This window comes from Desulfovibrio desulfuricans DSM 642 (genome assembly GCF_000420465.1).
Lineage (GTDB): Bacteria > Desulfobacterota > Desulfovibrionia > Desulfovibrionales > Desulfovibrionaceae > Desulfovibrio > Desulfovibrio desulfuricans.
Genome location: NZ_ATUZ01000011.1, coordinates 680,847 through 738,517, shown reverse-complemented (window position 1 = coordinate 738,517; position 57,671 = coordinate 680,847). Strand labels below are relative to the sequence as shown.

Below are 57,671 nucleotides of genomic sequence, written 5' to 3'. Positions count from 1 at the left end.
GGAGAGAATGCCCGTGAGCCAGAAATACATGGAATTTACCGGCTGCCCATCGTGCGAAACAAGGTGAATCAGGGGAGCAAGCGCACCGTCAGCACCTGCGCGCAAAATGGCAATGGCGGGAACCATGCTGATAAAAATGCCAAAGAACAGCTTGGCAACTTCTTCAATGGGGGCCCAGGAAAAGCCATTGAGTTCACGGCAGCGCCTGCTCGTAAACTTGAGCGAAAGCCCGGCCAGGCACAGCAGCGTCACATCGCGCAGCAGGTTCTGCCCTTCGACCGGCACGCCGAAGACCGAAACCAGTTCGCCCAGAGGGTAGAGGCCAGAAAGCAGTACGGCCACAACAACGCCCAGAAGAAACAGCAGGTTGATCTTGCCGTCAAGGCCGAGCTTTTCTTCTGCCGCGCCAGCCTGCGCCTCAGCCTTGGGGCTGCCTTCTTTCTTGAACAGCACTGTATCGAGAACAAAGAATATGCCCAGCAAAACTGTGGCAATGAGGCTTGTTTTCATCAGCAGGTTGGTTGTGGTCCAGAAGAAATTCACACCCTTCAGAAAACCCAGAAACAGCGGCGGATCGCCCAGAGGAGTGAGCGAGCCGCCAATATTGGCTACAAGAAAAATAAAAAAAACAACTGAATGAACGCGGTATTTACGGTGTGCGTTGGCCCGAAGCAAGGGGCGGATAAGCAGCATGGCCGCGCCGGTTGTTCCCATCCAGCTGGCCAGCACAGTGCCGACTGCCAGCAGCCCAGTATTGACTGCGGGGGTTCCGGCCAGCGAACCGGTAAGCCGCACGCCGCCTGCGATGGTAAAGAGCGTGAACAGCAGTACCAGAAAAGGAACATAATCCAGAAGAATAATGTGCAAAAACTCGTAGAGGGCCACATTGAACCCATAAACCAGAAGACAGGGCGTCAGAAAGGCCAGGCCCCAGAAGGCCGCGATTTTACCAAAGTGTTTTTCCCAAAAATGGGGCAATGCCAACGGCATTATGGCAATCGAAAGCAGCATGCACACAAAGGGGATTGCCCAAATGACTGAAAGCTGCGCACCAGGGATATTGGGATGTCCCTCCCCTGCGAGAACGACACCGGGCACAAGAAGCGCGGCGCACAGGGCGCCGAGCACAGTTAGAAATCTTGCCATATGCACTCCTGAGAAGATAAGCATTACATACCATAGGATATTGGGAGACTCTATACCAAACCTCAAAAAAAAATACAATCAATACATATACACCATGCCAAATACAATTATAAATCACAGCAACGCAACGACAATTGTCGCATTATTGCATCTAAAAAAGCGATATGTGTTGTAATTATGCACCAAGGTTCAAAGCATAAAGGCGGACTGCCGCACAGATGCAACAGACCGCCTTTATATTTATATTTTTGAATGAAGTAGTAATTTTGCCTATCCCTGCCGCATCTCATTGACCAGCAGCCCAAGATCCTGCGACTGACGCGCCAGCTCTGCCACCGCACTGGCCGCCTCGGCCATGGCGGTGGCGGTCTGTTTGGCCATTTCGTTCACGTTCTCGATCGACAGGTTGATTTCGTCACTGGCGGCAGACTGCTCCTCGCTTGCAGTGGCAATGGCATTGACCTGATCTGCCATACCCAGAACAGTTTCCAGTATTTCATTGAGAGCCTGCCCGGACTGGCTGGCGTATCCCGTTGCCTGATTAACCTGCTCAAGCGCATTATCCGTTGAGGCCATACTCTTTGAAGTGCTCTCCTGTATGGCATTTATGGCATTGCCCACATCATGGGTTGAGGCCATGGTTTTTTCTGCCAGTTTGCGCACCTCGTCGGCGACCACGGCAAATCCACGCCCGGCATCGCCAGCACGGGCGGCTTCGATGGCGGCATTGAGCGCCAGAAGATTTGTCTGGTCCGCAATATCTGAAATGACACCCATAATCTGGCTGATGGCCTGGGCGTGCGTATTCAGTTGCAGCATATCCTGCTTGAGTTCCTGCGACACGGTCTGCACCTGGCCGATGCTGACGAGCGATTTTTGCACAATGTCGGCCCCGGCTTCAGCTTTGTCCTTTGTATCAGTGGATGCCATAGAAGCCTGCCCGGCATTGCGGGCCACCTCCTGTACGGTGGCGTTCATCTGGTTCATGGCCGTGGCCGCTTCCGCAAGCCTTTGCGCTGCATGCCCGGCCCCCTTGCCTGCCTGTTCGATCTGGGCAGAAAGCTGTGTGGAAGCCGAGCTGACAATCTGCACGACTTTTTCCAGCTTGCCTGCGGCACGCACCATTGCTTCCGTTTTCTGCTGCGCCTCATCCTTGGCCGCATTGGCGCTTTCCATGGCTTCGTGCGCCTGACGCGATTGCTCCCTGGCGTTTTCTGATTCGGCCCGGGCCTTTTCAATATGGCCTTTCAAGGCCTCCACCATGGCGATGATTGAGCCATACACGCCAATTCTGGCATGACCATCGTCAATATTAAAATCACCATCCACCACACGCTGCGCGACCACCAGCAGTTCCCCAGGGTCTCTGCCAAGTTGTCGGTTTGTTTCGCGCGCAATTAGAATGGCCGATGCAGCAGCAAGCACAATGGAAAAAAGGGTCAAGCCAATGCCCATAGCGTTGCTTGTGGCGTACAGGCTGTCCCCTTTAAGGCCACGGGCGTGGGCGTTATCGTGTGAAACCGTTACCAAACTGCCTATGGATTTGGAGAGGGCTTCGTATTCAGCATGGGATTTAGTCGTAAGCAGGGCCAAGCCTTCATCTACCCTGCCATCTTGCCGCAGACGTAACACGTCTTTGGAAGTATCCAGATATTTTTTCAGATCACGTTCAATATCGATCACGCATTGTTTGGCATTGCCGGAAATACAAAGGTCTCCAATCTGACGGACTTCACGCTCAAACTTTTTGCGAACTTCATCAATCCTATCTTTAAGCGCTGCGGCTTTTTGCATATCATTTTCAATCAGGTAGCGAAATTCAATAATCCTGTATTCTGCAGTATCAGTATTAATCTCGCCCGCAAGCTCTGAAACTGGCACATTGCGATGCGCCAGTACAGAGGTGATGTTGTTGAGTTCTGACATTTGCCAGAGCATGTATCCGGCTAATAAAGCCATCAAAACACCCAGCATTCCCATCCCGAAAGAAATTTTTGTTACGAGCTTCATTGCTTTCTACTCGGCGCTAGAGTTTAAATCCACGCGATGGGATCAAGAGCTTCACACCACCACCGATATAGCCTATCGGCTATATCGCGCCCCGGATTATGCCAGTTTGTATTTTTTTACACTTCATCAAAAAAATAAAAAATAAAAATAAATTCAGTATGATATACAATAAAAATAGTTAGCACTGTAAAAAATTGCAAACTACCCATCTCAACATGCCCGAATCGATTACTATTTTTTTTCGACAACATATTTTACAAGTATGTAAATAAAAATAAATTTATCTGTTACTAATTCAGATTAATATAGCAGTATACGATATAAACTTTTATAACACCCTGTTCACAAATGATATAGTTAGACTATGGACTCACACGTTATCTTAAAATTTCCCCAAACATTGAGTAAACGCTCAAGTTTCAATTTCCATCCCCCTTATATCGTTAGCACACTACCTATTTACAACCCACGCCCTCTCTCGTTGGCTAAAGGCAACACCACATAGGGCATTTTCGCACACACAGCCTTGGCATTGCATGCAAAGGACATAAAAAAAGCCGGAGCATTTCTACTCCGGCCCGTTCATGAGCGTGAAGACGTTTACGATTTTTTCAGTTTATCCACAATACTGCTGAGGTCTCCAGCCATTTCAGCAAGCTGCTGAATAGCTGTTGCAGATTCAGCCTGCCCACGTGTGGTGTCCGTGGTCAGACGGGAAACTTCATCAAGACTGCGGCTGATTTCTTCCGAAGCGGAAGACTGTTCTTCTGCCGCTGTTGCTATGGATTGCGCCTGATCGGCATTTTCTTTGGCAAGCACCAGGATGGCATCCAGGACTTCGCCGGATTTATGCGACAGGGAGGTTGTTTCCTCCACCACAAGGCTGGCCTTGTCCATGGAAGAGATGCTCTGCCTGGCGGCGGTTTGCATACCGGAAATATTCTCGCCCACCTGCTTGGTGGCGCCTATGGTCTTTTCGGCCAGCTTGCGCACTTCATCTGCCACCACGGCAAAACCACGGCCAGCCTCGCCAGCCCGCGCCGCCTCAATGGCTGCATTGAGCGCCAACAGGTTGGTCTGGTCAGCGATATCGTTGATGACGTCCATGATCGCGCCAATGCTGTCGGCCTGTTTGCCAAGGGCCGTCAGATCAACCTTCATGGTCTGCGTCTGCTCATGCACATGGTTTACCGAATCAATGACCTGCCGGACAAGCGTGGCGCCCTGCCCTGCCTCCTGCTGCGTTTTGACAGCATTGGAAGCAGCCTGCCCGGAATTGCGCGCCACCTCAACAATGGAGGCGGACATCTGCTCCATACCGGCAGAGGTGTCCGTCATGCGTTGCCGCTGGATTTCCGCAGCATTGGATATCTGCTCGGACTGTGCCGCCAGTTCTTCCGTGCTGGAGGCAATGCGCGCCACAACGCCTTCAATCTGGCTGGCAGCCTGCAAAATACCACGCTGGGTAGCCAGCTCCGCTTCTTTGCGGGCTTCCTCCGCTTCGGCAACTGCTTTTTGCGCGCGCTCGGCTTCGGAGAGGGCGTGCCGCTCCTTTTCTTCTGTCGTGCGGATCATGTCTTTCAGTCGCGCAACCATGTTGCGCAGGGCATCGGCAAGCGTCCCCACTTCGTCCCTGCTCTTGATATCAAGGGTTTCATCAAGATTCCCCTCGGCAACCGCTGCGGCAAAAATAACGCCCTTGCCCAGCGGCCTGAAAATCAGCATGGATACCAGAAAATGCACCATCAGGGCAGACAGCACCAGGGCGACAACGGCGGTTATGGCACTGGAGTGCAGATTGGAGGTGGAGTCACGCTGAATTTCCTCCAGCGGCTTGTACGTCCACACTTTCCAGCCAAGGCCCGGAATAATATACAGACTCCCCTCAAACACTCTGCCTTTGCTGGTGAACTGGATGCGGCCGTTCTGCTGCAACCCGCTGTATTTTTTCATATCCGGGATAACTTCCCACAGGCTTTTGCCAATGCGCTTGTCATCCCGGTTGGCCATGATGTAGCCATCAGCCCGCGTCAGAAAAATATTGTCAAACTCAAGAACATGGTTGGTAAAATTGGTTATGTCCGTCAGGCCAAGGTTGATGCAGAGCGTGCCCGCCATCTTGCCGTTATCTATCAAAGGTACGCCCACAGCCATAACCGTTGCGCCGATAGACGAGGTATAAGGGGTTGTTACAACCCTCTTCTCACCATTAAACATCCGCACAAACCACTCGCGGCCAAGGCTCTTGGCGTTGAAATTCTTGATCATGCCCTTATCATTATGCGCTTCACCGCTGTCAAAAGCATAATAGGCTTCAACAAGGTTTACCTGCTTGAGCAGTTGTTTCAGAACATTACGTTTATATTCATAAAGTTCATCCGGGGAAGCGCCCACAGGATTCGTCAGCATGCGCGAGCTCAGCTCAAGCACATTGAAATACACGTCCATCTTTTCCGACACAGCCTTGCCCACTGCCTGGGACATGGTGTCCAGCTGCTCCATTTCAGAGTCGTATGACGAGGCACAGAAACTCCGGTACGAGCTGTAGGTCATCGCGATGATGACCAGCGAAAAGAATGCGACTACGCTTAGGAGGATTTTATTTTTTGCACTCATTGCCACGTCACGTTCTCCTTATTAAGCATCAACTTATTTTTAACAAAACACTGCAATAGTATCGAATGCTCGCTAAAATTCTTTAGAGTCAACCAGTAAACACTATATAATTTTTTTGTTCAGTCAATGCTGTTGCAAAAACACAGCAAAAATATCTCCAGATGTTGTAATTTTGCAACACTGTGTTGCAAAAATGCAACGCTGAACAATATGGGGTCATCACATCCAGTCTTCACAAAATAGTTATTTTCTACATGCACAATTAAAATATTTAATACAATTTCCTAAATACGTACTTAGCAACGAGACACCTGACAGATGCAAAACAGAGGCATGAGATCAGGATAGTTATCAACGGCAGAAAAATAATGATGAATGAGAAAAGACATCAGCTATTCATGGCAAGAATTCATGCGACTTGTGCGCTGCGCGGCACTTTTATATGGTGCGGTGCTGGCATGCCGCAGCGCAATCAATAAAGCCTTGCAAGCAGGATGCGGAAATGAGCGTGAGCGTACTTTGGGGATTATTTATTTCTGCATTTGTGGCAGCATCGATCTTTCCCGCGCAGTCAGAGCTTTTTCTGGCAGGAGCGCTGGCAAAGGATTACGCGCCGCTGTGGGCAATGATCGCCGCCGCCAGCCTCGGCAACACACTGGGTTCTGCCACCAACTGGCTGCTTGGGCGGTTCTTTATTCACTACCAGGATCGCTCGTGGTTTCCCATAAAGCGCAGCAGCCTTGCCAGGGCCGAAGCGTGGTATGGCAAATACGGGCGCTGGTCGCTGCTTTTGAGCTGGATGCCTGTTGTGGGCGACCCCATCACGCTCGTAGCGGGGATTCTGCGCGAACCCTTCCCCTCATTCATCGCCATTGTGGCTGTGGCAAAAACTCTCCGCTATATCGTGGTTGCGCTGATCACCTTGCAGTTCACCTGAGGATGAAGAATAGCGGCTTGAAGCAGGCCGAGCTAAACAGAATTGCTGTGCCAACGCGTGTGCCAATCAGTGCCAACCGCCCCGCGATCGTGTAAAACAGGCAGGGGGTGACAGGTGGGTGACCGACGGGCAACCAAAAGGGGATTTTGCCCCAAAAACAAAAAAGGATGTCACATGAAAACCCATGTAACATCCTGATTTATTTATGGCGCGCCCGAGAGGAATCGAACCCCTGACCAAGAACTTAGAAGGTTCTTGCTCTATCATTCTGCCATTTACTGCCAATTACCATATCTTGCTATTTCTAAAGGTTTTTTTGAATTCAATTTCGTTGACCTACCGTCTTTTACCCTCTATTTTGGCCTTGCGTGTTGGGAATGGTGTTGGGAAGAATAACACCTGCAACCCTTAAATAGAGATAGAAAATGGCTGCCGCAAAAAGAGGAAAGACAAAATATCCCGGCGTATTCTTTCGCCTTCAGTCAAGGCTAGATGGCCTTGGCGAAGAACGCCAGTATTATATTATCTACCGTCGCGCAGGCGAGGGCCGTTCCGGCAAGCTCATTGAAGAACCCATAGGTAGGGAATCTGAAGGCATGAGTGCGGCCAAGGCAAACCGCATTCGCGCCCTTCGGGCTTCAGGCTCAGAAAAATCAAACACCGAGCGCAGGGCGGCGGCTGAAGCCGCTCAATTTGCAGAAGGTGGCCCCCGCACCTTTTCCCGACTCTGGCTCCTGTACCATGAGGTCAACGCAAGCAAGCCTTCAGCCAAAGGCGATGCCTTTCGCTACCAGAAGCACATTGCCCCCAGCCTGGCAGCCAAGCTGATTGCCGACATTTCCACCGCTGATATTGATACTCTTCGCGGACGAATGACCAAGGATGGATATTCACCCCAAACCATCAAAAACATTTTGGGGCAGATAAGGCGCATCATTCGCTTTGGGATAAAACGCGGGCTATGCGACATGCCCACGGCCTTGCATTTCGAAATGCCCAAGGTGGACAATGAACGCACCGAGGCATTCACAGACAAACAGCTTGCCGCTTACCTCACGGCACTGGATGAAGAACCTGATCAAAATGCTGTGGGCATTCTTCGCCTTGCGCTGGTAACAGGAATGCGCCGTGGCGCGCTACTGGCTTTGCGCTGGAGTGACTGCGACTTTGAACGCGACATAATCACGCTGCAAGGCGCTTCTGCCAAAAAAGGAAAAACCGAATTTATCCCCATGACCACCGCCGCGCGGAGCATCCTTGCTGCACTTGACCACACCAGTGAATTTGTATTCCCAGGCAAGAACGGGGGGCAACGGCAAGACTTCCGGCGCATAGCCCGCCGTGTTCGTGACAAGGCAGGTCTGCCCAAAGATTTTCGGCCTATGCACGGCCTGCGACACGCATACGCCAGCATGCTTATCAGCAGTGGCCAAGTTGATCTTTACACCCTGCAAAAGCTCCTCACGCACGAAAGTCCAGCCATGACACAACGATACAGCCATTTGCGGGATGAGGCTTTGCGCAAGGCCGCCAGCGTTATTAACGATTGCCTTGATATAGGCACGAAAGACAAATAACGGTCTTGACAGGTTGCCAAAAAATGGCAACCATACACCCAAGGGAGATCAGTAGTGGCTTGGACAGTCAATGTTACCCGCAAGGCGCAAAAACAGCTTGTGCGCCTCCCCAAGGTTGTATTTGAAACGCTACTCGCGCTTATGCTCGACATTGAGCTTGAGGGGCCGGTGCGTGGTGACTGGCCCAATTATGGCAAGCTGGATGCAAAAACCCATCACTGCCATTTGAAGAAAGGCCACCCCACATACGTGGCCGTATGGGAAGAAAGCGCAGATTGCATGAAACTTATCGAGGTGACATATGTTGGAACGCACGAACGCGCCCCGTACTGACACAAAAATTCTTTCCTTTGCCGTGCCTCATGACATGGTAGAGAAAATTTTGAACACCATGCACGGCTATGGCCTGCGGGAAGAAAACGAATCGATCCCCTGGCGGGAAGCCTTGAGCCTCACTGGTGAAGAGTGTATCCCCGCCATGTATCTGCGCGGCGCTCGGTATCGGGAGAACCTCACGCAACGGCAGCTTTCCGAAATGACCGGAATCAGCGTGCCGCACTTGTCTGCCATGGAAAATGGCAAGCGCCCCATCGGCAAAAAAAACGCCCGCCTGCTGGCCGATGCACTGAACATTGACCCACGCCGGTTGCTGAACATTTAGAATAAGCCTTAAAAATTCAAGCCGTGATATTTGCGAGCCTGCTCATATTTTGAGCAGGCTCTTTTATTTTTGCACAAATTATAATCGTTATTCAAAAAATATCCGCGCATAAATACATAAAATAAACAACGCAACACGCCCACAAAAACGACTACATCTATGTTATTATTTTTAATAATTACATAATAATAATTTATTTTCAACAATTATATGTTTGGTAATTGGTGTTTTGTGTTTGGTGTTGTGTAGCAACTTAAAAAAGTATTGCTAACATTTTCTGCCTTATGCTAGCGTCTTCTTAATTCACACCTCACAGCACTTTCAACAATTATAGCATCAGGCCGTTTACTATCTAGAATGCGCACACTCACCCTAACTTCACATATAACAAAAATCAAAATTCGCTAAAACTATTTTTTTGCAAAAGCTGTCAATAGTTTTGCCCTAAAATTTTACTTTCCCTCAGCGTCCCGTGAGCACTTATTTTGCCGTTAAACCCTCAACTTTGCCTTCTTAACCGAAAACCCATGATACGGTTTTGCCAACTTTGGCACATCATCTTTACCCCCTAGCGAGGACGTATGAGCACCCCCACTTCCCAAATGCAGCAAGACCCCAAGCTGGTCACAATGGATGAACACCAGGCTTCGGCAATTATCGGTCTTACCCCCAAGACCTTGCAGCACAGGCGGTACATGAGGCAGCCGCCCGCATTTCTCAAGGTTGGCCGCAAAATTCGTTATCGCCTCTCTGACCTGTACGAGTATCTGGACTCCTGCGCAGTACAACCAGATCGCACGTAGGAGAAGACATGAGCTTAGACGCTACGCTGTGGGCCTGGCGGCAGCCCGTCACGCCCCTGCAAAAACTTGTTCTCCTGTCCATGGCAGACCGGGCCGGGGAGGATCACACACTCTTCCCGCACTTGGATCGTTTGAGCTTCGATACGGGTATTTCTCCCGCTGACGTCCAGGCTGTTCTTGTAGAGCTGGAACGCCTGTCCATTCTGCGCCGGATTCCTCCCCATGAGCACGCTAATATCTTTCAGCTTATGGGTGTTCATGGGCGAGAAGACGCCCAAGGCAATTTGGAGGGGAGTTATGAGCCTTAAAGCAATGCGTTGGGCGTGGGAAACGCAAATACTAACCCGCACACAAAAAATTATTCTGCTTTCAATGGCAGACAGGGCAAATGATGCGGGTGAATGCTGGCCATCCATACGCCGACTGTGCCTTGATACAAATTGTTCAGACAGAACCGTGCAGCGTAGCATTAAGGCTATTGAAAAACTTGGCCTTATCGTGTGTGAGCGGGTAAGCGGAAAGACCACAGTCTACAAATTGCTGGAAGCCCCCCTGTCACCAGAAGACCCCCGACACTGTGTCACCCCTACCCCCGACATAGTGACGCCCCTCCCCCGTCATGATGTCACCCCCACCCCCGACATGGTGACGCCTACCCCCGACACAGTGACGCCAGACCCCCGTCACAGTGACACCCAGAATCTTAAAGAGAACCATAAAAGAAACCAAAGAGAAGAGGGGGAACTCCCCCCTCCCCCGGCATCTCCTCCATCTGAGGGCAAACGCCCCTACGGTGAATTGGGGAATGTCCTGCTCACAGATGCGGAACACAGCCGCCTTGTGCAAGCATATGGCGAAGGCATGACGGCTGAAGCCATAGAACTTTTTGGCCTATGGCTTGGCGCGCGCAAGGGCGAAGACCCATACAAAAATCACTATCTGGCATTACGCAAATGGGCTTTTTCTGCTGTGAAAGAGCGTTACAGAAGCACGGAACGCAAGCAGAGGGTTTTGAACGGCCCCAGTTTTGACGAACTGGTCAAACGGCATGCCGCAAATGTTGAAGAAGCGGTCGGAGAAAATCATGCTTCCTGCCGCAGCACACCCCAGCGAAAAAGCGGCAATGCCTGCCCTGAACATATTTCAGACCTACTGCAAGACGCTATGCCCCAACGGTTGCGCCCCTCACAGAGGGAGTCAGCATGACTGCCTCATTTACCGAAGGCTGGCGAACTTTGACTGAGGTGGCGGAAATTCTTCGCGTCTCCCCCACTACGGTGCGCCGCCTCATAACAACCGGCAGGCTACGGGCCAGCAACACGTCATGCGCAACAAGACCGCTCTGGCGCATCCATGAGCAATGGATAGCCGACTACGCTCAAAACACCCCAGAACAAAAGGAAGAAAACAATGCCCCCATGCAGACCTCTGAAGATTGAAGAATGTGCCGCAATGTACAGCGCCTATTCTGGCCGCCACAAATTGCGCAATCAGTGCTTGCACCTGCTCTGCCTTACTACGGGCCTTCGCATCCATGAGGCTCTTTCCATCAGGGTTTCAGACGTGCTGCAAAACCGGCAGGTGGTTCAGGCGCTTCAGGTACAGCGCGGCAAGATGAAGCAGGCGGCGCAGGGCCGCACTATCCTGCTGCCAGCACAAACCCGCGAAGCAATCCGGCTTCAGCTGGATTGGCTGCTCAAGTACGGCCACCTTGGCCCAGATCAGTTCTTATTTCGCAGTCAACTGGGCGACCGGCCCATGCAGGTGGCAGAAGCATGGAAGATTTTCAATGACGCTGCGAACAAGGCAGGGCTTCGCCGGGACTTGGGGACGTTGGCCACACACAGTTGGCGCAAGACTTTTGCCACAGAAATTTTCTGCGCTGCCGTTGACCGGGTTCAGGCTGGTGAGCGCATTGATCCCATGCGCGAGGTCGCCCGCGCCCTGGGCCATGCGGACATGAAGAACACTGAAAAGTATCTGCCTGTTGACCCTGAAGTCGCCTTCAAAAACATGCAGATGTTGGAAGCCAGGCACAGCTACGCCCTGTCCTGAACAGCCCCACTTTTCCACAGGGCAAAACATTTCTTTTTGAAAAAGAAATGTACCGAGCAATTCAAAAAATTTCCCACATAACTCCAAGTAATAATTCAGAAACATATATGCAAAAAAAGAAATCGAGGTGAGCAGATACGCGCTGTTCGCATAGGAAGCACCCCTGTGAGCATATAGCGCCATATAGCGATACAGAAAAAATGAAGCACCAAGTACATGCAGTCTTTTTCCTTTTTAAAACACCACTTTTCAACAGGCTGTTGAAAAACATCAAAACAACGCTGAAGGAGAACCCCATGAATCCCACAGGGGAAAGGATTTCTTATGGCATCTAGAAGTTTGATTTCCTACACACCACGAGCTGTCCAAGGTGATACACAGTTCAGCAGCGTAGGCAGATCGTCGGGCATCCCTCTTGCCGCTCAAACGCATGATACCGTAACACCCGCCATCATTGCCCGCGCCGGGGCGCAACTTGGCAAAGGTCTTATTGACTACGGCGAGGGGCATGAACGCCAGCAGGCTGTTACCCTTGCGCTCGACACCATGCAGCAGGCGGAAAAAGACTATTCCACCTTTGAAAATGACTACATGCAAAAAAAGCGGCGCAAGGAGGCAGAAACCGCGCCGCAAGACTTTGAGCAGTGGATGCAGACCACCGGCGCAAAATATGGTGAACAGTTGCAGGGCAACTCCCTTGCCGCCAACCTGTTCAACCTGCAGTGGGGCCGCCGCAGCATAGAGGCCGTGCGCCAGGGTGGGCACTATGCCCGCCAGCAAAATGAGCTTTGGCGCGGGGAAGTTGCCGACGGCGAGGCAGCAACCCTCATGCAGCAGGCCGCAAAGGTGGATGATCCGGCGCAAATAGCCAGTATGCGCGCCACCTACAAAACTAAGCTGCAAGAAATGTTTCCCGGCAGCGACCTCACTGCCACATTGGCAAAGGTTGACCAGCGTCTTGCGTCAAACCTCATTGGCCGCGCCGTTGCTCAAGATAATTTCGGCAAGGCGCAGACATTAGCAACCCAGTTTCGTGGAGAATTGGCGGACTCTTACGATGAAGTATTGCTACGAATAAAGAACGCCCAGCACGGTGCAGAGGCGCGTTTAAAAGCTGAAAAAGAAATGCGCTTCGTCGGCGCGTTTGCCAATGATCCGCTGAAGGGCATTGCCGAAATATCCACGCCGGAAGGCATGGCAAAATACGGCATGGATGCAAAAACCGCCATCAGCGTGCGCAGCATGCTGCAAACGCAGTGGAGCTTCAACAAAACCGTTGAGAAGCAAAAAAACGACATCTATGTCACCAGCACCGTAAACGGCATTTACTCCACGCTCATGGGCGACCCTGACAAGGGAATCGCCCCAGACCCTGCCAAGGCATACCAGGATTTGCAGAACTCCAACCTTGACGCCATTACCAAAATTGAAATGGGCAAGAAGCTGGAAGAAGGAACCATAGGCAAAACACGCGACCCCGCCGCCGTGAACGATATGGCCCGGCAGATCGTAAACGGCTCCATTGATTCCGATGCCCCCATTGACGTGATGCTTGCCCAGGGCAAGGCCAGCGTGGGCGATGTGACAATGCTCAAGGGCATGCGCAAGGATATGGACGGCCCGCTGAAAGATTACCTCAAGCGCGCCGACAGTCTCATTAAAAATGCATATGCCCGTTCACAGTTTGCCGCAGGCACGCCAGAAGCTGCCATCAAGGAAGACCGTGCACGCAGCCAACTGAGCACCGTCATTACCGAGGCATACAAAAAAGGTGGGCCTGAAGCCGTGGAAAAGCTGTTCAACAGTGATACGCCCATGTCCATCATGAATAGCAACGCCATAACCGTTGACGATGCCTTGAGCAACGTGAACAGGGTTATCAGTGCTGGTGGGGCTGGCAAAGAGAAAAAGCCCAAAGAGGGTATTGCAGACAACTTAAAGCGCAATCCTATCGGAGGGGCAGAATGAGCCAGCAACTTGAGCAGTCAAAGGGAAATCAAGATTTCTATCTTGAATTGCGCACTCGTGGATATTCTGACCAAGAAATTCAGGGCTACATGCGCCCCCATTTAACAGATCGCGGTTTCTCTGACCAAGAAATCAACGCATACTTCAATGGCTATGATCCTGTTTCCATGCTGGATGCCATTCAATACGGCTTCCAGGGGTCAGTTACGGGCCTAGCCTCACGCGAAAAGCTGCCGGACAGCCTTACCTCACAGCAGGTTTCCCAGATGTCCACCATGCAGCGCGTGGGCATGCAGGTGGGTACACTGGCAGGTGACGTGCCTACCCTGGCCGCTGGTGCTGCTGCGGGCTTGCTTGGCGGCCCGGCTGCGCCTGTAAGCGTTCCGGCTTCGGCGATGGCACTTACAGAGGGAACACGCGCCTACTACATGGAGCAGATAAAAAACGGCGATGTGCGGTCTTCAGAGGAATTTTTGCGCCGGTCTGGTGCTGTCCTCGAATCTGCGGCCAAAGGCGCGGTTATAGGCGGCCTGACGGGCGGCGCTGGCGTAGTTGCTGGCCGTGGGGCCGCAATGCTTGGTGCTACGGCTGGCATGCAGACTGCGGCAAGCCTGGCAGCAGAAACAGCCACCATGCCCACCGCCGCCGCAGGAATAGAAGGCCGGTTGCCAGAACCGCACGAATTTGTTGACGCAGCAATTCTTGTGGGTGGCCTTCACGCTGCGGGAGGCCTCCGCCACGTCCCTAAAATGGTTCCCAAGCTGCGAGATATCTACGCAAAAACGGGCAAAGACCCCATTGCCGTTGCCCAGGCGGCTGAGGCTGATCCGACAGTCCGGCAGGATATGCTTTCCATCAACCGGGATGTTCCGCAGGCCATAGCTGAAGAGATCACCGCCCAACGCCCGCAAGACATCAAGCCCGAATCTGAGGCAGAAACCGGCGCTCCAACCGTTGCAAGCGATGAAGGCGCGCTTCAGAGCGCAGGCAGTGGAACACACATCCCCATTGCTGAAGACAAACCAGTTATGCCCGAAGGCGAATTGAGCAGGGCCGATGCAATTCCGCTTTCTGACGTGGTGCAATCGTTGACTGACGCGCTTGATGTGCCAATCCGAACGGGCAAAATGGGGCCATCTGGCAGAAACGCCGAGGGAATTTATAAAATCACGCCCGAAGTGATCAGGACGCGCACCGCCAACGACGTGGCCACCGTTGTGCATGAGGCTGGCCACCACATCCAAAAGCAGCTTTTCGGCGATATTTCAGCCGCCCCGCTGCGGGCATTTCGTGATGAACTTGCCCCCATTGCCACCCAACCCCGCGCGGGGCAATCTGCATTACCCGAAGGCTTCGCGGAGTTCGTGGCAAAATATGTGGTCAGCCCCGATGAAGCCAAGGCCGTTGCGCCTCGCTTCTACGAGCACATTGAAAAGACGCTTTCAGAGCGCGCCCCAGAATTCGGCACGGCACTTTTAAACGCGCGCGAAGTGGTCAAGCGCTGGGCAGACCAACCAGCCGCCCAGGAAGTTCTTTCACATATCAGCATTGAAGGCCGTGAGAGTGAGGGGCTTATTTCGCGCCTTCTTTCCAAGGACACTTGGGATAGCCTCTACACCAATTTCGTTGACCGTCTGTACCCTCTGAAAAAAGCCACAGATATTCTTGCTGAAGGCAAGGAACTGCCTGCGGATATGAACCCCTACACGCTTGCCCGCACGTTTGCCGGGGCCAAGGGCAAGGCCACGCACTTTATTGAGCGTTCCCCGTTCACCTATGGTGAGTGGAAAAATGTTGGTAAGCCCCTGGCAGAAACCCTGCGGGCCGTGGACAATCTGGACGAATTCAGGGCTTTCCTTGTTTCCATGCGTGGCCTTGAGCTTGAGGGCCGGGGCATCAAGTCTGGCATTCGCCCTGAAGCCATGCGCGCAACGGCTGAGAGGCTTGGCGAAAAGTACGAGCCTCTGGCCCGCGAGCTGGATGAATACCAGAACCACGTTGTGAATTACCTGGTAGATTCTGGAATGCTCAGCGCGGAAACGGCGGCAGCCATGCGGGAAATGAATCAAAACTATGTCCCGTTCTTCCGCGTCATGGAAAATGCCGGCGGCTTCCTTGGAAGCGGCAAGTCGCTCACTGGTCGCAACCCCATACGGCGCATCAAGGGCAGCGGGCGCGATATTATTGACCCGCTGGAATCCATCATCAAGAACACCTACGCCATGATTGAAGCGGCGGAAAAGAACGGCATTGGCCGCGCCCTCACAGACCTTGCCAGTAAAACCGATGGCGCAGGCTGGCTGGTGGAAAAATTGCCTACGCCGAAAGCTGCGGTGCAGGTCAGGGCTGAGGACGTGAGCAAGGCGTTCATTGATTCCCTTGGCCCAATCAGCCCCAGCGTTAAAGCTTCAATCAAGGCGATAGCTGAATCTGCTGACATGGGCGAAATGCTCACGTTCTGGCAGAACGCCGCTACGCTGGACAAAAAAAGCCAGATCGCCGTTTTCCGCGATGGAAAGCGCGAAGTGTATCAGGTGGCCCCGGAGATTGCCGAAGTCATGAACGGCCTGAGTTCTGAAACCATTCCCTTGCTGGTAGAACTCATTTCCATTCCGGCAAAGATGCTGCGGGCTGGGGCCACGCTTACGCCCGACTTTATGGTTCGAAACCTCATCCGCGACGCTGTTTCTACGGGCGTTCTTTCTCGCACTGGCTTCATTCCCGGCCTGGACACGGCCAAGGGATTGAAGCGCGCAGTTACCAAGGACGATACTTATTGGAGCTGGGTGAAGGCTGGCGGAGATCAGGCCAGCCTTGTGAGCATGGACAGAACAACACTTCAAACAACGCTCAAAGACATTGAGGCCACCGGCTACACTGAGCGCGTTTGGAACGTGGTCAAGAATCCCTTGGAGCTGCTGCGCCTTGGCTCGGAACTTTCGGAAAAAATGACCCGCTTGGGCGAGTTCGGCAAGGCCACAGAGAAGCACGGTAATGACAAGGCCGGATTGATGCAGGCCGCCTATGAATCACGGGACATTATGGACTTTTCGCGCCGGGGCAAGCTGACGGCCTCGTTCAACCTTATAACGGCATTCTTCAATGCCAGCATGCAGGGGCTGGACAGAACAGCGCGCGGAGCCGTGGAAAACCCCAGGCGCTTTCTTGTGCGCACCGCTCTGTTCATTGGCATTCCGTCCATACTCAACGCCATTAACAACTATGGAGACAAGGACGTTGCCGAGGTTCCGCGCGCCCAAAGGGATATGTTCTGGATTACGCCTATCGGGCAAGGCGAAAACAAGGTTCTCTTGCGCATTCCCAAGCCGTTTGAACAAGGCGTCATGTTCGGTTCAACGCTTGAGCGGGCTACAGAATTCATCCTCGATGCAGCGCGCGACAAGTATGGCAGCGTGGAGAAAGCCAGACAGGAGGCCTTCAGGGGGCTTGGCAAGTCCATGCTCGATGTTTCTGCACCCAACCTTGTGCCGACTGCCTTCGCCCCGGTGATCGAAGCCTTTGCAAACAGGTCGCTGCCCTTTGACCGGCCTATCATTCCCAAAAACAGAGAGGGCTTGCTTCCGGAATATCAGTACACCCCCAGCACTACGGAACTCACAAAAGCTCTTTCAAACTTTGTCGGCACGTTGCCGCCAGTGGGAGAAATGAACACATTCTCCCCTGCCCGCGCTGAAAATTATATTCGCGGCTGGACGGGCGGCATGGGCAGGTATGCCCTTCAGTTGGTCGATGCCATGGCCCGCAAAGCTGGGGTTGTTGATGATCCCGTAAAGCCCGCCGCCACGCTGGCAGATATTCCCTTTGTACGGGCTTTCGTGATTCGCCATCCAAGTATGGGGGCGGAGAGTATTCAGCGGTTCTTTGACCACTATGAAGAATCCACCAGCTACCTGAAGACCATTAACGCCCTGGGCAAGGACTTCAAATACAATGACGTGGCCAACCTGCTGCCCTATTCCGTCTATCAGGCAATGGACGCGCCGCATAAGGCTTTGTCTGAGATTACAAAGGCCATTGACCTCATAAACAAAATTCCGAGCATGACGCCGGACGAAAAGCGCCAGCAAATAGACAGCCTGCACTTTCATGCCATCGAGGTGGCCAAGTTTGGCAATATGGTGTTTGAAACGTTGCAGCCGGATATTGAGCGGCTCAAGCAGCGGGCGGAAGGGAAATAATCAGTTGAGCAGGTTATCAACAATCTTGCCGTGATCGTCCAGGCGCTTCAGTTCCTCGCCGTGGTAGTTCGGATCAAACAGGCTGAAGTACTTGATTATGTCCTGACCTGAAAAACTTGCCTTCTCTAAAATGGGACGCATGAATTCACGGATTTCAGAATCTGAAAAGCCTCGATCCCGCAGCTCACTGTAAACCCCGCTCTTGTAGTCCATTTCCTTGGCGGCAAGTTTTGTTGCAGCATCGCTGACAACTAAGGCGGCAATCCGCGCGTCTGAAGCGTCCCCAAACACATGGAAATCAGGGATTACAAAGATCAGCAGCGCGGCAAGGAGCAGGCAGCAAGAGAGCTTTCGCATTTAGTCAGCATACTGAGCCAGCCATGCGGAAGCAAGCAGATGCAAAGAGGGCTGGGAGTTACCCCAGCCCTCTTTGTGTCTTGATCAATATCATCACAGCTATATACTTTCCCTGCCTACATCATAAGGGGAAAGTTCCATGTGCAAAGAAAAAAATTTATCTACCTCAGATTCTAAAAGCTGCGTTATATCTTTGAGGGTTAATGCTATTGCGTTTATCTGAATTTCTTCCCCTATCAATTTTTCTGTCTCATACTCCGAGAAAGACTGAACAAGCTGAAGACGAAGTAGGATATCTGAGATTGAATGCCAGAATTCATCCATATTTTTGTACACAGCAACTATTTCTTCAATTTGGAATGTCTTGTACTTTTCGACCTTTTTCTGCACACTTGTTTCAACCATAATAGCACCTCTCATGTGCTCTGCGGTTAGGCCCGGCAGGAGTTCGCAGCTCCTTCGCTGGGCCATCTCTTATTCCTCACCACTGTCCAAGGCCTGTGTGGCATTGCCAGTTGCAAGCCATGCCTTGACCGCATCGGGATCAATTCTCCAACTTCGCCCAACTTTTCTTGCAGGCAATCCGTCCTGAAGAGCCAAAAATATGGTTTTACGATCAATGCGCAAAGCCTCCGCGCACTCTTCGACGGTCATACCTATGTGCGGCCAGTTTATTTTTTCAACCATAGCTCCACCCAAAAAACGTAAAAGGAATTTAATTGGAACTTATTCGGAATTAAGACTTCCGTCAAGCCCAATTCATTAAAGTAATATGTCAAATTTGAGTATAGTCTAAATTAACAACTAGCTTTTGCCTAAAAAGTGTCAAAATAGGATTATAAAAATAATTTATTGACATAATCAATTTTGATTCTTAAATTCTAATTAGACACTTTACAGGAGAATCACCCATGAGCAAGCAAATTGGATACATCCGTGTCAGCAGCGTTGACCAGAACACAGGCCGCCAGCTTGAAGGCACTACCTTGGACAAGGTATTCACCGACAAGGCCAGCGGCAAAAGCAGGCAGCGCCCTCAGCTAGAGGCTTGCTTAGAATACCTGCGTGACGGTGACACTCTCCACGTCCACAGCATTGACCGCTTCGCCCGCAATCTTCAGGATTTGCTTACGCTCATTTCGGATTTGACCAGCCGCGCCGTGACGGTGCAGTTCCACAAAGAAGGCTTGATTTTTACAGGGGAAGACAGCCCGTTCCAGCGCCTTCAGTTGCAGATCATCGGCAGCGTGGCTGAATTTGAACGGGCCATGATCCGAGAACGCCAGCGCGAAGGCATCGCCTTGGCAAAGAAGGAAGGGAAATACAAAGGTCGGAAAGCGGCATTAGACGCAGCCCAGATAGCAGAAGCCCGCGAAAAGATTAATGCTGGGGCCAAGATCGCCCAAGTTGCGCGTGATTTAGGTGTTTCGCGGCAAACACTCTACACGGCCCTTGATCGAACTTCACAGCAAAAAAGCCCTTCTTGCTAGAAGGGCTTTTTATTCTAAGCAGCCTTTAATTGCTTCCACATAACATCCATACGGCATGTCGCAATCCGTGCGTCCTCTAAGGGGACATGCGGCTTAAGCTCGTGCAGTAATTGTGCACGATTTTCTGCATGCTCTGTTGGGTCTTTAACAAAAATCATAAGCGCAGTTGCCAGCTTTTCAAGGGATTGAACACTTTCATGCCGCAAAGCCGTTGTCACGGCTTCTAGGCCTTTAGGATCAACACTTCCATGCTGTTGCATAAAACTGCGCCCCTGATCAGTTACCTTCAACCTTGGCCCATAAGGAGGCCTCTGCTCTGCTTCAACCAACTGGTAAGCCATAAGATCATTCAACGTGTCATGCAGATTAAATGAATATGGACCATGCTTATATAGTACATAGTTAAATTCAGTTTTTACAGAAAAAACAGTTTCATAAACATACATGCTTTTCTGAATATGCGTTTCGCCGCACCAACTATCCTTATTATACAATGAATCCATTAAATGTAATATAAGGCTGTAGTTTTCAAAAGCACTCATTGTCACACCCTCATATTTTAAGACAAGATTTCCTGGCGTTCTTTTTCTAAAAAAGATCTAGCCTTTGAAACGATATCGGGCCTGACAAAAATATAACGCGACTCAACATCTGGAACGCTATTAATTGTGGGCATTTCTTGGCTTGCCAATAAAAACTTTTGAGCATCTTCGGATACAACAGGAAAGTCCACGCGCTTATGCTTTTTGCTGCCCGCGTCATACTTCACATTTTCTTTGCCAAACTCTTGGCTCAATCGTTCATAAAGGATCTGCCCAGGTTCAAAAATTCCTTTTTGCAACCCAATTTGGACATCTGCCTTAGACTGTTGATAAATACGACGAAAATGCTTGCGTTGGGTTAGCCTCGCTGCGTCTTCATGCCCTGCTTTGCTGCCATCCATAGCGGCCGCATACAGTTTTTGCAAGACCGCGCTGTCACTTATTTCTAGAAATTTTTTTACTTTTACGGGATAGCCCTTGGGAAAGCAAGCTCTCATAAAATCTTGCAGGTGGATATCATAAATCCTTCGCACGTGATGAAAGTAAACTTGAGAAAAAATTGAATATCGAGCCCAAAGTAACGCGGCTGCGGCATGTAGGGCACCATGCTCAACCCCAATAACAGGCTCCAAACTTTGATCGCCTTCTTCAGGTCCATCCGGGGCCTTTGCTGCTATCCTGAGCCCTTGCAGTATCCTCTGGAGATCAAACCGCCCATAGCTCACCCCGAGATGATGAGAATCACGTAACAAATAATCCATCCTGTCTACACCAAAAGCATCACCGACAATAATCTCTGACAGCAAAGATTCCCACGTACTAAAGGTGACATCCTCATCAAAATGCAATTCTGCAACTTCTTTGGGGCCAAGAGCAAGCTTGGCAATTTCTTTGGGCTCAAGACGAAGCTCATCCCATAGTGGAGTCATTTCACAGCTATGGATTATACTCCAAGTCATACGCTCATGCGAGCTCCCTGGTAAAAGATCCTCACTAGCATGCGAAAAAGGCATATGCCCGAGATCATGACACAATGCTGCCATACGAAGAGTTCTTTTCCAGCGTGGAAGCCCTTCTTTGTCTTCTATTTGTGGAATCGCATCACGCACGCCGGAAGGGATATTTCTCGCATTACTCTCTAATGTAATTGTGTCGAATACCCGTGATGCAAGTTCCATCACTCCAAGTGAATGCTCAAATCTACGGTGTGTTGCCCCTGGGTAAACTAAGTATGTCATAGCTAATTGATGAATGTCACGCAATCGTTGAAATGGCCACGAATCAACAACAGCCCTTTCAACAGTTTGCATCGTAATGAACCCGTGGATTGGATCACGAAATTCATGCTGTGACTTCACAATTCACCTCTCTCAATGATTTCTCTCAGATCCCCATTGCGGCATTGCAAATGATATCGTTCAGCATAAAAACCACGAAGCTATATTTTCATTGAAATCATGGCATTGCTTCATATATGTTTGAGCATAAAAATTCAATCCGTGTTGGGAACTGTGTTGGGAATTAAAAAAGCCCTTACGGCTTATCAACCATAAGAGCTTGATTTTATTGGCGCGCCCGAGAGGAATCGAACCCCTGACCAAGAACTTAGAAGGTTCCTGCTCTATCCAACTGAGCTACGGGCGCACATGACAAGGGCGCAGTGCCCTGCCGTGTGGCGGCCAATATAGTGATAGCGCCCCACTGCGTCAAGCGTTCCCACGCATTCAGGCGCGCATGCCTCTGCGGCGGGGTTTGCACGATGTTGCACGTTTTTTACGCAAGCATCGGGCAAGACTTGCGCGGGTTTTGCCTGTACCCGCCCGCTGACAGACAGCGCGCTTTGCGCTACCATATATAAATGAGCAACACGTTCAGCACTCCCGCAGATATCCAGCGCCATCTGGACAGCCTAGGGCTTTTTCATATGGATATGGGCCTGGGCCGCATGCGCCGGGCTCTGGCTGCCCTTGATCTGACTCGCCCGCCCTTTATGGTCGCTCAGGTGCTCGGCACCAATGGCAAGGGATCAACATCGTCCTTTCTGGCCTCCCTTGCCCTTGCTCACGGCTGCCGGGTTGGCCTCTACACCTCGCCGCACTTTGTCAGTCCCACAGAGCGCTTGCGCATTGGCGGGCCAAATGATGCCGCCTGCGCCCCCTGGCCTGCGGATGACTGGGTTGAGCCAGCCAATCAGGTCATGGCCGCCGCGCCCGATCTGACCTACTTTGAATTTCTTACGGTGCTGGCACTGCTGGGTTTTGCCCGCAAGGGCGTGGAGCTGGCCGTGCTTGAGGCTGGCCTTGGCGGCAAACACGACGCCACAACCGCCGTTGCCGCCGACCTCATGTGCTATGCGCCCATTGCCCTTGACCACAAGGACATCCTTGGCCCCACCCTTGCCGACATTGCGGCAGACAAGGCCGCAGCTATACGTAGCGCCGCGCCCGTGTGCGGTGTTGTGCAGTTTCCCGAAGCCGCAAAAATTCTTGAGCGCGCGGCCCGCAGCCACAACGCACCCTTCATCAGGGCTTGTCCGCTTGCCGCCGATACCCGCCTTGGGCTCAGCGGCCCTCACCAGCGCGCCAACGCAGGTCTGGCCCTCACGGCATGGCGCGAGCTTGCCCCCATGCTGGGCAAGAGCGCGGAGGACACGAAGGCGCAGGCTCAAGGGCTGGCGCAAGCCTTTATGCCGGGTCGCTTGCAGCGAGTGCCGGGTACAGATCAGTATCCACCGCTGCTGCTCGACGGCGCCCACAATCCGCACGGCATGGCCGCGCTGATCAAGGCCCTGCGCGCCGAAGGCCTGCAACCCGCCGGAGCGGTATTTTCCTGTCTTGCAGACAAAGACTGGCTGCCTGCCGCCCAGATGCTCAAGCACTATCTGGGCGGAGCCCCCATGTTTGTGGTTACGCTGGGCAACCACCGGGCCGCAGCAGCGCAAGACATAGCCACCGCCTGTAATGCCCTGCCCCCGGCCACGGCACAGGCCTTACCCGAAGGCCCTCAGGGATTGGCAAAGGCGCTTGAACTGGCGCGCGCCCTGCCCGCCGCCACCGAAGCCCGCCCAGTGCTCATGACGGGTTCGCTGTACCTGCTTTCAGAGTTTTTTACGCAGCACCCCCAATGGCTGCTGCAACCGCAGCTCCAGTAGGCGCAGGCAAGCCCGCCGCTGGCCCGGCTGACGACGCTACATGGCAGACAAAGCCCAAGCCGCCGTGTCGCGTATTTTTTATTTTTTTGCGGTAACCGCAGTATAAAGGACGCTCATGCAAAATCTCTTTCGCGCCATTCCCGCCGTAGACGCCAGCATTGCCGCGCTGCACCGCGCGGATGCCGCACTGGGCGACAGCCAGCAAACGCCGCACGCGCTGCTGCGCGATCTTGTGGCCGCTTATTGGGATATTCGGCGGGATGACATCCGCGCCGGACGCTGCACCGCCCCCGAAGACCTGCATCTTGAACGCCAGTTGCCAGGCCTGCTGGCCTTTGTGCAGCGCGGGCTGCGCCCCCGGTTCCGGTCAGCGCTCAACGCCACGGGCGTTGTGGTGCATACCAACATGGGGCGCTCCGTGCTGGCCGAAGAAGCCCGAGAGGCCGTGCTGCGGGCAGCTACCGGCTACTGCAATCTGGAACTGAATCTCGCCACAGGCGGCCGGGGCAGCCGCCACGCGCTGGTGGAAGAACTCATCTGCCGCGTCACCGGGGCCGAAGCGGCCCTTGTGGTCAACAACAATGCCGCCGCCGTGCTGCTGGTGCTCGACACCTTCTGCAAGGGCGGCGAGGTGATTGTTTCGCGCGGCGAACTGGTGGAAATAGGAGGCAGCTTCCGCATTCCTGAAGTGATGGAAAAAAGCGGGGCCACCCTGCGCGAGGTGGGGGCCACCAACCGCACGCATCTGCGCGACTACCGCGCCGCCATCAACGAGAATACCCGCGCCCTCATGCGCGTGCACACGTCCAACTACCGGATTGTGGGCTTTCATGCCGCCGTGGCCCTGCCCGAACTGGCGGAACTGGCGCGCGAGCACCACCTGCCGCTCATTGAAGACCTCGGCAGCGGCAGCCTTATGGATTTTTCTTCCTGCGGCCTGCCCAACGAGCCAACTGTGCCGGAAGTGCTCTCGCAGGGCGCGGATATTGCGACTTTTTCGGGCGACAAGGTGCTTGGCGGCCCTCAGGCTGGCATCATCACCGGGCGCAAGAGCATGGTGGAAAAGCTCAAGAGCAATCCGCTCACGCGGGCGCTTCGCTGCGACAAACTGTGCCTCTCCGCCCTTGAGGCCACCCTGCGCCTGTACCTTGACCCGGAAAAAGCCCGCAAGAGCGTGCCTACCCTGCGCATGATAACCTGCCCGCCCGATGAACTGGCCAAGGCAGCCCGCAATCTGGCAAAACGGTTGCGCAAGGGGCTTAATGCAGACAGCCCCCTGTGCGAGGTCGGCTTGCGGGAGGATGTGTCGCGCGTGGGCGGCGGCGCGTTTCCGCAGTACGACCTGCCCACCACCCTGGTGCGGCTCAGACCCACGGCATGCAGCCCCACAGCCCTCAAGGCTGCCCTGCTTGAGACGGTTCCTCCGCTCATTGGGCGGCTGGAAGACGACGCCTTCTGCCTTGACCCGCGCACACTTGATGTCAAAGAATACCCCGAGGTACTGCGCGTACTGCGTCAGGCGCTGAACGCTGCAATCCCTCAACAGGCATAATACGCGAAACACATAGTGTGAGATAAAAGGAACAGCATCATGGAAAAAAATCTTGCCTACAAGCCCAAAAGCATCTGGGACAATGCCGACGCCAAAACCCGCAAGGAAATGGAAGCCCTGGCCCAGCGCTATATCGACTTTATCACCCACTGCAAGACTGAGCGCGAAACTGTGGAATACGTGCGCCAGCGCCTTGCCGAGCATGGGTATGCGGAAGATTTCAGCGGCGACCGCGTTATGCGATCCCTTCGCGGCAAGGCCATCTTTGCGGCCCGCAAAGGTGCGCTGCCCCTGAGTCGGGGGCTTTCGCTGCTGGCCGCCCACGCCGATACCCCACGCCTTGATTTCAAGCAGCGCCCGCTCATCGAGCAGCCCGGCGTTGCTCAGGCCAAGACCCACTACTATGGCGGTATCCGCAAATATCAGTGGCTGGCGCGCCCCCTGGCCCTGCACGGCGTTATCGTGCGTGAAAATGGCGAAACCCTCACGGTGACCATTGGCGAAAAGCCCGGGGAGCCAGTGTTCTGCATTGCCGACCTTTTGCCCCATCTGGCCCAGAAGCAGGTTACCCAGCCGGTCAGCGAAGCTTTTGAGGCCGAAAAACTCAACATCATTCTGGCCCACAGCACGCCCAAGGCTGGCAAATCCAGCAAAGACGATACGCCCAAAGACCCCATCAAAACCCAGCTGCTCGAACTGCTGCACAAAAAATACGGCATTTGCGAAGAAGACCTCATCACTGCCGAGCTTCAGGCTGTGCCCGCTGGCCCGGCCCGCTTTGTGGGCTTTGACAAGGCCATGATCGGCGGCTACGGGCAGGACGACCGCATCTGCGTGTTTACCGCGCTGGAGGCCCTGCTTGAGGCCGAAGCCACAGGCCGCAGCATGGCTGTTATTTTCTGGGACAAAGAGGAAATCGGCTCGGACGGCGCATCTGGCGCGGCCTCGCGCTTTATGCAATATTGCGTGGAAGACCTCACCCGCGCGTGGGAAAAGGACGTTCCGCCCTCGCATGTGCTGCTTGAAACCCGCGCCCTTTCTGCCGACGTTTCCGCAGCGCTGGATCCCGATTATCAGGAAGTGCACGAAAAACAGAATGCCGCCCTGCTGGGCTACGGCCCGGTGTTTTCCAAGTTTACCGGTTCGCGCGGCAAGTACGGAGCCAGCGAGGCCGATGCCGAATTTTTCGGCGCGCTGCGCGGGCTTTTCAACGGCAAGGGCATTGCATGGCAGAGTGCGGAGCTTGGCAAGGTCGACCTTGGCGGCGGCGGCACCGTGGCCCTGTTCCTTGCGGCCTACGGCATGCAGGTTATTGACCTTGGCCCTGCCATCCTGTCCATGCACAGCCCCTTTGAACTGGCAAGCAGCGCTGACCTCTTCGCCACCAAGCAGGCCTTCCGCGCATTTCTGGAAGCCCAGCTATAGCCGGGTAGGCTCGGGCAGCGGGCAGCGGGGCAACAGATGCTTCCCGCCCCCGGCTGCATAAAGCCACGTAGACAACAGACTGCCCTTGCGAGCTGGCGAAAAAATCAGCCAGCCCGCAAGAGCAGTCTATGTATGGCACTTGGGAATGCGCTCTATTTTTTATGCAGACTGCGCAGCGCTCTTTTGCAGATGCGCGCGGTCGCCTTGCCCGGATTTTGCGCGAGCCACGCGTCGCAGAGCGCGCTCACCCACTGCGGCTGAGATTTGGCGGCATCATTGAGCCAGTTACCCACGCTGTCCTGCACATAGGTGGAGGGGTCAGCCTGCAAGGGTTCCAGAACAGGCAAGCCAAGCGCTGGATTCTCCTTGAGGATAGTCAGGTGGGCGCACCACACGCCGCGCGGGCGGGTACTTTCGCTGGCAAAACGACGCACCCTTTCCGAGGGGTCAGCGGTCCAGCCTGCGAGATGGCGTATGGCGTGTTCCGGCTGCTTTGCCAGATGAGGCCGCACTGCCATCCATACCCATTCACGTACGCCAAAATGCGCATCATCCGCAAAGGGACGCACGGCTTCCAGCAGATTTTCCAGCGGCTCCGCCGGAGAATGCCGGACATGCTCATGCGCCAGAGCATAACATATCCAGCCCCGAACAGTATCCGACCTGTGCGCAGCAAGCCTTGCCAATCCCTGCGCGCCCACGGCCCGGTGCACCAGCTCGCCAGCCAGCAGCATGCGCTTTGAAATCCCAAGGGATGCGGCAGCGCGCATTTCGTCCAGCAAGGCGGCATCAGCCTGCGGCAAGGCCGCAGCCATGAGGGCGGCAAAATCCACCGCCAAGCCCTCTGCCAGATTTTTTGAAGCATCCTGCCCGCTGTTGAGCTGGGCCAGACGCGTGGAAGGTATGCTCATGGCACTCCCGGCAACACTAATGCTCAAGGTATGCAAAGACCTGCGTCAAGCTGGCGCAGGTCTTTGCATACCAAAATCATTGGCACAACAGCCAAATGTACGATGCAGCCCTGTTGCCCCAAACACATGCGGGCATGAAGACAACTAACTGGCCTTAACCCAACATGCACAGAGCTGCTTCAATTTGGGGCAGGCTCTGCCCCGCTCAGCTAAAACATTCCCCAGGTGGCGCGGCGGCAACCCCATCGGCCTATGCGCTGCGCCCCATACCCTCAGCCCGCGAAACCAGCTTGCCAATGTCCGAAACAATATGCTGCAGCGGGCACTTGTCGGGCGTCCTTGCATAAATGCTGCACACGGCCCCACGGTCTTCGTCATAGGGGAGCAAAAACTTCGGGCCAAAGCCTTTCTGCACCCATTCGGGGTTGATGCCTTTTTTCTTCAGCAGGCTGAGCAGCCACTTGGACGGGATGGCCAGCCGCTTTTTGGAATCAGAAATACACGATTGCGAGACATCAAAAAACTTCGCAAGTTCCTGTTGGGTTCTGCATTGGGTGACATTCTTGATGCGATCCATAATGGCCATATACTCAAATACCTTTCCACTCATTGGAAGAGCCTCCTCTGTACGCTATAGACGTGCAAAATGCCCGGGATTATCAACGTGTTGAAACGAAGGAACCGGGTGCGGGAGCGGGTGCTCTGATGCGCGTTTATTGTGCTGGCCAGGATGTGGCAAACCCATAAAAACGGACGCGAGGATGCTTTTCTGAAAGGGAGCGGTCTGGACAGTGGAACAGGCTAACGGATTGCTGCACAAAGAATAGTGCAACAGCCGGGAGAACTGACATAGACTCCGTGCAGCCATCACAGTTGCCTAAAAAGCCGTGACAATACGCCAACGCTTCATAGCCCTGCAGGTCGCAACCGGGTTGGTGAGGCAGAAATAAAATTCCAGCCCCAAAAGGGGAAAGTAGGGGGAACCCACAAGCGGCTCCCGTACACATTGAGACAAACCAGCGAAACAAAATTATCGCAACTCTGGAGAGGCTGTCAGTGTACGCTTAAAAAATACTCACAACATGAGATAAGTCAAGGAGTTTAATTATCAGGTGTGCGTGTTTTTGCCCGCGCGTAGGGCTAAAATGCCAGATTGTCAGGCAAGCCTGCGTGTAAAATTAATAAGATATGAAAGAAAAATATCTAACACCAGAACAATAAAAATACACGGTTTCAAAAAAACCGTGCAGCCCAGAAAGGCCGAAGCGGCTATCAACCGCTTCGGCCTCATATGCTTCTGAAATTTTCAACCAACACCGTCAGCCTTGCTGCTGGCGGCAAAAGGCCTATTCGCCAGTCCTAGCGCGCCAGCAGCACCCAGGCAGGCCCTTTGGCGTCCAGATGGCTTGCCACATAGTTGGCGCGCTGGTCGCCGCCGCAAAAGATATCTATGCGGTTACGCTTGATGGCCCCGCCCACGTCCTGGGCAAAGCCGATGCCGCGCAGGGGCATTTTGCCCTTGGTTTCATCCGGAATATTGACGCCGTAGGCCACAATGGAGCCGAGCGGGATAAAACCGCGATCTGTGGCAAGCGACAGCCAGTCGTCCACCTGGTAGCCCATGGCCCCCGTGGGGCCGCGCATGCCGTATTTAAAGAAGACATAGCTCGGGTTATCATTGAGAATTTCGCGTACGCGGCCGGGATTGTTTTTGAACCACTCGCGCTGTTCAAAAATATCGCCGCGCCTGAGCAGGCCTTTTTCGCGCATGATGCGGCCAGAGCTTTTGTATTTGTGCCCGTTCTGGCCCGCGTAGTTGACATAGGCCTGAGTGCCGTCGTCAAAGATCAGGCGGCCAGAACCCTGAATTTCAAGAAAAAACACGTCAACAGGGTCTGCGGCCCAGGCCAGTTCCAGCCCCTTGCCCGCCAGCACCTGTTTTTCTTCGATGGTGCGGCGGTCATAGTACTGCCCACGTTTGGCAATGACCTTGTTCAGATCGGGGGGCAGGCCATAGATGGCCTGTGTGTACCCCGGTTTGCGGGTGCGGCTGGCGGGAACGGCAGGCTCGTAGTAACCGGAATAGTTGATACCGCCCGTCACTTCCGCCCAGCGGAAGTTTGCCAGCAGCAGCTCCGGTTCCTTGTCCAGCCGGGGCAAAAGTTCCTGCAAACGCTCAAGCGTGCGCGACAGATCGCCCCACGTCACGGTCAGGCCGGGGCGCTGCACAGCGATGGCGTCCCTGGGCTTGCTGTTGACGTAACGCAGCGACTTACGCACACTGGGGGCCATATCCTTCCAGCTTGTCAGGTCCTGACCGGCAGGAATAAGATTGCTCACAAAAAATTCCGGGCTTTCAAACCCTACCGGAGGAAGAGTTCTTTCCACCACTGGCGGGGGGGCCTGCTTGGCGCAGGCAAACAAAGCCATTGTAACCGCCAGCAGTAGCAACAGGCGCAACATGCCGCCTGCACGGTTTGCAAATCCGCTGCAACAACGCCCGGAAAACGCGTAACAAGGAGCCGTTTCGTGCATGACCAATTTCCCACCCCTGATATTTGGATGCCGCACCGCGTGTCATATGGTGAAACAGACACGATGGGCGTGCTTTATTATGCGGAATATCTGCATCTTTTCGAGCGGGCGCGCAGCGAATACATTCGCCGTTGCGGCATGAGCTATGCGGAAGTTGAAAAGAAAGGCCTTATCCTGCCTGTGCGCGAGGCCCAGTGCCGTTACCGCTCATCCGCCCGCTATGATGATCTTGTGCTTGTGCGCGCTGGCATTGCCGAATGGGCGCGCGCATCCCTGCGCTTTGTATATGAGATACGGAGCGAGGACAAGACGAGACTTCTGGCCACGGGCATGACCCAGCACGCGCTGGTCAATCACGAAGGTCGCCCCGTTCCTGTGCCGGACTGGTTCCGTAATCTCACCTTTACGGAGTAACCGCCAGCCCTCTCCCCTGCCTGCGCTGATGCCGCGTTATTCCACCGTATTTATGTCAGCGTGATCTGCCGCCGCAACCACATGCGGCGGCAGAAAATATTTTTCCCAAGACCTTAACGGTGCCTGCTCCCGGTGGGGCCGGGATTGGCCCGCAGATGCTTGCGCGCGGCACGGGCATCCTCCAGCCGCCGCAGCCTTTCGAGGCGGCCCTCCTCCTCGTCATGCCGCACTACGGGCTGTCGCTTCTGCCGCACAGACCGCGCGCTGCTGAAACGCCGCGCAAGATGCGGCAATTCAGCGGGCACATCGGCTGCGGGGTCCCCAAGGGGGCAATACGGCGCGCTGGCGCTCTCACCTCCGCCAAGATACATGGCCAGCCTGGCACTGAGCGCGCGCATGAGCGGCACAAGATCCGTATATTCCTCGTTCAGGCCCAAACCGTTCAGGTGCCACCGCCCATGCCCGTGGACCACCTTGCGCACCCCTTTAAGCTCCCGCTCGCGCATGTTCAGGCTGATGCGCACCTCGCCTTCGGGCAAGTGCAGCACAAGGGCCTCGCCCCGCGCTTCGCCCAGCCCCTTGGCGAGAGACTCGAGCCGCATGCCGGGCGGATTGCCCGCCAGCCGCAAAAGATCTTCCAGCCCGGCGCGGGCTACGCGCAGGTGTTCGCTGGAAGCCATATTTTTTTGATCTTCCTGAATTTTTTCTTCCATCTGGCGAATGCGCTCAAGGCATTGGGCGCGCTCGTCCTCAAGCGTGGTCAAACCACGCTTCATCAGCCGCACGCAAAAAACCACAGCCGCCAAAAAAACCGCACCAGCGCCGGCCCATTCCCATAGCGCCATGGTCGCTCCCTCCGCCTGCTCCAATATATATCCGACTAACTGTCACAGTGGCGGCCTCTGCTGTCAAGCGTTAAGCCTTACATTAAAAGTCGCGGCCTCTTTCCTTTTTTGCGACAAGCCTGTAACGTGGGAACCAATAGCAGATGGAAGACTTGTTCCTTTCCCTAGTTTCGTTCACCAGGCCGCCAAGGGCGCGCCATATCGCTTACGAAGGGAGAAAACCATGCCTACTCCACTGGAAATGCAACGCACGTTCGCCATCGTCGGAACCGGCGGTTGCGGCAAAACATCCCTGGCAGAGATGCTTCTCTATAAGGCCGGGGCGGTGAATCGCCTGGGGGCTGTAGAAGACGGCACCACATGCCTTGACTACGAACCAGAAGAAACCCGCCGACGCGGCTCCGTTCAACCCTCCTGCGCCGCCTATCTCTGGAATAAAAACCGCCATTTCCTTCTGGATATCCCCGGTGACGGCAACTTTACAGGCGACATGGAATGCCTGCTCAAAGGCGTGGACAGCGTTGTTTTTGTGCTGGACGCCGTGGACGGTGTGCGCCCCCTTGCCAAAAAGTTCTGGAATCTGGTCCGCGCAGCCGGATTGCCCTCCATTATCGTGGTCAACAAGGTTGACCGCGACCGCGCCGATTTTCAGATGGCCCTTGACGGGCTCTCCGGCCTGAACGTCAAGCCCGTTGTGCTGCAATTGCCCATTCGCCAGAGCGAATCCTTTGTGGGTGTTGCCGATGTGCTGACGGGCAAGGCCCGCATGTTTGGCGAAAACGGCGCAGCCGCAGAGGCTGAAATCCCCGCTGCCATGGCTGACGATGTCAGCCTGCTGCGCGATGTGACCATAGAAAACATCGCCGAGAGCGACGAGCAGCTCATGGAAAAATATCTGGAAGAAGGCATTCTTTCAGAAGATGACCTCAAAACAGGCCTGCGCTCGGGCGTGCTCAAGGGTGAGCTTACGCCGGTGCTGGCCTGCTCTGCCCTTGAAAACAAGGGCGGCGAATCCGTGCTGGTCGCCATTGAAGCCCTGCTGCCCTCGCCCCTTGATCGCCCGCCCTTTGCTGGCCGCGATGGCGCAGAACGCGCCGCTGGCCCGGATGGTCCGGTGGCCTGCTTTGTTTTCAAAACTTTGGCCGATCCTTTTTCGGGGCAGCTTTCCCTCCTGCGGGTTCTTTCCGGCACCATCAACGGTGACGCCACGCTGAAAAACTCCCGCACGGAAGAAAACGAACGTCTCGGCAACCTGCTGTACATTCAGGGCAAAACGCAGACCCCCTGCAAGGAGCCCATTGGCCCCGGCGCCATCGTGGCCGTTGCCAAGCTCAAAAACACCCGCACGGGAGATACCCTCTGCGACGAAAAAGCCCCCTTTGCCCTGCCCATGCCCGCCCTGCCCCCGCAGCTCATCACCTACGCCCTCGCCCCCAAGGAAAAGGGCGAGGAAGACAAGGTCTACGCAGCCATCCAGCGACTGCTGGATGAAGACATCACCCTGCGTCTGGGGCGCGACGAAGAAACCGGGGACATTCTGCTTTCCGGCATGGGGCAGTTGCATATCGAGCTTTCGGTCGAAAAGGCCAAGCGCCGCTTCAAGGTGGATATCATACTCAAAACGCCCAAGGTTCCCTACCGAGAAACCGTGCGCGGCAAATGTCAGGTACAGGGCCGTCACAAAAAGCAGTCCGGCGGCCGTGGTCAGTTTGGCGATTGCTGGATCGAGATGGAAGGCCTGCCGCGCGGTTCCGGCTATGTGTTTGAAGACGCCATCGTGGGCGGCGTTATCCCCCGCCAGTACGTTCCCGCCATCGACAAGGGCGTTCAGGAAGCCGCAGCTCGCGGATTTCTGGCCGGATGCCAGGTGGTGGACTTCCGCGTCAAGGTCTACGATGGCAGCTACCACACGGTAGACTCGTCAGAAATGGCCTTCAAGGTGGCTGGCTCCGTCGCTTTCAAAAAGGCCATGGAAGGCCTCAAGCCCGTGCTGCTCGAACCCATTGTGCTGCTCACCGTTTCCGTGCCCGATGAAAGCATGGGCGATGTCATCGGCGACCTTTCCTCCCGCCGGGGCAAGGTGCTGGGTTCTGATTCGCAGGGCGGCAGCACGGAAATCAAGGCCCACGTGCCCATGAGCGAAGTACTGCGCTACGCGCCCGACCTGCGCTCCATGACCGGTGGGCAGGGATTCTTCACCATGGAATTTGCCCATTATGAAGAAGCCCCGCAACCCGTGGCGGAAAAGGTCATTGCCGAGCACCAGAAGCACAAGGCTGCCGAATAACCATTGGGGTGGGGCAGACCACCTCTTCCTCTTATAGATGACAAACCGGCTGTTTTCTGCAAAACAGCCGGTTTGAGCGTCTTTGCCGCAAGCAACATAATCTGGAAAATCATGGAACGCCCGCTCACAGTACTCTGCACCCCCCTGCCCGCTGGCTCCAGTAAAGAGCTGGAAGGCTGGCGCTGTGCGCTTGAAGCGGCGCTGGAACCATGGCTGGACGACAGGCAGCTTGCCCATGTGCGCCGCTTTGGCCGCTCGCCAAACGGTCAGGCCGAGGCGCGAGAGATGCGGCGGGACGTGCTGCGGGCGGCTTTGTCGCGGCTGCTCGCGCGCGCCCAACTGGTGACGCATGCCGCGCAGCAGGCCAAGGCACCGTTCTCAACCACAACTGGGCCGCTGCCGCAACTGGGCATGGATACTCAGGGCCGCCCCCTGTTCACCGGTTGGCACGCGGCCTTCAGCCACAGCGGCGAGGCGGCCTTTTGCGCCCTTTGCCCTGCGCCAGCAGACGGCGTGCTGGCCCCTCATGCGCTGGATGCGGAATCGTTGCTTTCCCCGCCGCCAGCCCTCAATGCCTTTGCCCCGGCAGAACTGCCCCCACGCAAGACCGGTTTTTCACAGCAGAGCAGCAATCGCGAGGCCCTGCGCCGCTGGACAATCAAGGAGGCCCTGCTCAAGGCATCCGGTCTGGGGCTGGGCATGGATCCTGCCAGGGTTTCCACCGGCGGTTTCGGGCAAAAGGCCGGGATCTGGCACGGGCCGATGGGCATAGTTTACTGGCGCAGTCTGCCCTACCCCGGACACTGGCTGTGTCTGGCACAACAGGTGAGCGCCAAAACAGACTTCCGGTCAGAATTTTTTCGACCACTGGTGCTCCGCCAGACCCCGACTACCCTGCTGCGCGCCCTTTCCGCCCTACGCCCGCGCGGCTAAGCGCCCCGGCAGACATTTTCTTGCAAGGCGAACGTTTTTACGGCACTCTCCGCCCATGCCGCGTTTTCACCTTGTCACGCTTTTTCCCGAATTTTTCGAGTCGCCCCTGTCCACCGCCCTCATGGGCCGTGCACGGGAGGCTGGCATTGTGGAATGCAGCCTTCATGACCCCCGGCAGTTCAGCACAGACAAACACCGCCATGTGGACGACCGCCCCTACGGCGGCGGCCCCGGAATGGTCATGCAGGGCGAGCCTCTGGCCCGCGCCCTGCGCTCCATTGAGCGGCCCGGCCGCATGCTGTTCATGGCCCCCGGCGGACGCCCGCTGACGCAGGACATGGTGCGCGACCTTGCGCGCGAGGAAGATCTGACCATTGTTTGCGGCAGGTACGAGGGCATTGACGCACGGCTGTTGCAGCTGTTTCCGCTTGAACCCGTGAGCGTAGGCGATATTGTGCTCAACGGCGGCGAAAGCGCGGCTCTTTCCGTGCTGGAGGCCGTGGCCCGCCTCATCCCCGGCTTTATGGGCAAGGAAGAATCCGGCGACGACGAAAGTTTTTCTCACGGATTGCTGGAATATCCGCACTACACGCGGCCAGAATCCCTGGAAGGTCTGTCGGTTCCCGAGGTACTGCAAAGCGGCGACCATGCCCGCATCGCCCAGTGGCGCAGGCAGGAATCTGTGCGCACCACCTTGCGCATGCGCCCGGAAATGTTGAATGAAGCGCCGCTCTATCGCGAAGACGTGCAAACGCTGGCTGAAACCCCGCGTGACAGGCCGGGACGCAACCTTTCGTTCTGCCTTGTTCACTACCCGGTTTCCCTTGGGCCAAAAAAAATCGGCGCTTCCTCTTTGACAAATCTGGACATACACGATATAGCCCGAATTTCCCGCAGCTATGCGATGGGTTCCTTTTATCCGGTGACCCCTCTTCGCGACCAGTTGCGGGTACTGGAAGAAATTTTGCGTCACTGGACGCGGGGGCCGGGCGGTATCGGAAACGCCGACCGCGCTCAGGCCCTCGGCCTGGTGCAACCCGCGACTTCGCTTGAAGAAGCGGTGGCGCATATGACCGCGCAGCATGGAACGCGACCCAGACTGGTGGCTAGTTCTGCCGTCTGGCCTGCCAAGGGCAAGGCATCCCAACCGGGACGCATGCCCATGACTCCGCGTGACGTGCGGCGCTGGTGCGACCAGGGGCCGGTTATGCTCTGCCTGGGCACGGCGCAAGGGCTTGCGCCGGAGGTGCTCGAACAGTGCGAAGGCACTCTGAGGCCGGTGCGTTTTTTGGGCTACAACCATCTTTCGGTGCGCAGCGCGGCCGCCATTCTGGCCGACAGGATATTAGGCGACTACTACTGACGCAACACGGCGGCCTGAGCGCATCGGCGCCGCTTTGCAACGACGCAACAATCCGCCCGGATTTGCAAGGAGTTCACGATGGACATCATCAGGAAAATTGAACTGGAAAACCAGCGCATGGATCTTCCCGCGTTTCGCTCCGGCGACACGGTGAAAGTGCACCTGCGCATTGTGGAAGGCGAAAAAGAACGTATCCAGGTCTTCCAGGGTAACGTTATCCGCATCAAGCGCGGCACCACCAGCGCCACCTTTACGGTGCGCAAGGTTTCCGACGGCGTGGGCGTGGAACGTATTTTCCCGCTCAACTCGCCCTTCATCGACCGCGTTGAGCTGATCACGCAGGGCCGCGTGCGCCGCAGCCGCCTGTACTACCTGCGTGCCCTCAAGGGCAAAGCCGCGCGCATCAAGCCGCGTGGCCGCTTCTGATCCTTTTTTAGGCATCAGAATCGCAGCGAGCGTTTTTACGGCGCGCCAGGGCATGCAGGCAACTGCAAAATCCCTGGCGCGCTGTTCGCGCGTCCTTAGAACAGTTAGCGCTTGAAATACTCGCTTACGGCAGGCAAAGCTGCCTGCTCGCATTTCGTGGCAAGGATTTTCTGGAAAATCCTTGCAGAGCAGTCAACTCATTTCATTCGTAAACGGCTCTAAACCGACGCGCTGACCATCGCGCATTGACCATAGGGTCGCGGCCCTTGCTGCGCAGCGGAGAAATCATGGGCAGAAAAGCAATGAGCCGCCCGGCAAAGCCGCGCAACCAGCAGGCACAGGCGAGCCTTGTCCAGCTGGTGAGCACCTTGAGCGCCCCGCTGCCTCAGGATGATTCTCCCCTTTTGCAGGCAAGCAGCCAGACAGGCCCACAAATTTTTACCGCTGGCATAGACGAGGCCGGTCGCGGTTGTCTGGCCGGGCCGGTAGTAGCCGCTGCGGTCATATTGCCGGAGTGCTACGACCTGCCGGGCCTCAACGATTCCAAGGCATGCAGCGCCAAAACCCGCGACATGCTCGCCCCGCGCATACGCCAGTGCGCGGTGGCCTGGGGTCTGGGTGTGGTGTGGCCCGCCCGCATTGACGCCATCAATATTTTACAGGCCACTTTTGAAGCCATGAGCAGGGCCGTGCGCTGCCTGCGCTGCGCGCCCGCGCATCTGCTCATCGACGGCAACAAGACCGTACCCGGCGAGGTTTTTGCCTTCCACTGGCGCAAGGGGCATACAGCCCCCCTGCCCTCGCAGCGCTGTATTATTGGCGGCGATGCCAGCGAACCGGCCATCTCCGCCGCGTCCATCCTTGCCAAAACTTACAGGGATAAGCTCATGACCCGGCTGGAAAAACGCTGGCCCGGCTACGGCTTTGAAGCCCACAAAGGCTATGGCACCGAGGATCATTACGAAGCCCTGCGCCGCCTAGGGCCCTGCCCGCAGCACCGCCTGACCTTTCGGGGCGTTTTACCCGAAAAGCCAAGCCCGCAGCAGGGCAGCCTGTTGTGAAGCCACGCTGGCTGCAAACGCTTTTTGGCGGCAAGGATGAACCAGCCGCCGCCCCGGCCCATCTGAACCTTGGGCGCAAAGGCGAGGAAGCCGCGCGCAAGCTGCTGCAACGCAGCGGCATGGAACTGCTGGACTGCAACTGGCGCAGCGGCAGGCTTGAACTCGATATTGTCTGCCGCGATGGCGACACCATTGTTTTTGTCGAAGTAAAAACCCGCAGCGGTTCAACCTACGGCGGCCCCGCCGCTGCACTGACCCCTGCCAAGCAGCGTACCCTGTGCCGGGCGGCCAGGGCGTGGCTTGCGGCCCACGATGCATGGAGCAGCCCCTGCCGGTTTGATGTGGTCTGCATTGTGCGCGAGGGCGATACCCTGCACCTGGAGCACTGCCGCCATGCCTTTGAATGCGAACCGTCTGTGGATAGTGGCAACGCCACTTGGCAACCCTGGTGATCTTTCGCCGCGAGCGCGCGAAGTGCTGGCGAGCGCCGATCTTGTGCTGGCAGAGGATACCCGCCGCACTGCCCGCCTGTTGCGCGATTGCGGCATTGAAGCCCGCCGCCTGCTGAGTTTTTACGATCACAACGAGGCCGAGCGGCAGGAGGGCGTATTGCGCATGCTGCGTGAAGGCCAGACCGTTGCCCTTGTCTCCGATGCCGGAACGCCGCTCTTGGCCGATCCCGGCTACCGTCTGGTGCGGGCCTGCCGCAAGGAAGGCCTTGCCGTATCCCCACTGCCGGGGCCTTCGGCTCCTGTGACGGCCCTTTCCGCCGCTGGCATTCCGCCGCTGCCGCACAGTTTTCTGGGTTTTCTGCCGCGCGATGCCGCAGGGCGCGACTCCCTTTTTGCCGCCTTTGCCCACGTGCCGGGCGCGCTCATTTTTTTTGAGCGCAAGGATCGCCTCAAGGAGAGCCTTGCCCAGGCCGCGCGCATTCTTGGCCCCCGCGAGGTGGCCGTGTGCCGGGAATTGACCAAGGAACACGAGGAATTTATAGTAGGTCGTCTGGAAGACAGCGAGCTGCTGCCCGATGACCTGCTGGGCGAAATCACCGTGGTCGTCGGCCCTCCGGAGCAGGCAGAGCGAACCCCAAGGGAAGATGTACTGCTGCTGGCGCAAGAGGAACTTGCTCAGGGCGGCAAGCCCCGCCAGGTTGCCCGCAGGGTGCAGGATGCCGTGCGCGGCTGGTCGGGCAAAGAAATTTACGCCCTGCTGACGGGCACGGAACAGGCAGAGCCGGAAGCATAGGGGCGGTTCACTCCATGGCTCTTTGCCCCCTGTTTGTATCAGGCCACCAGTTGCGCACGTTGCGGAAGCAGTTTGCGACAGCAGATCATGGCTGAGTGTTCATAAGGCGGCGCTTTCCTTTTGAATGCGCACTCGCCGCAACTGCCAAACCGGCATGCCACGGGGTTGCCATGTATCCCACACGCGTTGTACTTGCCTGCCTGGCGCGCACAGGCTGCATCAATGCAGCCATGACCGCTCGGGGGATGCAGCAGATAGGCCTGGCCTACGTGCTGGAGCCGGCCCTGCGCGAACTGTACCCCGAACCGCAGGCCTTTGCCCGCGCCATGAGCCGTTACGCGGGGCACAGCAACACCCACCCCTTCATGATTCCCCTTTTCGTGGGCATCCTGCTCTCGCTCGAGCAGGCCATCGCCAAGGGGGCGCTGCCGGAGGGCGCGCTGAATTCCGTGCGCGAAACGCTGGCCACAACCCTCTCTGCCCTGGGCGATTCATTTTTCAGCGGCACATTGCTGCCCCTGTGGTCGCTGCTCAGCATCAGCCTGCTGCTGGCGGGCTTTACCAATATTGCCATGCTGCTGGCGGTAATCCTGTTCGGTTCCCTGCTGCTGTTCAGGGCCATCTGTTTTGTTTCCGGCCTGCGGTACGGGCTGACCACGCTCGCCCGCCTGCGCAAGCTCAACCTCATCAACTGGGTGGACAGGCTCAAGATGGTCAATGCGGCGCTGGCTGCCCTGGTCATCTGGCATCTGCCCATCAGCACCATGAAGCCCTTTCCCTGGACTGCCTACGCCATGGGCGCCGCAGCGGTGCTTGCCGCAGCATGGCTCGTGGGGCGAATGCGCCTGCCAAGGCTGCTGCTTTGGGCTGTGACAACAGGAGCCCTTATTCTCGTGGACTTGGGCTTCATAGGCATGTAGAATATACGTGTTTTTCGGTAGTGGACACGCTTTGTCCCCCTTTTGGCCGATAAAACGCTCATAAGGTAGGATGATGGAAGAAGCCATAGAACAAACGCCGCGCGGGCTGGCGCTACGGGTATGCATTGGCCTGCGCAACGGCCTGCACGCCCGGCCGGCGGCCCGTCTGGCGCAAGAGGCGCAGCGCTATGCCTCAGATATACTGCTTGTCAGCGACACCGGCGAAGTAGACGCCAAAAGCATGCTCGACATACTTTCTCTTGCGCCGCCCGCCAATGCGGAACTGACCCTGGTGGCTCAGGGTGACGATGCCCGCGAGGCCCTTTGCGGTCTGGCCCAATTTTTAACCAATCTACAGGACTGACATGGCCCGCGCGGTACTTTTCGGCACACCTGTTTCGCCTGGCGTAGCCATAGGCAGGGTGCGTTTCATGCACAAGACACGGCAGGATGACGAACGCCGCATCACTGCCGCCGAAGTGGCTGCGGAGCAGGAGACCCTGCGCGCCGCCGCTGAAAGCGTGCGCGCCTCGCTGGCCGCCACCATGGAAAATGTGCCGGAAGACCTTTCGGAATACCGCGACGTCATTGCCGCCCAGATGGAAATGGCCCGCGACCCCAAGCTGCTCAAGGCCGCGCTGGCCCGCATAGAGAGCAACCTTGTGTGCGCCTCGTGGGCGCTCAAACTCACGGTGGATGAACTGTGCGCGCTGTTCAGAAGTATGGACGATGCCTACCTGCGCGACCGCGCCCAGGATATCCGCGCCGTGGGCCTGCGCCTGCGCGAGCATCTGGCGGCAGACCCGGCCCACAAGGGAGAGGATGAAACCCCCGGCGTGCTGGTGGCGGAAGACCTCTCCCCCGCCGATGTCATGGAACTCAACCTTGACCTGGTGCTGGGCATTCTGACCGCAGAAGGCGGCCCCACCTCCCACACGGCCATTTTGTCGCGCGGGCTGCACATTCCCTGCCTTGCGGGCGTTACCGGGCTTATGGACATTGCCCGCGAAAACGAGACGCTGGTAGTGGACGGCCTCGGCGGCAGCGTGCTGCTGAGCCCCGATGACGCTGACGAGGCCCGCTTTACGGCCCGGCGCGAGGAATATACGGCGTGGGAAGACCTCACGCTCAAATCTGCCCGCTGGCCTGCCGAAATGTGCGATGGCGTGCGCGTGGAAGTGCAGGCCAACCTTGAAGGCACCAACGAGCTGTCTGCTCTTGCCCAGTGCGGAGCTGACGGAGTGGGCCTGTACCGCACCGAGTTTGCCTATTTTACCGACCGTCTGCCGTCAGAAGAAGACCTGCTGGCAGAATACGCGGCAGTGGCACAGCGGGCCGCGCCGGATCGTGTGGTCTTTCGCACGCTTGACGTGGGCGCGGACAAGATGCTCCACGCGCAGGCAGTGCTCAAGGAGCCTAACCCGGCGCTGGGTTTGCGCGGCATACGTTTTTGCCTGCGGCATCAGGGCATTTTTCGCACGCAGCTGCGGGCGCTCATGCGCGCCGGGGCTATGGGCAATGTGGCCATCATGCTGCCCATGATTTCCTGCCTGGATGAAGTGCAACAGGTGCGCCGCATCATGCAGGAACTGCATCAGGAGCTTGCGGCGCAAAACCTGCCCCACGCCCCATTGCTGCCCTTGGGCGTCATGGTTGAAACCCCGGCTGCGGCCCTTATTTGCGATGCCCTTGCGCGGGAATGCGACTTTTTCAGCATCGGCACCAATGACCTTATCCACTACATAATGGGTATTGACCGCAACAACCGCCATGTGGCCTACCTCAACGAGCCGCTGCATCCGGCTATCGTGCGCTCGCTCAAGCACATCATTGACGCCGCCCACCGCGAGGGCATAGGCGTTTCCGTCTGCGGCGAGCTTGCTTCTGACCCCTTTGGCCTGGCCCTGCTGCTGGGCATGGGCGTGGACACTGTGTCCGCCGCCCCCCGATTTGTACCGGGCATGAAGCACCTTATACGCCAGTTCAACGCCCAGACCTGCATGGATCTGGCCAACAGCGTGCTGCTCAGCACCGATGTGGCCGCTTCCAAGCGCATGGTGCGCGAAGCGTTGCAACAGTCACTGGGACAGGAACTGGCCTTTCACACCACAAGCCTTTTTACATACAGTCACCCATGAACCAGAAAACATCCCCATCCACTGTGGCCCTGAATAAAAAGGCCCGCCACCTCTATGAACTTTCCGAGTTCACCGAGGCGGGCATTGTACTGACCGGCCCGGAAGTCAAAAGCATCCGCGCGGGCAAGGTCAACTTTATCGACAGCTACGTAGACTTTCGCCAGGGAGAAGCCTGGCTTGTTTCACTGCACATTGCGCCCTACGCCAACGCGGGCTATGTGTCGCAGGAGCCAGACCGCGCGCGCAAACTGCTGCTGCACGAGCGGGAAATTTCCAAATTCGCGGGGCTGGTGGCCCAGCAAGGCCTGACGGTTGTGCCCGTGCGCCTCTACTTCAAGCGGGGCAAGATCAAGGTAGAAATTGCCCTCGGCAAGGGCAAAAAACTGCACGACCACCGCGAAACACTCAAACGCAGGGCAGAAGAACGGGATATGGCCCGGGAGCTGTCCTAGCCTCCCGCTGTTCAAAGGGGCGCTCTTGCTGCAAGGGCGCTCCTTTTTTTGCGCGCACGGCTCTCCGCACTCGCGCCGAGCATCACTTCTACAAGGTTCGTCATGCGGCACCCTCCATTGCAAGCCCCCCTGCTCTGGCAGACGTATCTGGGCTTCTGGATAGCGGGCATTACCGCGGCACCCTGGCCCCTGCCCTCACTTTGCTGCGCCTTGCTGCTGTTTTTTGCGGATGCCCGCCTGTGGCGCGCCGCGCGCACGGCTCTTGCCGCCTTGTGCCTGCTGGCGGGATTTCTGACCGGATACTGGCAACTCTATGGTTGCCCGTGGCAAACGCTGCTCTCAACAGAAGAGCAGGCAAGGCCGACGGGCCAGCCGCCCCAATGGTTGCACGAATCTGCCCAGCCGCCGCGAGTGTGCGGCATTGTGCGCGATATGCAGGGCCTGCCCGACAACCGCCTGCGCCTGCTGCTGAGCGATGTGCGCCCTGTGTATGCAGACATCAGGGACGGCCTGACCTCTGCCTCCGATGCTGCCGCAATACCGGCAGACGCCGCAGCTTCCGCCGTCCGCCCCCTGCCCGGCAAACTGGCCTGGACATGGGAAGCCCCCACAGCCGCCATTGCCCTTTCTCCTCCGCTCCCCGGCCAGACAGTCTGCCTGACGCGGCGGCCCATGCCCGCGCAGGGCTTTGCCAACGAAGGCCAGACCGACTGGGGCCTGTGGCTGGCGGCTCAAGGCGTGCGCTGGCGCATGTGGTCTCTGGGCAATCAGGGAGACCCGCACATTTCCGGCCAGCCGACCCTCTCCGCCCGCTGGCGCGAATCCTTGCGGCAGGATTTTGTGGGCGCGCTGTTTCCTGCCCAGGAGGCGGCACAGTCCCATACGGGAGGGCCAGACGAAACCATAGCGGCAGACGCTTCCCCTCCGCTGCCCCACAACCAGCTCGCACAAGGCAAGCCCACGCAGTACAAGCTTTCGCAGGGCAAGGCCATCCTGCTGGCTCTGCTCTTTGGCGACAGGCAATACCTGAACCAGCAGACACTGAACAATTTTGCCTCGGCCACGCTTGTGCACAGCCTCGCCCTTTCCGGCCAGCACCTCACCGTGGCGGGCCTTGTGGGCCTGCTCTGCGTGCTTGCCGCCGCGCGGGTTCGCCCCGGCATATACCTGCGCCGCCCCCGCGCAGTCTGGGCGCTGCTGGCAACACTGCCGCCAGCACTGGCCTACCTGTGGCTGGGCGATGCCCCGGCGTCATTGCTGCGGGCTGCCGTCATGCTGCTGCTTCTTGCCCTCTATTTCTTGCGTGGGCGGCCCCACACAACGCTTGATGTGCTCTGCGCCGCCCTGCTCTGCATCAGCGTGGTCTCCCCCCTGAGCATGCTGGACACAGGCCTGCAACTTTCCGTGCTGTGCGTGGCGGTTATCGGCATGAGCCTGCCCTGGTTGCGGGTGCTGGCCCCAAAGCCGGATGCGGCTGCACAGATACGGCAGGGCGGAAGTTTCGTCAGACGTGTGAATCAAAAGATCCGCCGGGGAACGTGGGCATTAACGCGGATATTTCTGGTTTCCCTGGGCATCCAGATTGCCCTGCTGCCTCTGAACATGCTGCTGTTCAACAATATGGGGCACTGGTTCTGGCTCAATGTGCTCTGGCTGCCCGTGGCCGACATGCTGGTGTTGCCCGCCTCTGTGCTCGGCCTGTTCCTGTCCGCTCTTGGCCTTGACCTTGCGGCACGGGCAGTGCTGGACTTGGCGGCTCTGCCCTGCCAATGGCTTACAGACTGCCTTGCGTGGCTGGCTGGCGCAAACCTGTTGCAGCCCCCGGCCCTGCTGCGCCCGCACTGGACAGCCCTGCCAGCTTTTGCGGCCTTGCTTGGGGCGCTGGCGCTGAAGGCGGGGCGCACAGACCTGCCCCGCGCGGCGCAACGTCTGCTGCTGGCCGGGGCGCTGCTGTTATGCGTTGGCCCGACCCTGCGCACTGCAGAGCGCCTGTCAGACCATATCCGCCTTGATGTGCTGGATGTGGGGCAGAGTCAGGCCCTGCTGCTGCGTCTGCCGGGGCATGTACGCCTGCTGCTGGACGGCGGGGGCAGCGCCTCGCCGCGTTTTGATCCGGGGCAGGCGCTGGTGGCCCCGGCCCTGACCTATAATGACGCGCCGCACCTGACCGCCATACTCAACACCCACCCCGACCTTGACCACATGGGCGGCTTGCTGCACATACTGCGCGTTTTTCGTGTAGATCACCTGCTGGACAATGGGCGCGAAGGCAAGGGCAGCTGGGGCGAACAGTGGCGCACGGCGCGCACGGCCCACCACAGCCGCGCCCTTGTCCGTGGTGATGTTCTGATGCTGGGCAAACCGTCTCTGGGTCTGCGCCTGGAAATTCTGCACCCTCCAATGAACGAGTGGGACGCATGGCAAGGCAACGATGCCTCTGTGGTGGCCCGGCTGACCCAGCATGGCCGTGGTCTGGCCCTGTTTCTGGGCGATGCGGAACGCCCGGTGCTGCGCCGTCTGCTCAATAACGGCGATGACCTGCGGGCCGAAGTTCTTGTTGCGCCGCACCACGGTTCTGCCACAGGGTTTCTGCCGGAATTTTATGAAGCTGTGCAGCCCGGCTTTGTGGTCGCCTCGTGCGGATTTGAAAACCGCTACGGCTACCCTTCACAACCACTGCGCGAGTGGTGCGATGCCGCGAGCGCCCCGCTGCATTACACAGGGCGTGACGGCGCTGTGCGGATTATCTGGCCCGCGCGCAGCGACAGTCTTGGCCCGCCAGCCGCTCATTCCGCACGGCCCTGAACGCATACACCCCGGCGGCCTTTGCGGGCAACCGGGGTGCATCAGGAGGAACAACAACGCCTCTTGCAGGTATCAATTATTTTTTAAGCCAGGCTTCTACCAGCTGGGGATTTTCCTTCATGAAGCGGCGGGCGTTTTTCAGAGGATCTGCGCCCTTTTCCTGATTCCAGTTCATGAGCCTCTGGAGCTGGCTTGGATCTTCGTACCGAAAGTTGGTCAAAAAGGCCCAGGCATCGGGATGATCCTTTTTCAGCCCTTTGCGGCCAACCTTGAAAATGCCTTCTTCCTTGCCCAGGCTGCCCAGCGGATCATCCAGATAATGCATCTGCCAGCGGCCAAACATCCAGTGGGGCGACCAGGCCGTCACCACAATCCATTCCTGCTTGCGGATGGCCTCAGCCAGGCTGGAGGTCATGATGGCTCCGCTGCCTTCCACAAGCTGCAACTTCTTGATGCCATAATCCTTCATGGCTTTTTCCGTAAGCTGCATCAGGCCGGAACCCGGATCAATGCCCACAATGCGCCCCTTGAACTTGTCCGCATTGGCGTCCAGTTCATCAATGGACTTGAGCGGCACGTAATCCGGCACGGCCAGCCCAAGGCGCGCACCGCCCACAAGCTTGCCCAGCATTTCCACCTGATTTTTCACCTTGCCGTACATGGCGGCGTGGGTATCGGGCAGCCAGGCCGTCACCATGGCATCGGCATCGCCGCTGGCCATACTTGTCCATAAAATTGGCTGGGTAACGGGCAGCAATTCCACCTTGTAACCGAGCTTGTCTTCCAGCACGGCCTTGGCAAGATTGCTGGAGGCAGTGGCGCAATCCCACTCTACATAGACAATTTTAAGGGTTTTGTTCTGTTTGCTGCCGGCAGCGGCCTGAGCAGGCCACGCCCACAAAACCATAAAGGCAAGAACCACTATAAAAAGTCTGCGTGTCATTGCGTCCTCCCGTCTAGTTTTGTCCGGCGCATTTTTGCGCCAACGCACGAAAGAGGCGATCAAGTGTGATTGCCACGATAACAATTCCAAGTCCGGCTTCAAAGCCATTTCCTATCTGCAATCTCTGGATTGCTTTCCAGACTTCGCCGCCAAGGCCGCGCGCACCGATCATGGCGGCAATGACCGCCATGGAAAGCGCCAGCATGATTGTCTGGTTCACGCCCGCCACAATGGTGGGCATGGCGAGGGGCAGCTCCAGCTTGCGCAGGCGCTGCACTCGCGTGAGGCCAAAGGCCTCGGCGCATTCCACAAGATCTGCGGGAATCTGCCGGATGCCCAGGCAGGTAAGGCGAATGGCGGGCGGCACGGAAAAGACCACCGTTGCCACAACGGCGCTTACCTTGCCGATGCCGAAAAAGGGAATGGCGGGGATAAGATACACAAATGCGGGCATGGTCTGCATAACATCCAGCACGGGCATGATGATCTGCCTGCCCCAGCCCGACACCGCCGCCAGAATGCCGCAGGGAACCCCCAGCAACACGGAAAGCAAGGTTGCGGAAAGCACCAGGGCAAGCGTGCTCATGGTCGGTTCCCACAAGCCAAGGTTCCAGAGCAGGGCAAAGCCCAGCATGGAAAAGGCGGGCAACTTGATACTGCGCGTGGCCCACCAGCACACAAGGCCCAGCAGGATGATGAAAAGCCAGGGTTGGGGCAGCATGAGCAGGTTTTCAAACCCGTCCAGCAGCGTACCCATTGCCGCAGAACCAGCGCGGGTAAAATCCGAGCAGGTTTCCACCAGAAAATCTACGGAGGCGTCAATGCTCTGGGCTAAGGGGATTCTAGGCAGCATTTTGACCTCCCGCTTCCATGCCCTCCACCATTGCCGCCAGCAGCAGGCCGCGTACGATGACGCCCTGGAGCCGCTGCCGCTCGTCAACAACGGCCAGCGGATAAGGAAGCTCAGCCATGATGGGCATTACTTCTGCAATGGGGGTCGAGGGCGAAACTGTTGTTATGTCGCGCTGGGTGATGGCGGCAATGTCCGTCTTGCCTTGGGCCACCATGCGCTCGGCGTCGGCGGCATACAGAATGCCCGCAAAGCGCCGCTGCGCATCAATGACAAACAGCGAGCTTATGGAATGAGCGGCCATCTTGCGCAAAACGGAATGCGGCCCGTCAAGGCCCAGTACGGCCCAGTCTTCTGACCGTTTCATGATGCCGCCCGCCGTGAGCACATGGGTCACGTCGGCAGAGGCCACAAAGCGGGCCACGTGACTGTTGGCTGGCGATTGCAGTATCTGCTCCGGCGTGCCGGTCTGCACCACCGCGCCGTCCTGCAGCAGCACAATGCGGTCGCCAAGCCGGAAGGCTTCGTTCAGATCATGGGTGATAAAGATGATTGTCTTGCGGATATCCTGCTGGAGCGTCAGGAGTTCTTCCTGCATTTCCTGCCGGATAAGCGGATCAAGCGCGCTGAAGGCTTCGTCCATCAGCAGTACTTCCGGCTCCATTGCCAGGGCGCGGGCAAGGCCCACACGCTGCTTCATGCCGCCGGAAAGCTGCCGGGGATAGGCGTTAGCCCACTGGGAGAGGCCAACGCGCTCGAGTATTTCACCGCTTTTTTTCAGCCGCAGGGCCTCGCCCATGCCCATGGCTTCCAGGCCGAAGGCCGCGTTTTGCAGCACGGTGCGGTGTGGAAAAAGGGCAAAATTTTGAAAAACCATGCCAAAGCAGCGTTGCCGCACGCGGCGCAGCTCACGCGGCTTCATCTGCATGATGTCCCGATCATCTACCAGCACGGAACCAGCCGTGGGCATGATGAGCCCGTTGAGGCAGCGCAGCAGTGTGGACTTGCCGCTGCCGGAAAGCCCCATGACCACGAGCAGCTCACGCTCAGCTATATCGAGGGAAACATCACGCAATGCCACGGTGGAGCGTGTCTGCCGCAAAATATCTTCGCGGGAACGCCCCTTGGATGCCAGTTGAAGGGCATGCTCCGGGTTTGGCCCAAAGACCTTGAACAGATTCTTGACGGAAATCTTCGCCATATACTCTCCTTCTGCCGCGGCAGAAAACCGCTGCGGGTGTAGCCCCTGGGGAGGGACGAGTATATGGAAGCACGGCCCCAATGTGGCCGTCAAAACGAACGGGCTGGAGTCATCAGCGCAGACAGCACCAGCTCTTGAACGCCTCCTCGGTTACTACCGAACTTCCATAATGTTAGCACAAAATTGTTAAACAACCACAATAGAAAAAATCACAACTCTACACGCATAATTCTATACCATATGCCTACTCTTTTTATCATTTCTGTACCGATAATGACACCATACTATAAACTGAAATTTTGTGCAAATATGAGAATTTGCTGCGGTGTAATACAACATAAATAACGTGTTGCATCATAAATTTATGCAAAATACGCAAAGAGAAAAATGGCACTTCCACCATGATGAGCATATGCACTCAAGGGGAGGAAATTGAAGAAGGAAGGGGAAAGCGTTTTCAGCAGCGGGCAAGCGGGAGTTCATCCCAGCAGGTTGTGAGGCGGGGGGAGCGGTGTTCCTGCCGCATATGCCAGGGAGCCTCGCCCATGCCCTGCGCGCCAAAGATAACCGTATCGCGGCCAAAACGGTTATTGATGTTGTCCAGCGACCGCATGAGGCTCTGCCGCCGCCCATCGCCGCCGGATTCAAGCCCGGCCGCAAGGGCCAGCAAGCTGCCCTGCATGGCATCGGCCCGTTCAAGGCCGTAGAGCATCACCCCTGCCTTGGCATAGGCAAAGCCGGGCAAAAATATGCGATCCAGCCCCTCCAGCGCCGTGCGGATGAACATCTGGCTGTCAGCCGTGGGCAGGGGCAGGGGGCACTGGGCTGTCTGGTCGTAAAGCCGCTCTTCCGCTGCCGCCTGACCGGGGCGCGCCGTGCGGATATGAACACCCAGCCCGCTGGCCACAAGGCCCTCGCGCCGCAGCCGCGTGGCCGCGCGCACGGCAAAGGTGGAAAGCGCCTGCGCCAGCATGGCTTTGTCGTGGATGCGCTGCGCAAAAGAACGCGTGGACATGAGCGTTTTGCGCGTCACAGGGGCGGTCTCGTTGCCGAGGCAGGGAACGCCGCGCAATTCCAGAGCCGTGCGCCAGCCCGTCACGGTAAGCAGACGGCGCAGCATGATGTCGTCAGCGTTTTTCATATGCAGGGCCGTGCAGATGCCCTCGGCCCACAAACGCCGCGCCTGCCGCCGCCCCACGCCCCAAACATCCTCAACGGGCGTGCCGGCAAGCACACGGTCGATGTCGCGCTCTTGCCGTGCCAGGGAAAACACACCCCCGTAGGACGGATGCTTTTTGGCCACATGTGTGGCAATCTTGGCAAGGGTACGCGTTGCTCCAACCCCGACGGAAACTGTGATTCCCGTCCAGCGCTGGATGCGTTGCCGCACATCGCGGCAGAATTCGGGCAGATTGGCCCGCTGGGGGGCCTCAAGCCGCAAAAAGGATTCATCAATGGAGTACGGCTCCACCAGAGAGCAGCACTGCTCCAGAATATCGACCACCCGCGCGGAAATATCACCGTAAAGGGCGTAATTGGAGGAGAATACCACCACGTTCAACGCGCGCAACTGGGAACGGAGCTTGAATTCCGGCGCGCCCATGGGGATGCCCAGAGCCTTGGCCTCAGCCGAGCGCGACACAATGCAGCCATCGTTGTTGGAGAGCACCACCACAGGGCGATCAGCAAGATCGGGCCGGAACAGTTTTTCGCACGAGGCGTAAAAATTGTTGCAGTCCACAAGCGCCCACAGGGACGCTGGCGAATCAGAGCTTGTGGACGACATAGGTAACAACGCCCCATATATGCACAAATTCGCTTTCTGTAATGTCGATGGGGGCAAACCTGGGGTTCTCTGGGGCAAGCAAGACGCGCCCATCGCGGCGCAGCAGGCGCTTGACGGTCAGCTCCCCTTCCAGCGCGGCGATAACCACCTTGCGGTGCCCCGCCTCTACCGAGCGGTCAACCACCAGCAGGTCCCCGTCATGGATACCCGCGCCCAGCATGGACTCACCATGCGCGCGCAAAAAAAATGTGGCAGCCTCGTTGCGCACCATGTGCCTGTGCAGATCCAGCTTGCAGTCTAGGTAATCCTCCGCCGGAGAAGGAAAACCCGCCTCCACAGGCGCAAGATACAGGGGCAGCCCCGCCCGGTGGTCAGAAACGGCCGCTGCCGGAGCCAGCAGCTCCAGCGAAGACGAAATGAAAGCCATACCGCCTCCTGTGGATCGGCTCACCGCAGCCCGATGGGTGCGGATGGCAAAATCTGCAAAAATGCGGGGCAAAACCACGCGACCATCAGTTTTTAGCTTATTTTCTCCTTGCAAGCAACGCCTGAGATTGATACCCTGAATGAAAAGTTGAAACAACCCCGCCGAAAGCGTGTGCGGCAATCACCCATTCGCGCGGAAGCGAGGAACGCCATGCCTGAAAAATCAGAGTTCAAAGAAACATTGCAAAGGCTTATGCAGGCCCTCAGCGTGGTCAGCGATGCCGAACTGGCAAGATCGCTGGGCATCACCCCACAATCCGTGTGTGGAGCGCGCAAACGCGGCGAAGTGCCGCCTGCGTGGATTCAGACCTGCGCCGCCCATACAGGCGTAAACGCCCACTGGCTTTTTTTTGGTAGCGGGCCCATGCGGCTGCCGGAAGCGGCGGATGGCGAACTGCCCAGCATTCAGGCGGATTGCGAAACAGATCTCATCAGTGTGCCGCTGGCAGAAGCGCGGCTCTCTGCCGGTACGGGCAGTCTTGAGGTCAACAGTCACAGCCAGGGCAGCTATGCCTTCAGAGGCGATTTTTTACGCCGCAAGGGCAACCCCCGGCGTATGGTGCTCATGCGTGTTTCTGGCGACAGCATGGTGCCGGAAATTTTTGACAACGATCTGGTGCTGCTGGATCGGGGGCAGACGGAAATCAGCCCCGGGCGGCTTTATGCCGTTGGATTTGAAGATGCCATCTATATAAAACGGATTGACAAGCTGCCCGGCAAGATTGTTCTGAACAGCGTCAACCCGGCCTATCCGCCTGTGAGCCTTGACCTGCGCGGCGACTGCGCCGACCAGTTCAGGGTTATTGGCCGCGTGCTGTGGTCTGGAAGGGAATACAGGTAAGAATGCTTGCGCACGGCACCCGGCGCGCGTACACTTTCAACATATAAGGTTTTTTTCGCCAAGGAGTCTGGGATGTCGTCTGCTCGTCGATCCTTTGCAACGTTCTTTGCCAATCTTGCCGCATTCAGTGCGCTCTGCGCCGTGCTGCTTGTTGCCTACCCCGCCCTTGCCGCAGAGGCCGCACCGCAAGCTGCGCCCCCGGCGCAGCAGGATGCCAGCGCCGCCGCTACCGCCGACAGCCCTGACCAGCAAGACTCCGCCCTCCCGGCGGAGAATCTGTTCAGCCAGACCTATCAGGCCTGCATGGACGAAGCTGCGGGGGTGACAACCGGCATGCAGGACTGCATGAATGCGGAACAGGAACGTCTTGAAACCCGCATGAACGCGCAACGCGCGCGCGTTGCCGCCACCCTCAACCCGGAACGCGCCAAGGCTTTTAATGACGCCCTGAGCGCGTGGGATGCCCTGCGCAAGAGCGGTTCCCTTGCCATGTTTGACCCCAACGGCGGCACCCTTTCGCCGCTTATGGCATCGCTGTGGTATCTGGAACAAACCGCCCGCATGACGCGCTGGGTCGACGTCTTGCAGGAAAGCGCCGAACAGTAGCGAACAAGGTCCGGCATCACGGCTGGTACAAATCAATGACATGCAAAAGCGCATCCTTGAGGGTGCGCTTTTTTGTACCCGGCCTCTCGCAACAGGCAAACAAGCGGCGCTCTATGCGCAAATAATATTTTGCCACGCTTATATCAAGAATTAGTTCAATAATTTTATATAAATACATTTAAAAAAGTTAGCATGTTTTACTTTTCTCTGGCCACGCAAAACAGACCAACAAGCTAGTAATTACATATCGTTGCGCCTATTATCAGTTACCAGTATACTCCCGCGATGCAAAATATGGCGGGAGTATAACATGCTGCGCAACATACTGATGCTTGCCTCCATTATAATCATTCTTTCCGGGTGCCTTCCAGATTTGGCTGCTATTTCGACTGACCCACCTCCCAGCAAGCCTGTCATAGATGTCAATACCGGGAAAGTCCTCAACATGTGGATTCCAAAAGAAATGCTGCGGGTTGAAACGTGGAAATATATCGCCAGAGCCGAGGAGCGAATGTGTTCAGATGGTGACTATCTGGGGAAGTATATTCATGAGCTATCTTCGTTCCAAAGATCAATATATAAAAAATATAATGATGATGGGGACAAAATCTGGGCATATTACTATTACTACGATTCTCCTGCTGCACCAAGCAGAATGGACTCTGTTACAGTCAAACGCATGACTGTTTTCAATCTGTACACGGACAGAAACGGTAAAATTTATGGCTGCACGTGGGCCAGATATTCCGGTGGCTACCACAGAGACCACGGCACGGACGATTGGCTAACCCCGTAGATCGAGGTTCCAGCAAAGAAGATGCACGATCATCAATAACATACTGTCAACACAGCAAAAAGAACGCCTGATGGAACTTCTGCTATTCTGCAAAAGCATGCTTCTCGGCCTGGCGGTGGCAGCTCCGCTTGGCCCCATCGGCGTATTGTGCATAAACCGCGCGCTTGAGCGCGGCTTTTGGGCTGGGGTAGCCGGAGGGCTGGGAACGGCCCTGGCCGATGCCATCTACGCGAGCCTTGCGGCGATTGGCTTTTCAGCTTTAACAGCAACACTGGCGATGCTTGCCCCGTGGCTTAAGCTTGCAGGTGGTTTGTTCATGCTTTGGCTTGGCTGTAAAAGCCTGCGGCCAAATCCCCGGCGGGCGGCAGCGCCTGCCCCCACCAATGAATTCAGGGAACTCTCCGGCACTATCGCCGCGACCTTCCTTCTTACGCTCACCAACCCGGTGACCATCTTCTCCTTTGCGGCAATGTTCGCAGGCCTCGGCTTGACCGACTTTCCGGGGGCAACCAATGCCCTTGCCGTTGTTGCGGGAGTATTTCTGGGTTCGTTATTGTGGTGGTTCTTGTTGAGCGGCGGGGTTGCTCTGGCTCACCGGCGCTTGCCCGAAGGGTTTTCCCTTTGCCTATCTAGAATGTCCGGGATGATCCTCATGGGTTTCGGCTTTGTTGCGCTCGGGTCTCTGCTTTACACGACAATTCTGCAACCTTGAGAGTAGCCGCTATCGGAGCTTTCCTCGCCATAGCTGCGCGAGGTGCAAATGTAAGCATGCTGCACATCACCACTGCCCGTGCCGATCAAAAAGATCGCAAAGGGCCGCAGGAACACAGATCCTTCCCGCGGCCCTTTGCATAACAACATGGCAAGTTTCCAAACTAAAACGCGTCAGCACTCCCTTTCAACGCTCTGTAGTCCGTTTTGCCGCTGCCCAGCAGAGGGATCGCCTCTACCTTCACAATGCGCTTTATCGCATACAGGGATGAAAGCCCCGCCCCGCGCAGGGCTGCATTCACTTCCGGCAGGGAGAGCGCCAGCGGGGTGAAGAGCAGAATTGACGAACCGCTCTCTTCCGCTGTGGCTTCCACTGCCAGCGCTGGTCCTTGCTCCGGCGCATCGCCCCGCTTGCCGAATATTTCGAGCAGCACGGATTCGATCTGCGGCAGAGAAATCATTTCTCCGCCAATCTTCACAAAGCGCTTGAGCCGCCCCTGAAAGGTCAGGCGGCCAGTTTCATCCATGCGCACAAGGTCGCCGGTGCGGTACCATGTATGGCCTTCAAACTCCACAAAGGGCGAGGGAGCATCACTCAGATAGCCGCCAAAGATGCTGGGGCCGCGCACCAGAAGCATACCGGTCTGCCCCTCCTCCACGCGCCCGCAGATATTGCCGTCCTCTTCGCGCACAAGGGCCAGTGTTACCGAGGGCATGGCGTGGCCTATGGTTCCGCATACAATGTCGCCCGGCCTGTTGACGGAGACCACCGGGGAGCATTCCGTAACGCCATAGCCTTCGCAAAGCGCCGCTTGCGGACATTGCGCTGCAAAAGCGCGATAGACGTGATCCTGGCATTTCTCCGCCCCCGCAAAGGCGCAGCGCAAACTTGCCAGATTTTCCGTCCCTGCGGCCCGATCCAGCACTGCCCCAAGAAATGTGGGCGGCGCGGCCATGAGCGTGAGCCTGTAATCGCGTACCATAGCCGCCAGAGAACCGGGTTCTGTGGGGTTGGGATGAAAGGCGGCGCGGATGCCCAACGACAGGGGCAATACAATATTCACCATAAGGCCGAAGGAATGGAACGGCGGCAACATGGCAAGCACGCTGTCGTCCGGCTCAAGGTGCAGCACCTCCACAATATCGCGGGCATTGGCGAGCAGATTGGCGTGGCTCAAGGGCACGGCCTTGGGCAGGGATTCAGAGCCGGATGTAAAGAGCACCGCCGCTGTTTCCGGCACCGCGTATTCTTTCAGATTACGCAGCAGGCGGGCTTTGAGCGCGCCGCAAAGCTTTTCCCATATGGTCAGCGATGCCGCTAGCTTATCCAGCAGCACCCAATGCACAGGCAGGGATGCAAGGCCCAGCCCCTGGCGTTCCAGCCGATCCTGCAAGGCCGTTGCGCTGAGAATATGGCTGACCCCGGTTATAGTTATGCAGTGACGGAGGTTGGCTTCACCCACCGTCCAGTTGAACAGCACAGGCGTCTTGCCTGCCAGCAGTGCCGCGAGCCACACCGTGACCACTGCGGGCGCGGCGGGCAGCATGATGCCAAGGCGTTCGCCGGGCAGCGTCCGTAAACGGCGAGCCAGAATCAGCGCGCCCATCAGGATGTCCATCCGGTTGCGCAGGCTTGCGCGGTCTGCCAGCAATGGCTGGGCAGGGGCGGAACGCACCTGGGTCAGAAAGGCATCTGCTATGGTTGCGGCGTGTTCGGGTATGGCAAGTTTCTGGTCAGCGGCAGGCGCAAACCAGCCAGCAGGAGCGGGAGAGTCCGCACAGGTCTCGCCAAGCTGACCGCTCGCCGCCAGCAGACAATCGCGCACCGTAACCAGAAGCTCCAGATTTGCTATAGTTGCACCCTGCGCACTGTCAAGGCTGAGGGCCAGATCCATGAGGGCCAAGCTGTCCAACCCCAGATCGCCGCCAAGGGTCATGTCGTTCGAGAGCGGGTGATCTTCCGGCAGGCCAGCCGCCTCACGCAGGGCCGCATAAACGGCGGCGCGCACTTCCGCAGGAATATCTGCCGCCTCTGGCGCACGGTTTTGCGGCACGGCATCCAGAATCCGCGCCTCGCTGCCCTGCCAGAAAAAACGGGGAATCTCCTGCGCCGGCCGCTCCGCCTGATTATAAAACTGCTCCAGCCAGGGGTTGAGCACGCGCTTGTCGCCCGTGCGGGGCAGATCACCGGTTTCCACAAACTCCACCGTCACGGGGCGGCGGGGCGTGAAGAACAGCAGGTTGGCAACTACCGCCAGCGCACCACGCAGCAGCACCCTGCCAAAATGCGGCGCTTTGCCCGTGGCCCCGTAGCCGAAAGCACTGCCCCACAGCCCGGTTGTGCGCACCAGCACCACGCGCAGGCCGGGCATTTTTTGCAGAATAAACGCTGCCCCGGAGTTGCCGCCAAGGCTCTCCCGGCCTGAGCGATAAACCCTCCCTGCGGGATACAGCAATACGTTGTCCCCGGCCTGCAAGGCATTCAGCACGGTCTGCATGCCAGCTTCAACGCCCTGCCGGGCCTTGGCCCCATCCTTCATGGCGTCAGGAATAAGCACGGCGCGCAGGGCCTTTGCCGTCAGCCGCCCAAGCGGGCCTTCCATCTGGCGCTCGTCCGCCAGTGGGCGCGGGGCATGGTTCGCCAGCAGCGAATATACAATAACGGGGTCAATCAGTGCGGGATGATTGGGCATAAACAGGATTGGACCGGGGCCGGATATGGCTTCAAGCCCGGTCGCGGTCACGCGGTAGCGCAGGCCCAGCAGCAGGCGCAAACACAGCCCCACAAGGCTGAAACGCTTGCCGCAAAAAAACATGCGACTAATATTCACAGCGGCCCAACCGATGAAAACCAGCGCCACAAGGCCGCTGCCAGCCAAAAGCCAGGCCGGTGGCACCTTGCCCAGCCATGCGAACAGCAGCCCGGAAAGAAGTATGCCGCTGAAGCACGAAAAGTTGGAAATCCCCAGAGTTTTGCCTTTCTCTGTGGCGGCTGGCTTTACCTGAATAAAGCTCACAAGCGGTATGAGGTACAGGCCGCCGCAAACGCCGGAAAACGTCAACAGCAGAAAAAGCCAGGGAAATTGCAGCGCTTCCGGCAGCAATGGGGCAAGGCCGGAGAGCATGAGGCCAAGACCAAGCCCTGCGCCAGCCGGAACCATAATGCGCTGCCAGCTTGTGGCCTCGTAACGCCCGGCCAGAACAGAGCCTATGCATATGCCAATCATCATCGCCACGGAAAGCAGGCTCGTAACGGTAAGCGAAAAACCCAGCTGGATGATGCCGAGATTATTGATGCACAACAGGGCAAAGGACGACAGGCAGTAGAAAAAAGCTTCCCCTGCCAGCGTGAGAAACAGGTGCGGGTCGCGCCTGCGGCACTCCAGCGCATGGAGTACGGAATGTACCGGCCCCAACAGGGGAAAGGGAGCGTTTGCCCCGGCAGAAACAACGCTTTTGCCAATGCCAAAGGCGGACGCCAGCCCGATAACAGCTATAAATACAGCCACCGCCCCCACTGCCAATCGGCCAAAGCCATGCTCACCCTGCGGGATGAATGCGGCAACTGCTGAAAATTCCGGCAGATCCAGCACAACGCCCCCGGCGGCGATACCCAGCAGAATGGTTGCCGTGGTTGCCAGCTTGAGCAGGGCATTGACCCGTGGCACTTCCTGCGGAGGGAAGTTTTCCGGTATGGCTCCGTTAAGGGCAGGGCTAAAGATTGTGGATTGCAGGCCCATCAAAAAAACTACAGCCACCATGCCCGCCCAGTTCATATCCACGAGCGCCCACACGCCATAGAGCATGGCCGCCAGTTCCATAAATTTTGACCAGATGACCATTTTATTCTTGGGCATGCGGTCTGCCAGCCACCCTGCCCAGGCAGAACAGGCCACAAACGGCAGGGCGAACATGGCGGAGGCAATGCCCTGAATGGACTCAAGCCCCGCGCTGGCGGCAAGCAACAGGGCTGCCTGTTTGAAAAAATTGTCGTTGAATGTGCCCATGGCATAGGTTGTGCCCATGCTCAGCAGTATTTTTTTCCCACTGGCTGCCGGGAGTGATTCGGGCGACTGGTTCATGCGTTTGTTCCCTTTTCAGCTTGGGGCTGCGCAGCGGCCCCTTCTTGCAGGTCTTCTTCAATAAAGAGACGAAGTTTTTCCAGAGAATCCAGCACGATATGGTGGCATACAGAATACAGGGCCTGCCTGCCCTCACGGCGCACGGCGAGAATCCCGGCTTTTTCCAGCACTGCAAGGTGATGCACAATGGTGGAACGGCCAAAATCAAATTCTGCGGCAATATCCTTGATGGAAAGTTCCTCGCCGGGCTCAAACAAAAGCAGGATGCGCTGGCGGGTGGTATCCCCCATGGCTGCGAATACTGCGGCCACGGGCTGCCAATGTTCAGGGAGGGTATTCAGGTACGTTGTTCTCATAACTATATAACTAGTTTTTTAGTTATAAAATGTCAAATAAATATTTTTGCCAACTATACCAAATAGTTAATTTGAATAAACACCGGGGGGACAACATTACCATCACTGGTCAGGGGCAATTCCCAACGGTGAAATGCCCCTGCTCCCCGGTCTTTTTTGCCAGCACGCCCTCCGGATTCAGGCCTATGG

At 56.8% G+C, this 57,671-nt stretch carries 51 protein-coding genes and 1 tRNA gene (1 of these 52 only partly in view); 32 read left to right on the top strand and 20 right to left on the bottom strand.

The annotated features are described in order from the left end of the window. From G449_RS0105095 to G449_RS16060, 3 genes are all read right to left on the bottom strand, one after another. Window positions 1-1,146: the 5' portion of a sodium:proton antiporter gene (locus tag G449_RS0105095; protein WP_022658233.1), read on the bottom strand. It extends 282 nt beyond the left edge of the window; 1,146 of the gene's 1,428 nt are visible here — the first part of the coding sequence; the start codon lies at window positions 1,144-1,146; its stop codon lies off the left edge, out of view. Between the two features lie 270 nt (window positions 1,147-1,416). Then, entirely contained in the window at window positions 1,417-3,156 is a 1,740-nt protein-coding gene (locus tag G449_RS0105090; RefSeq protein ID WP_022658232.1) for a HAMP domain-containing methyl-accepting chemotaxis protein, read from the bottom strand. Window positions 3,157-3,756: 600 nt separating this feature from the next. After that, window positions 3,757-5,772: a methyl-accepting chemotaxis protein gene (locus G449_RS16060; RefSeq protein WP_081640454.1), complete on the bottom strand. Its 2,016-nt coding sequence runs from the start codon at window positions 5,770-5,772 to the stop codon at window positions 3,757-3,759. Between the two features lie 502 nt (window positions 5,773-6,274). Here G449_RS16060 and G449_RS0105075 point away from each other — a divergent pair. The 11 genes from G449_RS0105075 (at window position 6,275) to G449_RS0105020 (ending at window position 17,972) form a co-directional block, all read left to right on the top strand. After that, window positions 6,275-6,709: a YqaA family protein gene (locus G449_RS0105075; protein ID WP_022658229.1), complete on the top strand. Its 435-nt coding sequence runs from the start codon at window positions 6,275-6,277 to the stop codon at window positions 6,707-6,709. 425 nt (window positions 6,710-7,134) lie between these two features. Further along, window positions 7,135-8,286: a tyrosine-type recombinase/integrase gene (locus tag G449_RS0105070; protein ID WP_022658228.1), complete on the top strand. Its 1,152-nt coding sequence runs from the start codon at window positions 7,135-7,137 to the stop codon at window positions 8,284-8,286. Between the two features lie 54 nt (window positions 8,287-8,340). Continuing rightward, entirely contained in the window at window positions 8,341-8,619 is a 279-nt protein-coding gene (locus tag G449_RS0105065) for a hypothetical protein (protein ID WP_022658227.1), read from the top strand. Continuing rightward, entirely contained in the window at window positions 8,588-8,947 is a 360-nt protein-coding gene (locus G449_RS0105060; RefSeq protein WP_022658226.1) for a helix-turn-helix domain-containing protein, read from the top strand. The genes G449_RS0105065 and G449_RS0105060 overlap by 32 nt, the downstream gene beginning before the upstream one ends. Before the next feature lie 581 nt (window positions 8,948-9,528). Further along, window positions 9,529-9,750: a helix-turn-helix domain-containing protein gene (locus G449_RS0105055; RefSeq protein WP_022658225.1), complete on the top strand. Its 222-nt coding sequence runs from the start codon at window positions 9,529-9,531 to the stop codon at window positions 9,748-9,750. An 8-nt stretch (window positions 9,751-9,758) separates the two neighbouring features. Then, window positions 9,759-10,058, top strand: a complete 300-nt coding sequence (locus tag G449_RS18405; RefSeq protein WP_022658224.1) for a helix-turn-helix domain-containing protein — start codon at window positions 9,759-9,761, stop codon at window positions 10,056-10,058. Next, window positions 9,973-10,956 (top strand): helix-turn-helix domain-containing protein, encoded by a 984-nt coding sequence (locus tag G449_RS18065; protein ID WP_081640452.1) that lies wholly within the window; start codon window positions 9,973-9,975, stop codon window positions 10,954-10,956. Before G449_RS18405 ends, G449_RS18065 begins: the two co-directional genes overlap by 86 nt. Next, the gene (locus G449_RS18060; protein WP_034604876.1) at window positions 10,953-11,189 is read left to right on the top strand and encodes a helix-turn-helix domain-containing protein; all 237 of its coding nucleotides are present in this window, start codon (window positions 10,953-10,955) and stop codon (window positions 11,187-11,189) included. Before G449_RS18065 ends, G449_RS18060 begins: the two co-directional genes overlap by 4 nt. After that, window positions 11,161-11,805: a tyrosine-type recombinase/integrase gene (locus G449_RS18400; RefSeq protein ID WP_022658221.1), complete on the top strand. Its 645-nt coding sequence runs from the start codon at window positions 11,161-11,163 to the stop codon at window positions 11,803-11,805. Before G449_RS18060 ends, G449_RS18400 begins: the two co-directional genes overlap by 29 nt. Window positions 11,806-12,129: 324 nt before the next feature. Continuing rightward, window positions 12,130-13,773, top strand: a complete 1,644-nt coding sequence (locus G449_RS0105025; RefSeq protein WP_159060432.1) for a hypothetical protein — start codon at window positions 12,130-12,132, stop codon at window positions 13,771-13,773. Beyond that, window positions 13,770-17,972 carry an LPD38 domain-containing protein gene (locus G449_RS0105020; RefSeq protein WP_022658219.1) on the top strand — a complete coding sequence of 1,401 codons (4,203 nt, stop codon included), beginning with the start codon at window positions 13,770-13,772 and terminating at the stop codon, window positions 17,970-17,972. Before G449_RS0105025 ends, G449_RS0105020 begins: the two co-directional genes overlap by 4 nt. Here G449_RS0105020 and G449_RS0105015 read toward each other — a convergent pair whose 3' ends face one another. The 3 genes from G449_RS0105015 to G449_RS16045 all read right to left on the bottom strand — a co-directional run bounded on the left by G449_RS0105015 (window position 17,973) and on the right by G449_RS16045 (window position 19,016). Next, a complete protein-coding gene (locus G449_RS0105015) occupies window positions 17,973-18,329 on the bottom strand; it encodes a hypothetical protein (protein ID WP_022658218.1) in 357 nt (118 codons plus the stop codon). Window positions 18,330-18,428: 99 nt separating this feature from the next. Further along, window positions 18,429-18,749, bottom strand: coding sequence for a hypothetical protein (locus G449_RS0105010; RefSeq protein ID WP_159060431.1), 321 nt, complete (start codon window positions 18,747-18,749; stop codon window positions 18,429-18,431). 54 nt (window positions 18,750-18,803) lie between these two features. Next, window positions 18,804-19,016 carry a helix-turn-helix domain-containing protein gene (locus tag G449_RS16045; protein ID WP_022658216.1) on the bottom strand — a complete coding sequence of 71 codons (213 nt, stop codon included), beginning with the start codon at window positions 19,014-19,016 and terminating at the stop codon, window positions 18,804-18,806. A gap of 224 nt (window positions 19,017-19,240) precedes the next feature. Here G449_RS16045 and G449_RS0105000 point away from each other — a divergent pair, with 224 nt between their 5' ends. Further along, window positions 19,241-19,819, top strand: coding sequence for a recombinase family protein (locus G449_RS0105000; protein ID WP_022658215.1), 579 nt, complete (start codon window positions 19,241-19,243; stop codon window positions 19,817-19,819). A gap of 14 nt (window positions 19,820-19,833) precedes the next feature. On the opposite strand, the gene G449_RS0104995 is transcribed toward G449_RS0105000, so the two are convergent. The 3 genes from G449_RS0104995 to G449_RS0104985 all read right to left on the bottom strand — a co-directional run bounded on the left by G449_RS0104995 (window position 19,834) and on the right by G449_RS0104985 (window position 22,005). Further along, window positions 19,834-20,361: a hypothetical protein gene (locus G449_RS0104995; protein WP_022658214.1), complete on the bottom strand. Its 528-nt coding sequence runs from the start codon at window positions 20,359-20,361 to the stop codon at window positions 19,834-19,836. A gap of 17 nt (window positions 20,362-20,378) precedes the next feature. After that, window positions 20,379-21,719: an HD domain-containing protein gene (locus G449_RS0104990; protein WP_022658213.1), complete on the bottom strand. Its 1,341-nt coding sequence runs from the start codon at window positions 21,717-21,719 to the stop codon at window positions 20,379-20,381. Between the two features lie 209 nt (window positions 21,720-21,928). Further along, window positions 21,929-22,005 (bottom strand) — tRNA-Arg (locus tag G449_RS0104985). Between the two features lie 214 nt (window positions 22,006-22,219). On the opposite strand from G449_RS0104985, the gene G449_RS0104980 reads away from it, so the two are divergent. The 3 genes from G449_RS0104980 to G449_RS0104970 all read left to right on the top strand — a co-directional run bounded on the left by G449_RS0104980 (window position 22,220) and on the right by G449_RS0104970 (window position 26,489). After that, entirely contained in the window at window positions 22,220-23,512 is a 1,293-nt protein-coding gene (locus tag G449_RS0104980; RefSeq protein WP_022658212.1) for a bifunctional folylpolyglutamate synthase/dihydrofolate synthase, read from the top strand. A gap of 115 nt (window positions 23,513-23,627) precedes the next feature. Further along, window positions 23,628-25,064, top strand: coding sequence for an L-seryl-tRNA(Sec) selenium transferase (gene selA, locus G449_RS0104975; protein WP_022658211.1), 1,437 nt, complete (start codon window positions 23,628-23,630; stop codon window positions 25,062-25,064). A 39-nt stretch (window positions 25,065-25,103) separates the two neighbouring features. Then, the gene (locus G449_RS0104970; RefSeq protein ID WP_022658210.1) at window positions 25,104-26,489 is read left to right on the top strand and encodes an aminopeptidase; all 1,386 of its coding nucleotides are present in this window, start codon (window positions 25,104-25,106) and stop codon (window positions 26,487-26,489) included. 152 nt (window positions 26,490-26,641) lie between these two features. Here the strand turns inward: G449_RS0104970 and G449_RS0104965 are convergent, their stop codons facing one another. The 3 genes from G449_RS0104965 to G449_RS0104955 form a co-directional block, all read right to left on the bottom strand. Continuing rightward, entirely contained in the window at window positions 26,642-27,400 is a 759-nt protein-coding gene (locus tag G449_RS0104965) for a DNA alkylation repair protein (RefSeq protein WP_022658209.1), read from the bottom strand. 250 nt (window positions 27,401-27,650) lie between these two features. Further along, entirely contained in the window at window positions 27,651-28,010 is a 360-nt protein-coding gene (locus tag G449_RS16035) for a helix-turn-helix domain-containing protein (RefSeq protein WP_022658208.1), read from the bottom strand. Window positions 28,011-28,759: 749 nt separating this feature from the next. Next, window positions 28,760-29,863, bottom strand: a complete 1,104-nt coding sequence (locus G449_RS0104955; RefSeq protein WP_022658207.1) for an MltA domain-containing protein — start codon at window positions 29,861-29,863, stop codon at window positions 28,760-28,762. 99 nt (window positions 29,864-29,962) lie between these two features. On the opposite strand from G449_RS0104955, the gene G449_RS0104950 reads away from it, so the two are divergent. Beyond that, a complete protein-coding gene (locus G449_RS0104950; RefSeq protein WP_034605091.1) occupies window positions 29,963-30,349 on the top strand; it encodes an acyl-CoA thioesterase in 387 nt (128 codons plus the stop codon). Window positions 30,350-30,462: 113 nt separating this feature from the next. Here the strand turns inward: G449_RS0104950 and G449_RS16030 are convergent, their stop codons facing one another. Further along, on the bottom strand, window positions 30,463-31,194 hold the full coding sequence (locus G449_RS16030; RefSeq protein ID WP_022658205.1) for a hypothetical protein: 732 nt from the start codon (window positions 31,192-31,194) through the stop codon (window positions 30,463-30,465). 223 nt (window positions 31,195-31,417) lie between these two features. Between G449_RS16030 and G449_RS0104940 the strand changes: the two genes are divergently transcribed. The 12 genes from G449_RS0104940 (at window position 31,418) to G449_RS16025 (ending at window position 44,824) form a co-directional block, all read left to right on the top strand. Then, the gene (locus tag G449_RS0104940; RefSeq protein WP_022658204.1) at window positions 31,418-33,481 is read left to right on the top strand and encodes an elongation factor G; all 2,064 of its coding nucleotides are present in this window, start codon (window positions 31,418-31,420) and stop codon (window positions 33,479-33,481) included. Window positions 33,482-33,592: 111 nt separating this feature from the next. Further along, complete coding sequence (locus G449_RS0104935) at window positions 33,593-34,414, top strand: 4'-phosphopantetheinyl transferase family protein (protein ID WP_022658203.1); 822 nt, start codon at window positions 33,593-33,595, stop codon at window positions 34,412-34,414. A 55-nt stretch (window positions 34,415-34,469) separates the two neighbouring features. Next, window positions 34,470-35,777, top strand: a complete 1,308-nt coding sequence (gene trmD, locus G449_RS0104930; RefSeq protein ID WP_022658202.1) for a tRNA (guanosine(37)-N1)-methyltransferase TrmD — start codon at window positions 34,470-34,472, stop codon at window positions 35,775-35,777. A 78-nt stretch (window positions 35,778-35,855) separates the two neighbouring features. Then, entirely contained in the window at window positions 35,856-36,203 is a 348-nt protein-coding gene (rplS, locus tag G449_RS0104925; protein WP_022658201.1) for a 50S ribosomal protein L19, read from the top strand. A gap of 287 nt (window positions 36,204-36,490) precedes the next feature. Next, window positions 36,491-37,264: a ribonuclease HII gene (locus G449_RS0104920; RefSeq protein WP_022658200.1), complete on the top strand. Its 774-nt coding sequence runs from the start codon at window positions 36,491-36,493 to the stop codon at window positions 37,262-37,264. Between the two features lie 62 nt (window positions 37,265-37,326). After that, window positions 37,327-37,716: a YraN family protein gene (locus G449_RS0104915; protein WP_027180724.1), complete on the top strand. Its 390-nt coding sequence runs from the start codon at window positions 37,327-37,329 to the stop codon at window positions 37,714-37,716. Then, window positions 37,658-38,509, top strand: coding sequence for a 16S rRNA (cytidine(1402)-2'-O)-methyltransferase (gene rsmI, locus G449_RS0104910; protein WP_022658198.1), 852 nt, complete (start codon window positions 37,658-37,660; stop codon window positions 38,507-38,509). Before G449_RS0104915 ends, rsmI begins: the two co-directional genes overlap by 59 nt. Window positions 38,510-38,679: 170 nt before the next feature. Then, window positions 38,680-39,429 (top strand): PTS system mannose/fructose/sorbose family transporter subunit IID, encoded by a 750-nt coding sequence (locus G449_RS0104905; protein ID WP_027180723.1) that lies wholly within the window; start codon window positions 38,680-38,682, stop codon window positions 39,427-39,429. A 73-nt stretch (window positions 39,430-39,502) separates the two neighbouring features. Then, window positions 39,503-39,793, top strand: a complete 291-nt coding sequence (locus G449_RS0104900; RefSeq protein ID WP_027180722.1) for an HPr family phosphocarrier protein — start codon at window positions 39,503-39,505, stop codon at window positions 39,791-39,793. Between the two features lies 1 nt (window position 39,794). Beyond that, window positions 39,795-41,567 carry a phosphoenolpyruvate--protein phosphotransferase gene (gene ptsP, locus G449_RS0104895; protein ID WP_022658196.1) on the top strand — a complete coding sequence of 591 codons (1,773 nt, stop codon included), beginning with the start codon at window positions 39,795-39,797 and terminating at the stop codon, window positions 41,565-41,567. Continuing rightward, complete coding sequence (smpB, locus tag G449_RS0104890; RefSeq protein WP_022658195.1) at window positions 41,564-42,019, top strand: SsrA-binding protein SmpB; 456 nt, start codon at window positions 41,564-41,566, stop codon at window positions 42,017-42,019. Before ptsP ends, smpB begins: the two co-directional genes overlap by 4 nt. A gap of 102 nt (window positions 42,020-42,121) precedes the next feature. Next, complete coding sequence (locus tag G449_RS16025) at window positions 42,122-44,824, top strand: ComEC/Rec2 family competence protein (RefSeq protein WP_022658194.1); 2,703 nt, start codon at window positions 42,122-42,124, stop codon at window positions 44,822-44,824. A 76-nt stretch (window positions 44,825-44,900) separates the two neighbouring features. Here G449_RS16025 and G449_RS0104875 read toward each other — a convergent pair whose 3' ends face one another. From G449_RS0104875 to G449_RS0104855, 5 genes are all read right to left on the bottom strand, one after another. Beyond that, window positions 44,901-45,767, bottom strand: coding sequence for a glycine betaine ABC transporter substrate-binding protein (locus G449_RS0104875; protein ID WP_022658193.1), 867 nt, complete (start codon window positions 45,765-45,767; stop codon window positions 44,901-44,903). A gap of 13 nt (window positions 45,768-45,780) precedes the next feature. After that, the gene (locus tag G449_RS0104870; RefSeq protein ID WP_022658192.1) at window positions 45,781-46,620 is read right to left on the bottom strand and encodes an ABC transporter permease; all 840 of its coding nucleotides are present in this window, start codon (window positions 46,618-46,620) and stop codon (window positions 45,781-45,783) included. Next, complete coding sequence (locus tag G449_RS0104865; protein WP_022658191.1) at window positions 46,610-47,818, bottom strand: quaternary amine ABC transporter ATP-binding protein; 1,209 nt, start codon at window positions 47,816-47,818, stop codon at window positions 46,610-46,612. Before G449_RS0104865 ends, G449_RS0104870 begins: the two co-directional genes overlap by 11 nt. A 457-nt stretch (window positions 47,819-48,275) precedes the next feature. After that, complete coding sequence (locus G449_RS0104860; RefSeq protein WP_022658190.1) at window positions 48,276-49,604, bottom strand: Y-family DNA polymerase; 1,329 nt, start codon at window positions 49,602-49,604, stop codon at window positions 48,276-48,278. After that, window positions 49,585-50,031 carry a LexA family protein gene (locus G449_RS0104855; protein ID WP_027180721.1) on the bottom strand — a complete coding sequence of 149 codons (447 nt, stop codon included), beginning with the start codon at window positions 50,029-50,031 and terminating at the stop codon, window positions 49,585-49,587. Before G449_RS0104855 ends, G449_RS0104860 begins: the two co-directional genes overlap by 20 nt. A gap of 210 nt (window positions 50,032-50,241) precedes the next feature. Between G449_RS0104855 and G449_RS0104850 the strand changes: the two genes are divergently transcribed. From G449_RS0104850 to G449_RS0104835, 4 genes are all read left to right on the top strand, one after another. Continuing rightward, a complete protein-coding gene (locus G449_RS0104850) occupies window positions 50,242-50,931 on the top strand; it encodes a LexA family transcriptional regulator (protein WP_022658188.1) in 690 nt (229 codons plus the stop codon). A 72-nt stretch (window positions 50,932-51,003) separates the two neighbouring features. Then, window positions 51,004-51,537, top strand: coding sequence for a lysozyme inhibitor LprI family protein (locus tag G449_RS16020; RefSeq protein WP_022658187.1), 534 nt, complete (start codon window positions 51,004-51,006; stop codon window positions 51,535-51,537). A 310-nt stretch (window positions 51,538-51,847) separates the two neighbouring features. Continuing rightward, window positions 51,848-52,333, top strand: a complete 486-nt coding sequence (locus G449_RS0104840; RefSeq protein WP_022658186.1) for a hypothetical protein — start codon at window positions 51,848-51,850, stop codon at window positions 52,331-52,333. Window positions 52,334-52,403: 70 nt separating this feature from the next. Then, entirely contained in the window at window positions 52,404-53,045 is a 642-nt protein-coding gene (locus G449_RS0104835) for a LysE family translocator (protein WP_022658185.1), read from the top strand. Between the two features lie 163 nt (window positions 53,046-53,208). On the opposite strand, the gene G449_RS0104830 is transcribed toward G449_RS0104835, so the two are convergent. Then, window positions 53,209-57,126 carry an MFS transporter gene (locus tag G449_RS0104830; protein WP_022658183.1) on the bottom strand — a complete coding sequence of 1,306 codons (3,918 nt, stop codon included), beginning with the start codon at window positions 57,124-57,126 and terminating at the stop codon, window positions 53,209-53,211. Next, entirely contained in the window at window positions 57,123-57,437 is a 315-nt protein-coding gene (locus tag G449_RS0104825; RefSeq protein WP_159060430.1) for an ArsR/SmtB family transcription factor, read from the bottom strand. The genes G449_RS0104830 and G449_RS0104825 overlap by 4 nt, the downstream gene beginning before the upstream one ends. Window positions 57,438-57,671 lie beyond the last annotated feature (234 nt).

Excerpts from the sequence above, each read along its gene's own strand:
- G449_RS16035 (WP_022658208.1), bottom strand. The coding sequence starts at position 28,010 with ATGAGTGGAAAGGTATTTGAGTATATGGCCATTATGGATCGCATCAAG.
- G449_RS0105020 (WP_022658219.1), top strand. The coding sequence starts at position 13,770 with ATGAGCCAGCAACTTGAGCAGTCAAAGGGAAATCAAGATTTCTATCTT.
- G449_RS16025 (WP_022658194.1), top strand. The coding sequence starts at position 42,122 with ATGCGGCACCCTCCATTGCAAGCCCCCCTGCTCTGGCAGACGTATCTG.
- G449_RS0105010 (WP_159060431.1), bottom strand. The coding sequence starts at position 18,749 with ATGAGAGGTGCTATTATGGTTGAAACAAGTGTGCAGAAAAAGGTCGAA.
- G449_RS18060 (WP_034604876.1), top strand. The coding sequence starts at position 10,953 with ATGACTGCCTCATTTACCGAAGGCTGGCGAACTTTGACTGAGGTGGCG.
- G449_RS0104860 (WP_022658190.1), bottom strand. The coding sequence starts at position 49,604 with ATGTCGTCCACAAGCTCTGATTCGCCAGCGTCCCTGTGGGCGCTTGTG.
- G449_RS0105025 (WP_159060432.1), top strand. The coding sequence starts at position 12,130 with ATGGCATCTAGAAGTTTGATTTCCTACACACCACGAGCTGTCCAAGGT.
- G449_RS0104970 (WP_022658210.1), top strand. The coding sequence starts at position 25,104 with ATGGAAAAAAATCTTGCCTACAAGCCCAAAAGCATCTGGGACAATGCC.
- trmD (WP_022658202.1), top strand. The coding sequence starts at position 34,470 with ATGCCGCGTTTTCACCTTGTCACGCTTTTTCCCGAATTTTTCGAGTCG.
- rplS (WP_022658201.1), top strand. The coding sequence starts at position 35,856 with ATGGACATCATCAGGAAAATTGAACTGGAAAACCAGCGCATGGATCTT.
- selA (WP_022658211.1), top strand. The coding sequence starts at position 23,628 with ATGCAAAATCTCTTTCGCGCCATTCCCGCCGTAGACGCCAGCATTGCC.
- G449_RS16060 (WP_081640454.1), bottom strand. The coding sequence starts at position 5,772 with ATGAGTGCAAAAAATAAAATCCTCCTAAGCGTAGTCGCATTCTTTTCG.
- G449_RS0104875 (WP_022658193.1), bottom strand. The coding sequence starts at position 45,767 with ATGACACGCAGACTTTTTATAGTGGTTCTTGCCTTTATGGTTTTGTGG.
- smpB (WP_022658195.1), top strand. The coding sequence starts at position 41,564 with ATGAACCAGAAAACATCCCCATCCACTGTGGCCCTGAATAAAAAGGCC.
- G449_RS0105090 (WP_022658232.1), bottom strand. The coding sequence starts at position 3,156 with ATGAAGCTCGTAACAAAAATTTCTTTCGGGATGGGAATGCTGGGTGTT.
- rsmI (WP_022658198.1), top strand. The coding sequence starts at position 37,658 with ATGCCTTTGAATGCGAACCGTCTGTGGATAGTGGCAACGCCACTTGGC.
- G449_RS0104855 (WP_027180721.1), bottom strand. The coding sequence starts at position 50,031 with ATGGCTTTCATTTCGTCTTCGCTGGAGCTGCTGGCTCCGGCAGCGGCC.
- G449_RS0104840 (WP_022658186.1), top strand. The coding sequence starts at position 51,848 with ATGCTGCGCAACATACTGATGCTTGCCTCCATTATAATCATTCTTTCC.
- G449_RS0104955 (WP_022658207.1), bottom strand. The coding sequence starts at position 29,863 with ATGTTGCGCCTGTTGCTACTGCTGGCGGTTACAATGGCTTTGTTTGCC.
- G449_RS0105055 (WP_022658225.1), top strand. The coding sequence starts at position 9,529 with ATGAGCACCCCCACTTCCCAAATGCAGCAAGACCCCAAGCTGGTCACA.
- G449_RS0104980 (WP_022658212.1), top strand. The coding sequence starts at position 22,220 with ATGAGCAACACGTTCAGCACTCCCGCAGATATCCAGCGCCATCTGGAC.
- G449_RS18400 (WP_022658221.1), top strand. The coding sequence starts at position 11,161 with ATGCCCCCATGCAGACCTCTGAAGATTGAAGAATGTGCCGCAATGTAC.
- G449_RS0104865 (WP_022658191.1), bottom strand. The coding sequence starts at position 47,818 with ATGGCGAAGATTTCCGTCAAGAATCTGTTCAAGGTCTTTGGGCCAAAC.
- G449_RS0104950 (WP_034605091.1), top strand. The coding sequence starts at position 29,963 with ATGCCGCACCGCGTGTCATATGGTGAAACAGACACGATGGGCGTGCTT.
- G449_RS0104900 (WP_027180722.1), top strand. The coding sequence starts at position 39,503 with ATGGAAGAAGCCATAGAACAAACGCCGCGCGGGCTGGCGCTACGGGTA.
- G449_RS0104995 (WP_022658214.1), bottom strand. The coding sequence starts at position 20,361 with ATGAGTGCTTTTGAAAACTACAGCCTTATATTACATTTAATGGATTCA.
- G449_RS0105060 (WP_022658226.1), top strand. The coding sequence starts at position 8,588 with ATGTTGGAACGCACGAACGCGCCCCGTACTGACACAAAAATTCTTTCC.
- G449_RS0104935 (WP_022658203.1), top strand. The coding sequence starts at position 33,593 with ATGGAACGCCCGCTCACAGTACTCTGCACCCCCCTGCCCGCTGGCTCC.
- G449_RS18065 (WP_081640452.1), top strand. The coding sequence starts at position 9,973 with ATGAGCACGCTAATATCTTTCAGCTTATGGGTGTTCATGGGCGAGAAG.
- G449_RS16020 (WP_022658187.1), top strand. The coding sequence starts at position 51,004 with ATGTCGTCTGCTCGTCGATCCTTTGCAACGTTCTTTGCCAATCTTGCC.
- G449_RS0105070 (WP_022658228.1), top strand. The coding sequence starts at position 7,135 with ATGGCTGCCGCAAAAAGAGGAAAGACAAAATATCCCGGCGTATTCTTT.
- G449_RS0104830 (WP_022658183.1), bottom strand. The coding sequence starts at position 57,126 with ATGAACCAGTCGCCCGAATCACTCCCGGCAGCCAGTGGGAAAAAAATA.
- G449_RS0104940 (WP_022658204.1), top strand. The coding sequence starts at position 31,418 with ATGCCTACTCCACTGGAAATGCAACGCACGTTCGCCATCGTCGGAACC.
- G449_RS18405 (WP_022658224.1), top strand. The coding sequence starts at position 9,759 with ATGAGCTTAGACGCTACGCTGTGGGCCTGGCGGCAGCCCGTCACGCCC.
- G449_RS0104920 (WP_022658200.1), top strand. The coding sequence starts at position 36,491 with ATGGGCAGAAAAGCAATGAGCCGCCCGGCAAAGCCGCGCAACCAGCAG.
- G449_RS0104850 (WP_022658188.1), top strand. The coding sequence starts at position 50,242 with ATGCCTGAAAAATCAGAGTTCAAAGAAACATTGCAAAGGCTTATGCAG.
- G449_RS0104870 (WP_022658192.1), bottom strand. The coding sequence starts at position 46,620 with ATGCTGCCTAGAATCCCCTTAGCCCAGAGCATTGACGCCTCCGTAGAT.
- ptsP (WP_022658196.1), top strand. The coding sequence starts at position 39,795 with ATGGCCCGCGCGGTACTTTTCGGCACACCTGTTTCGCCTGGCGTAGCC.
- G449_RS16045 (WP_022658216.1), bottom strand. The coding sequence starts at position 19,016 with ATGGTTGAAAAAATAAACTGGCCGCACATAGGTATGACCGTCGAAGAG.
- G449_RS0105075 (WP_022658229.1), top strand. The coding sequence starts at position 6,275 with ATGAGCGTGAGCGTACTTTGGGGATTATTTATTTCTGCATTTGTGGCA.
- G449_RS16030 (WP_022658205.1), bottom strand. The coding sequence starts at position 31,194 with ATGGCGCTATGGGAATGGGCCGGCGCTGGTGCGGTTTTTTTGGCGGCT.
- G449_RS0104835 (WP_022658185.1), top strand. The coding sequence starts at position 52,404 with ATGGAACTTCTGCTATTCTGCAAAAGCATGCTTCTCGGCCTGGCGGTG.
- G449_RS0105015 (WP_022658218.1), bottom strand. The coding sequence starts at position 18,329 with ATGCGAAAGCTCTCTTGCTGCCTGCTCCTTGCCGCGCTGCTGATCTTT.
- G449_RS0105000 (WP_022658215.1), top strand. The coding sequence starts at position 19,241 with ATGAGCAAGCAAATTGGATACATCCGTGTCAGCAGCGTTGACCAGAAC.
- G449_RS0104965 (WP_022658209.1), bottom strand. The coding sequence starts at position 27,400 with ATGAGCATACCTTCCACGCGTCTGGCCCAGCTCAACAGCGGGCAGGAT.
- G449_RS0104905 (WP_027180723.1), top strand. The coding sequence starts at position 38,680 with ATGTATCCCACACGCGTTGTACTTGCCTGCCTGGCGCGCACAGGCTGC.